The organism is Dongia rigui (genome assembly GCF_034044635.1).
GTDB classification, from domain to species: domain Bacteria; phylum Pseudomonadota; class Alphaproteobacteria; order Dongiales; family Dongiaceae; genus Dongia; species Dongia rigui.
Genome location: NZ_JAXCLX010000001.1, coordinates 2,385,976 through 2,440,794, shown reverse-complemented (window position 1 = coordinate 2,440,794; position 54,819 = coordinate 2,385,976). Strand labels below are relative to the sequence as shown.

Sequence of the window (54,819 nt, the reverse complement as noted above, 5' to 3'; positions counted from 1 at the left end):
GGCCGCTCAAGACGATGTCCCGGGTCTTGTCGTCGAGCACCTGCCCGCGCTGCCAATTCTCGGGATGGACCCCGCTGCGATAGGCTTCGACCAGCCAACGCTGCTCGGATTCGGGCGTATGGAAGTGAAAGGCGCCATCGCGCCATTCACCAAGAACGCCCTCGGACCGTGTCGGTACCTGCTTTTGGGTTGCACCCGGCGGCATGTGTCGCTCCGTTTTGCCCTGACACCTTTATGCATAACACATAAAGCGTAATTATGTCAAGAACGAAATGAGAACTAGCATTCCCGCTATCGTGTCAGCCGTTCGATCAGCCGATCGCGGGCGGTGAGGCGTTTTTCAGCGGCGGGCGTCGGCAGCACATGGCCGTGGATGAAATGGCCGGTGAGGCGCAGCCCTTGCGCCAACGACGTAGGATCGGTCGCTATATCATCCTTAAGGAGGAAGCCCGGCAACGGCAGCAGGCGTTCCGCATAGCGCCCGGCGCCCAGCCGGCTGACGGCGCGGCCGGTTTTGGGCGAGACAAAGACGAGATCCTCGGTGGCACCCGTCACGGCGCAGCGCGAGAGATCCAAGCCGAAGCCGAGATCAGCGAGCAACTTCAGCTCCCAGCGCAGATAGAGCCCGGCCCAATCCGGCACGCTGGCAACCAGGCCCTGCACCAGTACCGCGAAATCGTCATGCACATCCTGATGCGGCTCACGCTCCGGCAGCGTCGCATCTATCACGGCTGCCGCCGCACTCATCGCCGCCAGCCGGTCGGCATCGTCGATGACATGGGCGATATTCGCCTCAATGACCTCGGCCTGGAAATGCCCCAGCTGTTCCGAGAGGCGCGCGCGCCAGTTGAGCGAAAGCTGGTTGCCGATTTCGAAGGCCGGCCGGTTCTTGCGCCCGGCGCCACCCTTCACCAGGCCCAGATGCCGGCCATGCGCGCGCGTGAGACAGGAAAGAATGATATCGCTCTCGCCATGGCGGCGGGCGGAGAGGACGAAGCCTGTGTCGGTGAAATCCACCGCGCCCTATTCCTCGAAATCGAGGCCCATTTCGCGGTAGCGTTCGGGATCGTCGGCCCATGAGCCGCGCACCTTGATGAAGAGAAAGAGGTGCACCTGGCGTTCGAAGGCCTGCTGCATCTCGCGCTGTGCGGCCTCGCGGATCGTCTTGATCTTGGCGCCGCCCTTGCCGATGACAATGGCCTTCTGGCCCTCCTTGGCGACGAAGATCACCTGGGTGATCTTGACCGAGCCATCCTTGAATTCCTCCCAGCTTTCGGTCTCGACGGTCAGTGCATAGGGGACTTCTTCATGCAGCTGGCGAAAGAGATGCTCGCGCGTGATTTCGGCGGCGAGGAAGCGTTGCGGCGCATCGGTGATGTGGTCTTCCGGGTAGTGATGCGGCCCCTTGGGCATGCGGCGGCCCAATTCAGCCACCAAATCAAGGACGCCATCGCCATGCTCGGCCGAGATCATGAAGGTGTCGGTGAACAGCGTCTCGCCGTCCCCGCCGCCCAGCGCGTTGAGCTCGGCGGTCTTGGCCAGCAGCCGCTCGCGTTCCTTCACCTGGTCGATCTTGTTGAGCACCAGCACGGCCTTGCGCTTGTGCTTCTTCAGGCCGTCGATGATGCGACGCGTGTCGTCATCGATATTCTTTCGGCTGGCATCGACCATCAGCAGGATCTGGTCGGCATCGCCCGCACCCGACCAGGCCGCCGTCACCATGGCGCGGTCCAGGCGACGCTTCGGCGCGAAGATGCCCGGCGTGTCGACGAAGATCATCTGAATTGGACCGTCCATGACGATGCCCAGCACCTTGGCGCGCGTGGTCTGCACCTTGGGGCTGACGATCGAGACCTTTTGCCCGACCACGCGGTTGACCAGGGTCGACTTCCCCGCATTGGGAGCGCCCAGCACGGCAATGAAGCCGCATGCCGTTTCAATATTCATGGAACTCTGCTTTCCGAGCTTTCCGGCATCACGCCGGATTGGCCGCGACCTTGTGATCTTGCCCTGCATCTTGCGTGCGTACCAGCACCAGAAGCAGGTTGGCGGCCGCCTGCTCGGCGGCACGTTTCGAACGGCCGGTCCCGCTGCGGGCGGGAAAGCCTTCCACCGCCACCTCGACCTCGAAGACGGGATCGTGGGGCGGCCCTTCGCTGCGGATTACCTTGTAGCGCGGCAGGTTGAGGCCGGCTGCCTGCGCCCATTCCTGCAGTGCCGTCTTGGCGTCCTGCGGCGGGGCGAGGTCGGCCGACATCATGGTGCGCCAGTGCTTTTCGACAAAGCCGCGCGCCGCGTCGATGCCGCCATCCAGGTAAAGCGCGCCGATGATCGCCTCGCAGGCATCGGCCAGTGTCGCTGGGTTTTCGCGCCCGCCACTTTCCTCCTCGCCCTTGGAGAGGATCAGGAATCGGCCAAAGCCGAGATCTTGCGCGACATGCGCAAGGCCGTCCTGGCGCACCAGCGAAGCGAGGCGCTTGGCAAGCGCCCCCTCGTCTTCCTCGGGGAAAGTCGCGAACAGCATTTCGGCGACGATCAGGCCCAGCACCCGGTCGCCCAGGAACTCCAGGCGCTGATTGTCGGCGACACGCGAATCCGCCGCCTTGGTCGTGCGCCGCACCCGCTTGGTGCGGTTGCGCCCGGTGGCACTGGGATGCGTAATGGCCGTTTCCAGCAGATCCGGCCGCGAGAAGACGTGACCCAGGATCGTGGCAAGCTCGCTATGGGCAGCCTTCGCCACCCTGCCTACTCCACCAGATCGCCGAGACGCCGCCAGCGCAGGGCCGTCACCCAGGTAATCGGGTTGGTGAGCTTCAACGTGTTGTCATAGGACCAGAACAACACCTTGGCCGGCCCGATCAGGTTTTCGGCCGGCACGAAGCCGACATTGCCGAGCTGTGCGGGATCGGTGATGCGCGTGTTCATGTCGAACGGCACCAGCCCCGCCAGCACGCGGCTGTCGCTCGATGAATCGCGGTTGTCGCCCATCATGAAGTAATGACCCTGCGGCACGACATAGATCGGCGTGTTGTCGAGTTCGCCCTGGTCGCCGCGCGTCTCGATGATGTGATGGGAGACACCGCCAGGCAGCGTCTCGACATATTGCGGCGAGGCGATGCCGTTATCGAGATTGACGAAATCCTCGATGCGCTCACGCTTCACCGGTTCCCCGTTGATATAGAGCAAGCCTTCCTTGACCTGGACCGTGTCGCCGGGCAGGCCGATAAGGCGTTTGATGAAATCGGTCTGCGGCTCTCCTGGCGGACGGAAGACGATGACGTCGCCACGCTCTGGCTCATCGGCCCACACACGGCCTTCGAGCGGCACGACACCCCAGGGAAACGAGAAGCGGCTATAGCCATAGGCCGTCTTCGAGACGAAGAGGTAGTCGCCGATGAGCAGCGTCGGGATCATCGAGCCCGAGGGAATGCTGAACGGCTCATAAGCGAAGGTCCGGATCACCACGGCGATCACGGCGGCCCAGAAGATGGTCTTGACGGTCTCGAGGATCTGGCTGGGCTCGGTCTCTGTCTTTCGCGCCATGGTAGGTAAAGCGGCCTTTTTTCGACGGAATCGGGTGGGGCGTCAGGCATGCCCTTGCAGCATGCTTTTCGGGCGGATCAAGCCAGCCAACCCCAGCAAAGTCAAGGCTTTAACCCCGATTGAGCGCTGCGGCACCCGGATTTTTGCGAGATATTCCGCCAGTTTAGCTAACACCCCTCACTTAGCGGGGCCGGGCACCGCAGAAATGATCACGATCGCCTGGGCCAAGGGGAAGTCGTCGGTGATGGTGAGGTCGATCTGGGCCGCCATGCCGGGGGGCGTGATCTCTTGCAGGCGGCGGAGCGCCCCGTTGGTGAGCTTCAGGGTGGGCTTGCCGCTGGGCAGGTTCACCACCCCCATGTCCTTCATGAAGACCTGGTCGCGAAAGCCGGTCCCCAGCGCCTTCGAGCAGGCCTCCTTGGCGGCGAAGCGCTTGGCATAGGAGGCGGCGCGCTGTGCGCGCCGATCGGATTTCTGCTGCTCGACCTCGGTAAAGACGCGCTGGATGAAGCGGTCGCCGAAGCGCTCGATCGATTTCTCGATGCGGCGGATGTCGATGAGGTCGTTGCCGATGCCAAGGATCATGACGCGTGACCTATCCCCGCGCCCGGTCCACGGAATTGACCGAAGGCGTCGCGCGCAAGGCGGCGATGATGTTGGAAAGGTGCTTCAGGTCCTTCACCTCGACATCGACGATGATCTCGAAGAAGTCGATCGAGCGGTTGACGATCTTCAAATTCGAGATGTTGCCCTGATTCTTGCCGATCACCGTGGTGAGTGAGCCGAGGCTGCCCGGCTGGTTGGCGATCACCACGTCGAGGCGGCCGGTATGCTGCTCGACCGAATTCTTGTCCTGGTCCCAGGCGACATCGAGCCAGCGCTCCGGCGTGTCGGCAAAGCTCTCCAGCGTCTCGCAATCGATGGTGTGGATGGTGACGCCCTTCCCGGTCGTCACGATGCCGACGATGCGGTCGCCCGGCAGCGGATGGCAACAGCCGGCAAAGTGCATCGCCATGCCGGGGATGAGGCCGCGGATCGGGATGGCGTGGCCGCCCTTGCCCTTCTTCGGGTCGCGCTTCAGCGGCCCGGCCTTGTCGTTGACCTTGTCGCCCGGCAGACCCTGCGTCTTGTTGCCGGGGAAGATCGCGTTGACGACTTCGCGGGCACCGACCAGGCCCTCGCCGACCTGCGTCACCAGGTCCTCGATCTCCTCGGCCTTGAATTTCTTCAGGACGCCATCGACAGCCTTTTCCGTGTACTCGTAACCGGCATGGGAAAATTCCTTCTGCAGCATCGCCCGGCCGAGTTCCAGATACTGCGCGCGCTGCTGGGTGCGGATGAAGCGGCGGATGCAGGCACGCGCCTTGCCGGTGACGACAAAGCGTTCCCAGGCCGGCGACGGCGTCTGCGCCTTCGAGGTGACGATGGCGACCTGGTCGCCGTTCTGCAGCTCGGTCCGGAGCGGCATGATGCGGCCGTTGATCTTGGCACCCACACAGGTATCGCCGACCTGAGAGTGCACGGCATAGGCAAAGTCGACCGGCGTCGCCCCGCGCGGCAGCGCGATGAGATCGCCCTTCGGCGTGAAGCAGAACACCTGGTCCTGGAACATCTCGAGCTTGGTGTGCTCAAGGAATTCTTCCGGGCCGGAAGCGTGCTCGAGAATGTCCAGGAGCTCGCGCAGCCAGCGATACTGCCGACCATCTATCTTGGTGGCACCCTGCTTGTAGCCCCAATGCGCCGCCACACCCATTTCGGCGATTTCATGCATGTTTTCGGTGCGAATCTGCACCTCGATGCGCATGCGCTGCGGGCCGATGATGCCGGTGTGGAGCGATTGGTAATTGTTGGGCTTTGGGGTCGAGATGTAATCCTTGAAGCGCCCGGGGATCATCGAATACTTGCCGTGAATGGCGCCCAGCGCCTGGTAGCACTGGCCGATATCCTTGACCATCACGCGGAAGGCCATGATGTCGGAAAGTTGCTCGAACTCCATGCGCTTCTTCTGCATCTTGCGCCAGATCGAGAAGGGCGTCTTTTCACGGCCCGAGACCTCGGCGTGCAAGTCGGCTTCCTTCAGCGTCTTGGAGAGCTCGGCAATGATCTTGGCGCAAATGTCGGCACCCTGCTCGCGCAAATAGGATAGACGCTGCATGATCGACTGGTACGCGTCGGCATTGAGCTCGGCGAAGGCCAGGTTCTCCAGCTCGTCCTTCAGTTGATGCATGCCCATGCGCTCGGCGAGCGGCGCATAGATTTCCATCGTCTCGGCGGCAATGCGGCGGCGCTTGTCGGCGTTCTTGATGAAGTGCAGCGTCTGCATGTTGTGCAGACGGTCTGCCAGCTTCACCAACAGCACGCGAATGTCGTTCGACATTGCCAGCACCAGCTTGCGGAAGTTCTCCGCATGCTTGGTGTTGTCGGATTGCAGTTCCAGGCGCGACAGCTTGGTGACGCCGTCGACCAGCTGCGCCACTTCACTGCCGAAGACGGTCTGTACCTGCTCCAGTGTCGCCTCGGTATCCTCGACCGTGTCGTGGAGGAGGCCCGTGGCGATCGAGGCGGAATCGAGCTTGAGGCGCGTCAGGATTTCGGCGACGCCGAGCGGGTGGGAAAAGTAAGGATCGCCCGAGGCACGCGACTGCGAGCCATGCGCCTTCATCGAAAAAACATAGGCGCGGTTGAGGAGGTCCTCATCCGCGCCTGGATCGTAAGATTTCACCCGCTCGACCAGTTCAAATTGCCGGATCATGCGGTCCTCAATGTCACGGCCGCATCTCCGGTGGCCGCTTCAGCGTAAGGGTGAAACCAATCCTTTCCCTGTGTCAGGAATAAGGTAACTGCCGACAGTGACGCCGGGTCACTTGCCGTCATCGGCCTCCGCGGCATCCTCGAACTCGCCGTCGATGGCCATGTCGGCCTCTTCGGCTTCGTCGTCGGAAATCTGCGCCTGCTGCATTTCGGCCAGAAGGTCGCCGGCGCCGGTGCCAAAGCCCGTGCCCTCTTCCTCCGGCTCGTCGTTCTCGACATGACGCTGCAGGCCGGTGATGAGGTTGTCGTTGAGGCGCTCCAGCACCACGGTCTCTTCGGCAATTTCGCGCAAGGCAACGACCGGATTCTTGTCGTTATCGCGCTCGATGGTGAGCTGGCCGCCGGCCGAGATCTCCCGTGCGCGCTGAGCGGCCAACATGACCAGGTCAAAGCGGTTCGGGATCTTGTCTACGCAATCTTCGACAGTAACGCGGGCCATTTTCGATAATCTCCAAGAATTCGTCTAATTGCCTGAACTTACTCTATTGATTTTGGGGGTTCAAGGATTGGGGCCGCGACATGAGTGAGCAGGCTATATGCCCCCCGCGCATGGCGACCGGCTTCGACCCAACTCCCTCAAAGTAAACGGATTTCCTGGTCAGGGGGCAGTGCCGCGATGAGGTCTGCGACCGAGCGCCCGGAAACCGGGTGCCGCCAGCGTGGGGCAATCGCCTGCAGGGGCAGCAGAACAAAGGCCCGCATTGCCATGCGCGGATGCGGCAACAAGGGATCGGCAGCGGTCTCGACCCGGTCGCCATAGGCGATGATATCGAGGTCGAGCGGCCGCGCCGCATTGGCGACAGATCGCACCCGCCCGGCCCCCGCTTCCAGCCGCTGCAACAAGGCAAGCAGGTCTTGCGGCCCAAGATCGCTCGCCACCGCGATGACCCCGTTCACATACCAGGGCTGGTCTGCAGCGCGCGGCACGGGCGCTGTCTCGAACCACGGCGAGCGCCGCCGGATCGTGATTCCGGCCGAGGCAATGTCGGTCACCGCCTTTTCCAGCGTCGCCACGGGACTGCCGGCATCACTCGGCAGGTTGGCGCCAAGGCCGATGAAAATTCCCTCAGTCACGCCGACTTTCCTTGCCGCCAGGCTGTCCCATTTGACCTTGCTCCCCACCGGCCAACGGCACTAAGGTCCGCAGCATGCGGTGCCTCATATAGGTTCCGGCGTGAATGTTCATCATAGCTTTCAGTCATATTCTCCGACGAGGTTCATTATGCCCCTTCGCTTCTACGCCCAGGAACGGGTCGGTCTTTTCATCGATGGCGCCAATCTCCACGCGGCTGCCCGCGCGCTCGGCTTCGACATCGACTACAAGCGCCTTCTGAAGCATTTCCAGGAGCAATGCCGCCTCATCCGCGCGTTCTATTACACGGCGCTGGTGGAAGACCAGGAGTATTCGCCCCTCCGCCCTCTGGTCGATTGGCTCGACTATAACGGCTTTACCATGGTGACCAAGCCGACCAAGGAATTCACCGACGCCATGGGCCGGCGCAAGATCAAGGGCAATATGGATATCGAGCTTGCCATCGATGTCCTCGAAATGTCGGCCCATCTTGACCACGTCGTGCTGTTCTCCGGCGATGGCGATTTCCGTCGCCTGGTCGAAGCCGTGCAGCGGCGCGGCGTGCGCGTCTCGGTCGTTTCCACCGTGCGTTCCAACCCGCCCATGGTGGCCGACGAACTCAGGCGCCAGGCAGACATGTTCGTTGAGTTGGAAGAGTTGGCCTCGGTCGTTGCCCGCGCCCATAACCCGCGCCCGCGCGATGCGGCAAAGGACCAGCCGCCACGCGAACAGCATCCCGACGATGAACCGGCCGGCAACGTTTGACACCCATGCCAGCTGCCATCGTGTCGCCAGCACCGGATTGCCCGCTCTGCCCGCGCCTCGCTGATTTCCGCACCGAGAACCGCAAGAAGCTGCCGGACTACTTCAACGCGCCCGTGCCGGCCTTCGGCGATGCGCGGGCGAAATTTCTGATCATCGGCCTGGCGCCCGGGCTGCATGGCGCCAACAGGACGGGCCGCCCCTTCACCGGTGATTGGGCCGGCGACCTGTTGTTTGCCACCCTGCTCGAACTGGGCCTGGCCACCGGCACCTATGATGAACGGCCAGATGACGGGCTGGCGCTCAAGGGTTGCCGCATCGTCAACGGCGTGCGCTGTGTCCCGCCGCAAAACAAGCCGCTGCCGGCCGAAATCAAGACCTGCAATGCGTTCCTGAAAAGCGAACTCGAAGCTTCACCCGCGCGCTGCTATGTGGCCCTGGGTTCCATCGCCCATGACGCCGCGCTGATGGCAATGGGTGAAAAGCGCAGCGCCTTCAAATTCGGCCATAACCGCCGCCATGATCTCTCAGGTAACCGCATCCTCATCGATAGCTATCACTGCTCGCGCTACAACACGAACACCGGCGTGCTGACGCCGGCAATGTTCCGCGAAGCGATGATGCATGTGAAGGAAGTGGCTGGACTCTGACGCCGGCAGTCGGTGCCCGGGTCAATCCCCGCCGCGGTTGCGCACGATACGGGCCTGGTCGCGTTTCCAGTCGCGATCCTTGATGGCGGCGCGCTTGTCGGCCTGGCGCCGGCCTTTGGCGACGCCGAGTTCGCATTTGGCGCGGCCGCGATCGTTGAAATAGATCGCAAGCGGCACGACGGTGACGCCGTCGCGCTGCGTGGCGTTGATGAGCTTTACCACTTGGCGCTTCTTGAGCAGCAATTTGCGCGGGCGGCCCGGCTCGTGGTTGAAGCGGTTGGCCGCATCGTATTCGGGGAAATGGGCGTTGATCAGCCAGAACTCGCCGTCACGCTCGGCCGCGAAGGCCTCGTTGATGCTGCAGCGGCCCAGGCGCAACGACTTCACCTCCGACCCCATCAGTTGGAGTCCGGCCTCGATCGTGTCGTTGATCGAATAATCATGCCGCGCCTTACGGTTCTGGGCGGCAAAGCGGTTGGTCGAGATGTCACGGGCCATAATGGCGATGTTATTGCCCGATAAGGCCTGCCTTTTTCAAGGCCGCTTCGACCTTCTGCTTCGAAACGTCCGAAATAGGTGCCAGCGGCAGCCGAACATCCGCCTGGATGTGACCCATGACGGAGAGCGCGTATTTTACCGGGCCGGGGCTGGTCTCGCAGAACATCGCATCGTTGACCGGCATCAGCCGCTCATTGATTTCCATGGCTTTCTTCAAATCGCCGGCACGCCAGGCGGCATGCATCTGGGAGGTCAGCTTGGGCGCCACATTCGAAGTGACGGAAATGCAGCCCACGCCACCCTGCGCCAGGAAGGGCAACGCCGTCGCGTCTTCGCCGGACAACTGGCAGAAATCGGCACCGATCGCGAGCTTGGTGCGCGCCGGCCGCGCCAGATCCGCCGTCGCATCCTTGACGCCGATCACGCGCGGCAGTTCGGCACAGCGCTTCATCGTGTCGATCGACATGTCGACGGCGCTGCGCGGGGGCACGTTGTAGATAATGATCGGCAGGTTGGTTGCGTCGTGAATCGCCTTGAAATGCTGGAACTGGCCCTCCGGCGTCGGGCGGTTGTAATAGGGCAGTACCACCAGCGCCGCGTCAGCGCCGGCCTTTTCGGCATGGCGTGTCAGGTCGATGGCTTCCTGGGTCGAGTTGGAGCCGGTGCCGGCGATGACCGGGACGCGCCCTTTGGCGACCTCGATCGCCAGCTCGACAATGCGGTGATGCTCCTCATGGCTGACCGTCGGGCATTCGCCCGTCGTCCCAACGGGCACCACGCCATCGATGCCTTCCTTGATCTGCCAGTCGACGAATTTCTGGAAGGCAGCCTCGTCCACCGCGCCGTTGCGGAATGGGGTGACCAAAGCGGTCATCGAACCCTTGAACATGACTGACTCCATAAAATGCCCGCTCGGTTAAGAGCTTGGGCGATTGCAAACGGGCCCGGAAAATAGCCGCAGTTGGGCCTGGCCGCAAGCGTTCTGCCGTTAAAACCGGCGATTCGCCACCTGTGGCAAATCGGCGATACTTTAGCCCGACAAGCGAAGGTGCTGCATCAGTGTGTGATAACCAACGCATTGAATCCATTGAGTGGGGGCCGCGGCGCTCATACAATGCTGTGATTGCGACCGCCGATTCGCGGCTTGCCCGAGCGAGAAAATGGCACACCATATACCTGCGTTAAACGCCCCGGCGATCCTCACCCGGGCCACGGCACATGCCGCGCGGCCCAGTCTTTCCGTTGTTTCCCGTCAGATTTTCCGCCCCGTTGGCCGGCTGGCCATGGCAGGGCTTTTGGCCGCTTGCACGCTGTTCGGAACCCCGCAGCCAGGCCGCGCCGATGACGGGCTCAGTGCCAAGGATAAGAAGCTCTACCAGGAAGCCTTTCGCGCCATCGACAACGATCGATGGAAGGAAGCGCGGCGCCTCGCCGACATGGCGAAGGAGCCTTTGCCGGGCAAAGTCGTGCGCTGGCTGGACTTGTCGCGTCCCGGCCCCGGACGATCCTTCAACGAGATGACAGCGTTCCTTAAGGGCAATCCCGATTGGCCGCTCCGCGACACGCTCACCGCGCAGGCCGAGCGGACCATGCCGGACATCTATCCCACGGCCGCCGTCCTCGATTGGTTCGGGACGCGCGATCCGCTGACCCCGCAAGGGGCAATCAAGCTTCTTGGCGCGTTGCGGGCCGATGGGCAGGTCGATCGCGCCCGGCAGGTGGCCGTCGTTGCCTGGACCACCGAGGATTTCAGCCAGGAGCAGGAAAATACCTTCCTCGCCCGCTTTGGCGACATGCTCACCATGGCCGATCATGTGGTGCGGCTCGATCGTCTGTTATGGGAGGGTGAGCGCGACCAGGCGCTGCGTATGCTGAAGCGCGTCGACCCCAGCCACGCCGCCCTGGCGAGTGCGCGCATGCGCCTGCAGGATCGCAAGGTAACGCCAGATGCGGTTGGTGGCCTGGTGCCGCTGGAACTGCGCGACGATGCCGGACTCATCTATGAAATGGCACGGGCCTGGCGCAAGTCCGGCCAGATCGAGCGGGCCCTGCAACTCCTCGATCCGCCGCCGGCCAAGGTGGCACGGCCAGACCTGATGTGGGACGAACTCTATCGCGCCGCGCGCGAGTTGCTCGGCAATGGCGACGTCAGCGCCGCCTACCGCCTCGCCGCCGCGCACAACGCCGATACTGGCGACGCCTTCGTCGAGGGGGAATGGTTCGCCGGATGGGTCGCCTTGCGCTATCTCGAAGAGCCGCAAGTGGCGATGAAGCATTTCACCAATCTCTATAACGGCGCGAAATCAGTCATCAGCAAGACCCGGGCCGCCTATTGGATCGGCCGCTCGGCCGAGGCCAAAGGGGACATGGCGGCGGCCACCGACTGGTATCGCAATGCCGCCAAGAATCTCTCGATCTATTACGGCCAGTTGGCTGCTGCGCGTCTCACCGACCCCAAGCATCTGGTGCTCGACAGCGGGATCCGCGCCAGTGCCGCCGAAAAAGCGGCGTTCGACAAACGCGAGATGGTGCGCGTGGTGCGCCTCCTCGGCAAGCTCGGCGAGCAGGACCGCGTGCGCCCCTTTATAATGACCATGACATCGCGCGCCACCAAAGCCACCGATTACACCTTGCTGGCGGGCCTCGCCAAATCGGTGAAGCGCGACGATCTCGCCATCGCCGTCGCCAAGGAAGCGCGGCAAAAGGGCTTCGAGTTGTCGGAATACCTCTTCCCCACCATCAAGCTGCCGACCGGCAAGGAGCCAGAACCCGCTTTGGTGCTGGCCATCATCAAGCAGGAAAGCGCCTTCGACGCCAAGATCTCGTCGCCGGCGGGCGCCATGGGACTGATGCAGCTGATGCCCTCGACCGCGCGACCGCTGGCCAAGGAACTCGGCGTCAAGAAGTTGAAGGAGAAGAGCCTCACCGCCGATCCGGCATTCAACGTGAAGCTGGGCCGGCTCTATCTCGAAAAGCTGATCGACCGGTTCAACGGCTCCTACATCATGGCGGTGGCGGCCTACAACGCCGGCCCCAGCCGGGTGCGCGATTGGGTCATCCTCTATGGCGACCCGCGCTTGGCCGAGACGGATGCCATTGACTGGGTCGAGAACATCCCCTTCGACGAGACGCGCAATTACGTGCAGCGCGTGATGGAGAATCTGCAGATCTATCGCAGCCGTCTCTCGGACAAGGGCGCCCGCATCGCGCTTGAAGACGATCTTAATCGACCAGCGATCAACTGACAGAGCAGGGATATCATCTTGAACCAGCCCAGCGCGAAACTGGCGGTAGGTATCGAGGATGTGCGCGCCGCCGCCGCGCGGCTCAACGGGGTGATCGTTACAACGCCGCTGCTTGATTATCCGCTGGTAAGCGAGCGCTTGGGCTTCCGCCTGCTGATCAAGGCGGAGACGCTGCAGATCACCGGCTCGTTCAAGTTCCGCGGCGCCAGCAATCGCCTGCTGGCAGCGAAGGACACCGATCCGGCCGCGCGCGCTGTTGTCGCTTTCTCCTCCGGCAATCATGCCCAAGGTGTTGCGGCGGCGGCGAAGCTGCTCGGGTTCAAGGCCACCATCGTCATGCCCTCCGACGCGCCCGCGATCAAGGTCGCCAATACCAGAGGCTATGGTGCCGAGGTGGTGCTCTATCAGCGCCATACCGAAGATCGCGAAGCCATCGCGCGGAAGATCGCGGAAAAGGATGGTGCGCTGATCGTACCGCCCTATGACGATCCTTACATCATCGCCGGCCAGGGCACGGCGGGACTGGAGATCGTGGTGCAGGTCAAGGCTTTGGGTACTGTGCCGGATCTGGTGATCGCCCCCTGCAGCGGTGGCGGCCTTGTCGGCGGCGTCGCAACCGCCGTGAAAGACGCCTTCCCGAACACTGCGGTCTATGCCGCGGAACCTGCCGGCTATGACGATCTCAACCGGTCGCTGGCGGCCGGTGAGCGCCTTCCCAACAAACCGACAGCGCCCTCGATCTGCGACGCGCTGATGGCCCAGACGCCTGGTGCCCTCACCTTCCCGATTCACCGCAAATTGCTCGCCGGCTCAAAAGTCGTCAGCGACGATGCCGTGCTCGATGCGATGAGCTTTGCGCAGCGGCACCTGAAATTGGTGGTGGAGCCAGGCGGCGCTGCCGGCCTTGCCGCGGTGCTGGCGATGCGAGGGGAACTCAAGGGCCGGACGGCGGTCGTCATCTGCTCCGGCGGCAATGCCGATCCGGAAATGATAAAGCGGGCCGCCGACAGGGGCGACCCGCTTCTCTAAAACACGAACTCAGCCAAAAATCAGGCCGTCGCAGCCTTCTTCTCGCCGACGATTTCCTTGGCGATGTCTTTCGGTGCCTCGGTCGAGGTGGCAACGGCCGTCACGGGATGCGTGTCGGTACGGCGACACATCCCTTCAAGGTAGGCGCCCTGCTCGATCGCCAGCGACTTATGGAGAATGTCTCCGGTAACGCGGGCCGTCTTTTCCAAGACCACCATGTCGGCGCGGACCTCGCCATTGACCAGCCCGCAGATGCGGACCGATTCAGCCTGAAGGCCGCCCTGCACAGTGGCGCCTTCGCCGATTGTGATGTTGCGTGACTGGATGTCGCCCTCGACCCAGCCATCGATCTGCACGTCGCCGCTACAGACCAGATCGCCGGTGATACGCAGATCAGCACTGATGATGGAGGGGATCCCGGCTTTCACACTGGGGCGCGGGGTATCATGGACCGTCGCGGGTTGACCGGACTTGTTAACCTTTGAAAACATAACGACCTGCCTTGAGAAAGCCCATGGGATCGAGCGGTTTATCGTTGTAACGCACTTCGTAATGGCAGTGCGGACCGGACGACCGCCCGGAAGAGCCGAGCTTGCCGACCAGCTGCCGATAGTCCACCACATCCCCGACCTTCACGGCAACCGAATCCAGATGGGCATAAAGCGTATGTATGCCAAGACCATGGTCGATCTCGACGACGCGCCCGTAATTCCCCTTCCAGCCGGCTGAAACGACCGTGCCCGGTGCCGTCGCCAGCACGTCAGAGCGCAGCGTGCCCACCATGTCGAGGCCCTCATGGCGCGCACGGGCGCCGTTGAAGGGGTCGACGCGGGCACCGAAGCCGCTGGAGATGTAATAGTGATCGACGGGTGCCGCCAAAGGCACGGAGCGCAGCACGACCTGCATCTTCTCCCAGCGTGCCACTTCGTCATCGAGGGTCGCCACATTGGCCAGCAGCTTCTGCTCGGTTTCGTCGGCGCCGGTGGCGGGATCGGGAATGAACGGACCGCCCTTGCCGATGCCGCTCTGCTCGGCAGCCGAGATCATGCCCTCGACATTGAGCCCGGTCATCTCGAGCGTCTTTTCCATTTCCTCGAGGCTGTTGCGGGTGCGCTCGGTGACGCTGGCCACGAAATTGGCCTGGCTTTCCTGGACCGAGGCCACCTTGTCGCGCAGTTCGTCGATGGTGCGGCCGAGATCGGAGCGGCCGAGCTGCAACGAATTGCGCTGGTTGATGACTGTGGAGAGCGCTAGCTTGGTCTGCGCCACTTGGCGCGAGAGGTCTGCGTTGCTCGCCTGCGCCACCTGCAACTCACCCTGCAGCGAGGCGACTTGCGCATTGAGCGCCGTGACCTGCGCCGTCGCGGTATCGTGGTCGCGCTGCAAATTGGTCAAGCGGCCGGTCAGGTCCGCGACCTGGCTCGCAAGGCTCCCATTACTCTGCCGGCTCTGATCGAGCAGGGCCGTCAGCTCATCGCGTTCGGCGGCCATCCGGCGGCGATCGCCCTCGATGCCGCGAATTTCCGACTTCAGATCGGCAATCTGGTTGGTGAGCGATTGGTTGCGCGCGGCTATGCGCTTTAGGTCGCTGTCGAATGCCTGCAGGCGATTCTTCAACGCATCGCGCAGCTTGGCGCGCAGCGGATCGTCGCCAGCAATATCGCGGCTGTTCAGATCGCGACCGGCAGCGGCACCTTCGAGCGGAGTTGGGCCTTCGATCTGCGTCGCAATCGAGCGCAGGCCGTCACGCATCGCGGCATTCTCGCCGGAGAGGCCCAGCAGATAGGCCTCGTCGTCGCCGAGCTTGCCGGTGCTGCCTTTAAACTGGTCGAAGTAATCGGCCACTTCGGCAAGGAGCCCGGTATAAGCGCCTTCGGCCTCGCGCACGGCGATGTCGCGGCCGTGCAGCGTGACCTGCTGCATGGCGAGACCTATCGACGTCGCCAGCGACAACACCGCAATACCGCCGATCAGCGATGCGCCGACCAACTGACTGCGCGTGGACAGGCGCACATATTTGATTTTGCCGTCGCTGCGCACGATGAGTTCGCGCGGCGAGAAATGCTTCGAAAGAGCGGCTGCGAAACGCGCGCCGACATTACACAATGACAATTTTTCAGGACTTCTTCCGGTTACCACGATCCCATCCCCACGGTAGGACGCTCAATTGACCCATAGCCGCCACCCTGCCACCGAATGATCTGCTAACCCCTCAGATCCATCGGCGCCGACTGGCGCGTGACACACACCGGACCAAGCGATCCTTGGCCCCCCTGACGATTGGTTCACCACCCATTGCCGGGAGTCGCCCAATCGTTAATTTATTATTATCAGAAGTAACTTAGGCGGACAAAAAAAACGGCGCAAGCCGAATCAGCCTGGAGGCTGCCCGGCGCGCCCATCTGTCACAGGTATATTATATTTTTCAATACCTTAGCGCGACTCGGCAGGACCCCATCAGACCTTGCGGAAATGCCGCTCGACATAACTCACCGCCAGAGCCACCGCCGCCGCGATATCGAGCTTTTCCGTATCGATCATGAGCTCGGCCTCGGCCGGCGGCTCGTAAGGTGCGCTGATCCCCGTGAACTCGGCGATCTCGCCGGCCCGCGCCTTCTGATAGAGCCCCTTCGGATCACGGCCTTCGCAGGTCGCCAGATCCGCCTTCACATAGATCTCATGAAAGCCGCCGGTGGCGACGCCGCTCGGTAGCAATTTCGCCAGCGCCTGGCGCGCGCGGTCGCGGTCGCTGCGATAAGGCGAGATGAACGCCGTAACGACGATCTGGCCGGATTCCGCAAAAAGTGCTGCCACCTCGCCGATGCGCCGGATGTTCTCGGCGCGATCCTCCGGGGCAAATCCGAGATTGGCACTGAGGCCGCGGCGTACATTGTCGCCGTCCAGGACGAAGACCTGGAAACCACGGCGGAACAACTCCTGTTCCAGCGCCATGGCGATGGTTGATTTCCCAGCACCGGACAATCCGGTCAGCCACAGCACGCCGCCGGGATGGCCGTTGCGCTGTGTTCGCTGCGCCGCAGTGATACCGTGGGCCACCTCGGTGATATTGCTGGAGCGCACCGTCACCATGCGCCGCTCGTCCGGATACCCCTCCAGCGAGATGGTGCCGCCGGCCAGGATGTTGCGCCCATCCGACAGAACGAAGCGTCCGGTCTTTGGATACATCTGCGCGGAGTCAAGACTGAGCAAGGCGGGCGAACGCAGGATCACTTCGGCAATGTCGTTGCGCACGACCGTATCGCTCGGCTGCGCCGTGAAACTTTCCGGGTCGTAGACGGTCACGATGTTTTCGACGGTGGCATTGACCTCGCGTGTCTGCAGGCGCAGCCGATACATCGCACCCGGCTTCAGCGGCGTCTTCGACAGCCAGAACAGCTTCGCCTTGAATACATGACTTTCGATCGGTGCCGAATCGATATGGCTCGCGATCTCGCCGCGCTCGATGAACAGTTGCTCGTCGAGCGTCAGGCCGACCGATTCTCCGGCTTCGGCAGCATCACGGGCCGGCGCCGACCATACTTCGATCGAACTGATCTGAGCCGTCTTGTTGGAAGGTGAGAACATCAGCTTGTCACCGACCTTCAGGCGGCCGCTGGCAATGCGTCCAGCTAGAATCCGCCGGTCGTCGAACTTGTAGACATCCTGGATGGGCAGGCGCAGTGGCAAGGCCGAAAGCGGCGCCGCTGGGCGGAAGCTGTCCAACGCCTCGATCAGCGTCGGCCCCTTGTACCAGGGGGCTCGCGGCGAGCGCGTGACGATGTTGTCACCGTCGCGGGCGGCCATTGGAATGATGTAGTTGGCCTTGATGCCGAGCGATTCCAGATAGGAGCTGTATTCGCGCGAAATCTCAGCAAACCGTGCTTCGCTGAAATCCACAAGATCCATTTTATTGACCAGGACGGCAATCTGCTTCACACCCAGCAGGTTGAGCAGGAAGGCATGCAGGCGCGACTGCTGCTGAATGCCCTGGCCGGCGTCGATCAGCATTAATGCCGCTTCGGCACTGGAAGCGCCCGTAATCATGTTCTTGATGAACTCGCGGTGCCCCGGCGCATCAATGATGGTGTAGTCGCGCAAATTCGTCTTGAACCAGATCTGCGCCGTGTCGATGGTGATGCCCTGATCGCGCTCGGACTGGAAAGCGTCCATCAGGAAGGCCCATTCGAACGGCATACCGCGCCGCTCGCACATCTCCTTGATGGCCTCGTATTTGCCATCCGGCAGCGAGCCCGTATCGTGAAACAGGCGGCCGACCAAGGTCGACTTGCCGTGATCAACATGGCCGACGATGACGATGCGCATCAACTCGCGCGCGGCTCTGGCTTCGGTCGTCATTACATATATCCGGCGGCGCGCAGGCGCTCGAAGGCATCTTCGGTTTCGCGGTCCATGGCACGCCCGGCGCGCTCCGGCGCCCGTGTCGTCTCAAGTTCCGCAATGATCTCCGCGATAGTCGCAGCCTGGCTGCTCACGGGCGACGTGATATCCTGGTCACCCAGCGAACGGTATCTCTTGCCGTCCTTGGCGAAGTAGAGTTCGACCATCGGAATCCCTTCGCGCTGCACATAGCGCCAGATATCAATCTCGGTCCATGACAGCAACGGGTGCACGCGCAAATGCGTGCCGGCCGGCAGGTCGGTATTGAAGTAGTCCCAGAACTCCGGCGGCTGGTCGCGGAAATCCCAGGCGCCGCTTTCGCCGCGCGGCGAGAACACCCGCTCTTTGGCGCGCACGCTTTCCTCGTCGCGGCGGATGCCGGCGATGATGCCGGTGAAGCCGTATTTGGCGATGGTGTCGCGCAGGCCCAACGTCTTGCGCGCCGCCGAGCGGGCCGCGGGCGGTAACGTCGGGTCGGTTGCCTCAACCGGCGGGCACTTCTCGACGATGAGGTTGAGCCCCCATTCCTTCGCATAGGTCTCCCGGAAAAGGTACATTTCCGGAAATTTCTTCTCGGTATCGATATGCATGACCGGGAAGGGTACGTGGCCAAAAAATGCCTTGCGAGCCAGCCAGACCATGACATTGCTGTCCTTACCAAGGGACCAGAGCATGCCAAGCTTTTCTATGCGATTGAAGGCTTCACGCAGGATATAGACGCTTTGCGCCTCAAGCTGGTCGAGATGGTCCATGACGCTGGCCGATCGCTCCCCTAGGATAACGCTCTCAATGTTCGCCACCGTCATTATAGGATCGAGGCTGCCCAGGCAACATTCCACAGCACGACAGGCGCAATTTATCTCAATTTGCCGTCTCGGTAAGCTGTGCCCGTAACGCGGCAAAGGCGCGGCGGCGCGCTTCCTCCGCAAGCCGCAAATCCCCGTCGGTCACCGTGTCACCGGACCGCACCTTCGTGGCCAGGGCACCCAGCTGGGCCAGATAGGGCGCCAGGGCAGCAACACCCTGAATGATCGCCGTAACCGTCGCCGCGTTCATGGTGCATCCTCCGTCACTTTTGGTTGACCTTGCATGGGCAGCAGGGGCTGCAGACCGTACAACTGCATTTCAGCGGCGCCGATCTGGCGCGTTGCGAGGTCCGATAGACCCGCCCGCAGCGCCGTGCCGGCGCCGTCCAGCGACCGATCGACTGCGTCGAGGGTCGCGGCGATCAGCAGCGCCCGTTCGCTGCCGGGAGTGACGGCATGTAGGCGAATGGCACTGCTCAACCCTTCCGCCAGGCTACCGGCCATCAGATTGGCGGCGGTCAGCCGGCTGCGTAGGTCGACATCCACTCCGCTTTGATGCTCGCCCGCTTGTTGCCGGCTGGCTGGCATCGCACAGCTCACCAGCAAGGCCACCGCGACGAGGGCTGCGACGATCGAGAACTTTCCCTTATGCCACCCCATGTCACGCTCCCTTTTGTTGCGTGTCGTCACGCACGGGTTCTGCCGGCAGGTTGGGTACTTGATAGACGGCTAGGCCGACCAGCAAGGACACGGCCGCCATTTCGGCGCTGTCCGGCATCTTGATCTGCCAGTTCGTCCAAAGGGCGTCGGCCAGCAGGCCAACCAACCATTCCGCGATCGGCGCGCCGATCGCGGCGGCCCAGGCCTTGTTGATGGTGCCGAGTGCAGCAACCCGCGATTCGATCATTTATCCGCTCCTTTTCATCATCGGCGCTGTGACGCCACTCATCAGCCGTCGACTCTCAGGTTCCGACATCCAGGAATTTGGCAAGCCAGCCGCTGCTGGCGCCGGAGATGCTGCACAGCACCACCAGCGCACCCACCATCAGCCAACGCAGGCGCTGTAATTCCTCGATGCGCTCGCTCAATCGCGCTACGGCATGCTCCAGCTTTTCAACGCTCGCCTGCAAGCGACCAATCGCTTGTGATGTCTCATGCAAACCACCCATCTCGTGCCTCACCATCCCGCTGCAAAGTTGTAGGCGGCGATATCACTGGACTGGACAAGGGCACGTACGGCATCCACATGCGCCCATTTCACCCGTTGTAACCGGTAGACTTCGGCCTTAGCCGCATCAGCTAAAGCAATCATGGCATCTACATTGGGAAGGATAAGGAAGCTGTTATCAGCCATCCGCCATGCGAAATCGCTCGCCCAAGCCGCATTAACCGCCTTTGCCCAGCGCGCCTCACTGCCCATCGTCGTCAGATTTGGCTGGTCTTGTTCACGGATCTGCAGGACTTTGCCGCCATAGGGGAGGCCACGTTGCAACGCCAGCAGATACTGCTCGCTGATCGTCGCCAGCAACTTCTCGCGCAGGGCCTCGGTAGGCCAGACCCAGGTCAATCCGTCCCAGCGCTGCAGCGTGGCATCCTCGGGTGGCGTTGTGATGGCGCCACCGCTCCAAGGGGATTCCCCCGGCGGTCCGTCAAAACTACCCAGGCAAGCCCCGGTCTGGTCGACATAGAATGTCTGCATGTTCAACCTCGCATGTCTTTGCAAAAGAAGACGAGCTTCCAATTGCCCGCTGTCATCGCACCGCCGCTGCCGGTCGATTTGTTACCGATCGACGGCGCATAGGTTTGATTCATTGTCGCCACCGCATTGGTGGCATCGGCCGCAAGCGACGCGCCATAGGTCCAGTTCACTGAGGTGTAGTCGATTTCATCACCCACGGCCCAATTCGCATCGGTCGCCTTGCAGCGAAAAGCAGCGCGGATGTAGTTGGGCCTGACGCCCAAGCCATGCGCCACCACGATCACTGTACCGATGGCAACCGTCTGTTCGGCACTCTCGAAAGAATACGACCCACTTATCGTTCGCCACGCACCCCCGTCGCACCTTAGCAGCACGTTATCGCCCGGCCGCAACAGGCGCGTTGCCAGCCCGTCCAATGTCTCGGCACCGCTAGGGTCGATGGTCACGTCGCCGCTGCTGGCTGCATTGCGCACACCAATGACCGCGCCATTGCCGGCCGCCGCCGCCGCCATCAGATTCAAGGCGACGCCGGCGGCAGTGAAGTTGATCTCGGTTCCTTTGTCGGTCGCCAGCATGGTGTAGGTCGTGGATTTGTTGTTGGCCGGGAGGCCAATTCCGCTCGCCTGCCCGAACCAGCCCGGTGGTGCCGAGACACAGCGCCAATTGGCGCCGCCCTCGGCGCGAAAGCGTGCGACATCTCCAGCAACAGCAACGACATTGCCGCCGCCTGGCAAGATGAAGCTACTGGCGTTATGGGTCAGGGTCAGCGCCGCGGCGAAACGCAGTTCAATCTCGCTGCCAGCGACCTCGCCGCTCCACAACCCGGTGACCGTCGTACTACCGGTGACAACGTGATAGCCTCCAAGATTGACATCCGCCGGCCTCGATAGGACCGCTTCGCTTGCGATGTCGCTGCCCTTGCGCCACAGCGATGCGAGCCCGCGGGGCGTCACGGATTCGCTGCTGGCCACACCCGCCCGCGTCACGTCGATCGGGGTATAGACTGTCATACCGGTGGGAACATTCTTGTTCTCCAGCCCGTTCGCGTCGCCGCGCCAGCCGAGCAATCTGCCTGCTTCCGGTGTCGGCAAGGTGACGTTGATCAAAGGGCTGGTCGGGCTGAGCGCTGCCGCGCGCCCCAGCTTCTCGTCTAGCTCCTGCACCAGCGCCGTCAGTCGGTCCAGGGCACGTTCATGCGTTTCGGCGGGAAACGGATCGTTCGGAGTGTAGTCGATCATCTGGGTGCGCTTGGTGCGCCGGGCGATGGTCCAACTCTTGGTAGCGTCGGGTGCGGCAACAGCCGTTACCGTGCCGGTGGCGCCGCCACCGCCGCTGACGGTATAATCCGTTGTCAGTACCTTGGGCGTTTCGTTGCCTGTCTCGGCATTGCGCTCGATGACATCGATTTCGTCGGCGCCGAAGAAACTGAAAGGAACAGCAAAGGATACTGTGCTGCCGTCGCCCGCATAGGTGATGCGGGACGTGGTTGTGGAAAGAGTCATCTTTTGTCCTATCGGTCTGCTCTTGTCCTCTCGGCTCGGGCGCCTAAAGGGTAATCGCGTAGCTCTCCTGGGCCGCTGCTTCTGCCTCCAGCCACGAGGCCAGCGGCGGCCGGATCTCCGGTCGCGCCAACGGCAGCCATTGCGCAAAGCCGATACCAGTCATGAATTCCGCAAGACGTCCGCCGACGGCTTCAAATGCCAAGGGCGGCAGCGGTGCCGCCGCCCCGCCGAGGCCCGCGTGACTCGCGACCAGGTCGTGCGTGCTGTGGCCGAGCGCGTCGAGGAGCGGTGCCATCTCCTGCAGGCGTTGTTCGATCGTGGCGATCAGCGCTAACCGCTCTGTCCGGCGTTTCTCGTGCCTTGCCAACGCTTCTATTCTTGCCTCACGCGCCAAGTCGGCTTCCGCTGCTGCGATAGCGGTCCCAGCGTGCTCCAGGGCCGCGGCCACGTTGGCGGCGCTGAGATCGAGCGCCTGTACGCGCGCCGCCAGTTGTTCGACCCGCTTTTGCGCGCGCCCGTCGCCGGTCGCCGCCGCCAATGCCAGTACCTGACGACGCATCGCGATATCCGCACGTTCAGCAGCCTGGTCGGCCTGCTTGGCGCGGAGGTCGGCGGCACAGGACAGCCATCCGGCAAGGTCGCGCGGGACATCTGCCGGCTTCACCCCCGCTTTCTCCGCGACAAGGGCGCTCATTGGGCGACACCCGGTTGCGGGTTCATCTCGGCGATCGCCGCCAGGGTGCGGATAAGCCAGGCATCGTTGCCAAGCCCTGTGCTACCGCAGATCTCGGCCAGTTCCTCAGCGCCACCACATTTGGCAATGAGCGACTGAGCCGCCGCAATTTTGCGCGGATAATCCGCGCCCCATTCTTGCTTCAGTTCTGTCTCTGCCTGGGCGAGCTTACCCTCATTGCCGGTGGCACCGTCGCAAAGATGGCGGCAATAGGCATCGACAATACCATTGACCGCACCCTGCGGCAGGCCGGCGCGATGAAACCACTGGCGTGCCTTGGTCTCGAGCGCTGCATCACGGTCGAAATCCGGCGGCACCATGATCTGGTAATTTTCCGGCGTGCCGGGTGCAGACAGCGCATTGCGAAGATCATCGGGGCCGGTCGGCATCGGCCGCGTTGCCAGGCCCATTGCCGGCACGGATTGCATGCCGCGCGCAGCCAATGCTTCCTGCATGGCCGCTTCCAGTGTCTTTGCCGTCGCCATTGCGTCTTCCTTTCAATTATTGAGATTTATGAGGCTGGTACCAAGACTGCTGGTGCCTGAGAGGTGGTCCAGTATCGATTGCCGACGGCGATAGCGCGCCTCGCGCTCCTTGGCTCGGGCAGCTTCGGTCTGGCCGAAGCGGGCCCAGCGCGCCTCGGAATCATCTTCGCGTGCGGCATCGAGGAGCATGTCGGTTGGCGACCCTTCAGTTGTCACGCCACCTTTAAGAATCGCCACTCGGCGCTTGGCCTGCTCGCGCGATTGGTCCGCCCGCAATTTGCGCTCCTGCTCAGCTCCCTGAGCGCGGGCGACTTTCGCCTCGCGTTCCAGTTCGTTCGATTCATGGTTGGCCTGCTGGGCATCGGCGGCCATCTTGGCCGCGCTCGAAACAATCATGGTCGCAGCCATCGCTGCAGCTGTACTGCACATTTCATCCATCCATCGTGGTGAGTTGCGGAATGAGGGCAACGATCGTGCAGGGTAGCGGCTGTTCCTGCAGCACCGTCACAACGGCCTGCGTTGCCCAACCCTTGGGAAAGGCCACCACCTTGTCGCCGGTGAAGAGCGGCGGACTTTGATCCATCGCGGTACGAGCCTCGCGGAAGACCACGTCTTCGCTGCCCGCCTCTTCGGCGCCCACACGCATGCCAAGGCTGTTGTTGAGGCGAACGATGACGCGGTGGATGCGGCGGCTCTTCCCTTGCGCGGTGCCATCCAGCGCCCCGGCCTCAATATCCATCGTCGCCAGACGGCTGGTATAACCGAGTCCGACATGGGCATAGGCCGTCGGCCGTTCCAGGGTGATGCTGCCATCGGGTGCCACGACACGCGTTGGATGCGTGGCGCCGTCCGCCAGGATCGTCACCGTCTCGCCGACCAGATGGCCAAGTCCCAGAATGGTGGTCGCCCCCAGCGACCAGGCACCAGCGGCGATCGGCGCCACACCGGGGAAGGGCGCCAGGACCGTTGCCGTCACCAGGCTGGCGTCTATAAAACCGGTGATGCGCGCGCGGGCAACGTGATAGCCCTCGCCCTCCAGTGCCGGATAGGAATATTGGATTTCGCGCCCGATGTCGTCGAGGGTGAAGGCCGGCGCTGCTGCGGCAAATGGCACGTTGGTACTGCCGACGACCGCCGCTGTGGCATCGGGTGTCAGCGCTGTCGCCCCGGCACCATTGAAAGTGAGGCCGCCATCGACAAAGAAGGCGCCCTTCTTGTCGAAGGCATCCTCCGGCTCGAAGGCTTGCGCCATGCGCTCGACCGAGCGCCGCACAACCCCATTCACCACCCGCTCCACCGCCAGCCAGGCCTCGTCCTGTGCGATGCCCGGAATGCAGGCGACCGATTTCACCTTGGCGGCCGTGCCAGCCACGCGATGCTGATGCCAGCCGACGACATCCTGCCCGCGCATATAGGTAAGGCCCAGCAGGGCTCCGTCCTGCCGCACCGCCCAGATTACCGACCAGGGTTCCGCCTGATAGGCGATCTCCTTGATGCCTTTGAGTGTCAGGTGCCGTGCCAGCAGGCTCAGTTCTGGTGAATTGAACGCATCGTTCTCGAAGCTATAGGCCATTTCATAGACCTTGCGCCCGGCGCGCTGCACATAGATGACGGCAGCTCCGATGCGCTCTGGGCGCAGGTCGGCGCTGCCATTGGTGGTCTCGCGTCGCACGGTGACATTGCTTGGGGTCAGCGCTTCATTGAGCGAACTGGCAGTAAGGTTGAACTCGCCACCCGTCGTCCCCAGCGCCAAGGTCTTGCCGGCACTCATCCAGCGGATGGCATTGACGCGGTCATCGGCGATGGTGAAGTTCAGTCCGTGATCGTCCTTGGTAACGCCGTCCGTGCCGGTCGGCGCAAAGCTCTCATAGGCGCCGGAGACGGACGCCCACAGAGTCTGCGGCTGGTACTTGGTATTGGCCAGGAACAGCCGTTCTTCATGAAACGTGATCGTGCTTGGCCAGCCCGTGCCGGGCGACCATGCGCCGAGCCGCCAGGTGGGGACCGCACCCGTGCCGCCAAAGGTGCTCTTGATGTCGATCTTGACCTGTGTGGCACTCGTGAAGGTGATGATCTTGCCCCAGCCCCAGGTACTGCCATGTTTGATGCGCACGAGGCGCCCGACGTCACCAGCGACAAAGGTTGCTGCCGAAGCCGTCAGCGTCACATTGCTGCCATTTGCCGCCGCCGGCGTCATGTTCACGGCGGCAACATTCTCATCGAGATAGGGCCCGTCCGAAAAGTCGATTGGGGTCATCGACCAGTTGGTGTGGCCGCTGCGGGCCAGCTTGTGGGGCTGGAACTGCGGATGAACCAAATAGAGCACATCGGCCGACTGCGCCCATTTCAGGCCGGAGAGATCGTTGACCCCGTATGGTGTTGTGATCTCGTAAGCGACGCCCGGTGAGGTTTCGATACGTCCACCATTCATGTAGAAGCGAAAATAGTTGGCACCCGCTTCAATGATATAGGCCTGCTCCGTCGAGAACTCGAAAGGGATCAGGCGCACGACGCCATCATCTTTGGTCGAGGCGACGTATTGCGTGCCGGGTCGCCGCGTCGCCGGTCCTTGCGCCAGTAACACGAAATTCTCGATGCGCCGGCAGGCGTTCCGGTATTTGTCGAGATCGATGCGGCCATAGAGTTCCGGCGACCATTCGCCGGCATTGAAGGTCGAGAGCAGGAGCGAGGCGCGAGGCATGGCTTTAGCTCCGTGCCGCCAGCCAGGCATCGACCACCAGATCGCTGGCGCCACCCTCCTGGGCGTCGGTGGCCTTGGCTTCGGCGATGATGCTGCGCAGATAGTCGCGCGCCACTTCAATGCGCGACGCGCTTTCAGTCAGATTGCCGGCAAGATGCACGGCAAGCTTTGCGGCGATCGCTTCGGCCAGCAGCGGATCGTAACTGGCGCTGTCGATGATGCGCCCGATATAGAGAATGTCGAGCGGCGCGCCGTAATCGGCCAGGATCCGGCGGCCTTCGACGCGGTAATCGGTGCCGTTGTCCACCTCGAGCAGGCGCAGGCACAAGGCCGGCTCCGGCCCTTGCGGCAACTGGTATTGATAGCGATAGCCCCAGGCCGGCGCCTCGGCGAGGGCCGGCAGGCGTGCGCGTCGCAGTGCCGCGTTCCAGGGATAGAGCCGAAGGACCGAATCTGCCGAGGGTTCGAAATTGCGCTGGCACAGATTGGCTGCCTTCGACCCGTCTTCCAGTGAGGTGATGGGATCGGCGCCGAGGAGATCAAGCGCGCGGTTGCAGATCGATACGGTCGAGACGGTCATGAGCACTCTCTTTCTTGTCGCGCGGGCAACAGCGTTGGCGGGCGGCTGTTGCCCGCGCGTCCAGATCAGTCGAGCGTGTAGAACAGCATCACGCGCAGCGTGCCGGTGGCCGGCAGTGCCGCGGCACCGATGGTGAGGATGACGATTTCCTCGGCCGTCAGCGCCTCGCCGGCAACGGCTGCGGGTGCGAACAGGGTCGGCGTGTCGACCGCGGTGAAGACGGCGCCGGCGCGATACTTGCCGGTATTGCCGGCAATGCCGATCGCCAGCGTCGACGAGCCCAGCGACACCGTGCTGTTGACGATGCCATAGAGCACGCGCGCACCCTTGGGCAGGCGCGCCACTTCGACAATGTCGCTGGTCGGCTGGGCGGCCAGCACGACCTTTTCGTTGAACACGCGCACGCGGCCATGGATATCGCCTGCCATCGGCAGGTCCACCGGCAATGTGTTGCGCAGGCGCCCCATCTGGGTGCCGTATTGAGTAGCCATATGTTTTCTCCTGGTGAGTTTCAGTCTGCAAACCAGTCGTGGGCATCGCGAGGTTGGCGGGCGGCCGCGATGCCCACGACCCTTTAAGCGACAGTCGCGATCTCGACGACGCCTTCTTCTTCCATGCGCGTGGCACCGACCGACATCGCGCAATAGACCTGCGTCGCATAGGACTTGTCCGGGCGCTCGGTCACTTTGACCTTCGGCGTCTGCGCGATGGCCAGCAGCAGGGCAGACTGGCGCCAGGCAAGACACGCCCGGTCGCCGCCGCTGGTGGTGCCCAGGCGCTGCGTGCGGATGAACTTGAAGCCGAGGAAGGTGTCGATCTGGCCGGCGGCCAAAGCCTTCACCGTGTTATAGTCGCTCGACGTCACCTGCGTGTTGGAGAGCAGCACGGTAATGTCCTTGGCAGGACAAGCGATGAAGCGCGGCTCGTCCGGGTCATTCTCCGCCGCGTCCAGCACTTCCTTGGCGGCGAGCAGCTTGGCCAAGGTGAGGCCCGTACCACCGACGGCGATCTTCTGGCCCGCCGGCAAGGCAACGCTGGTCTGGCCGGTCTTGCCGGTGCGGGCGGTGCCATTGGCGTTGGCGATGATGACATCATCCATGGCGCGACCCAGGGCGTGGGCTGCGGCTTGGCTGTAGGCGCTGGTCGGGTCGGTCAGCGTCTTCACCTGGTCGAGGCGGTCGATGAGGTCGGAATACTCGTAATCTTCCAGCATCACCTGGCGCCGGGCATGCGGCGTTTCAGTAAGCGGGGTGTCGGCATGGCGCGACTGGCGCTTGATGGCGCTGCCCGCACCGATCTGGTCGAAATAGGCGATTTCGCCCTCGACCACTTCCTGGCGCACCGCGTCTTTGAGGCGGCTGCCCTTCTGCTGCACCAGCAGCATGATGTTCGCACTGTAAAGGTTGTTGAAAGCAACCTGGATCTGCGAGGACATGGGTCCACGACTCCTTTTCGTCTGTTGTCGGAAGTGACTGCTTTGATCGGCGAGGTTGCCTCGTCGGCTGGCACCAACGCGCCGCAGGCGGCAGGGTTGGCGTGGCGGCTGGCGCCTGCGGCGCCTTCAAACAAGACCTCTCGGCGCAAGCGCGCGCCGTCAGCGGCCGTCTTTCCGAGCCGTCAGCCGGGCCGTCGCCAACGAGGAGACGGTTCTCCGGGCTTTCAAAAATCGTAGAAAAAGAAAACCCCGCCGGAGCGGGGTTGGATGATCGGGCAATGGCACCGCTTCAATGGGGCGGCTGGAACTTGATCTGCGGTACGCGATCAATGTCGAAGACAACACAGGTATAGCCCGGGTTGTTCTCCTCGCAGCGCCGGATTGCGTTGGCTGCGAACTGGCTGGTATCGGCACAGCTCGCGGTCTTGCAGACCCATGATTCGCCACCTTGCCCATCGCTGGCGATGGCAAAGACCCCCTGCCCCGCGGGTGAGATGGCCGCCAGATATTGCTGATATGCGGCCCAGGTGTTGGCGCCGATCTCGACGTCCTTCACCACGACCGAGCTGGTCTTCGGCAGGAAGCTGGTGTCGATGTTGATGCACCCAGCCAGGTTTAGAGCCAGACTCACAGCCGCAAGCGGCAGCCAGCAGAATGATCTCATGTCACCCCCTCCACGTGAACGGCGCGGGAGACTGCCACAACCCCTCCAAGATGCAAGGGCCGGCAATGCTAAATTTTCCCATAGGCTAGGGCGAACAGATCCTCCATGCGTTTCACCGCCGCCGCATGATCGGGATGGGTCTTGTTGGTATAGGGATGCTTGGGATCGGCCTTGGCCGCCGCCTGCAGCCGGCCGATTTCTCCCATCGCTTCGGCGGCCGAGCGCGGGCCGCTGTTCCTGGCATCCGCCCGGCCGGTCATGCTGTCCTCACCCGTGGCATGCCCCACCTTTGCCAGCAGGTCGAGCAGCGCCGACAGGCCGATGCCATCGGCGATCTGGTTGAACTGCGCCTCGTCACCGAGGAACGTGCCATAGGCGCGCCGTGCCGCCGCCATGTTGCGATCATACCGCCGCCCCCACACGCTTCTGAGGTCGGGCTCCTCTTCCTGCACCATTGCCGGCTGTGGCTCTTTGCCAAAGCGCTCCAGGAACGCATCGTGCAGCTTTGCCGCTTGCGTCTGGGTCAGGCCCAGTTCGAAGGCCGTATCGCGAAACCATTGCGCCGTCGGCCCGTCATATTCGCCAACCGCCGGATCATCACCACCCGGCGCCGACAGGGCATAGCCCGCGGGATCGGCCGGCCGGCCGAGCTTTTCCCAGACGGGACCCCAATCCTCCGGGCCGGCATCCTTGCCGGGCAAGGCGACGCGGTCGCCGCCCAGCATCCTTTCGAGACTGCGATACGAGGTCAGCACATCCTTGGCCGAACGCCAGCCCTTTTGCTGCACCAGGCCCGCCAGATCGTCCTCCAGTCCCAGGCGCCAATCTGCCGCGTCATTTTCGCTAGGCCGGTTCTTCTCATCGATCATCGATCACCTCTTCCAGAAGCTCGGTAAAATCGCGCGGGGTCACGCCGCACATTTCCGCGATGTGCAGGAAGGCATCGCGCGCCCCTTCGTTGAACGCTGTCTGATGCGGATCGCCAGGCACAAAACTGCTCTGCCCCGCGCGGCAGTAATGCGCGAGGTCAGAGAGAATCAGCCGCGCTGCGCCCTCATCTGCGGAAAGCTGCCGCCGATAGGCTTCTGCCACACGCTGTGCCCGCGCGCGCCCATGAAGGCGCAACAGCCAGGTAATGCCGGCCTTCATTGGCCACCGCCCGAAAGCATGGCACCGAGATCGCCCAACCCAGCCGTTGCATCGCCTTGCATGCCGGCGGGCATGGCGCCATCGCCGGCAGCCCCTTCCTTTTCCGCTTCCTGGCGCAGCTTCTTCACCGCGCCAGGCGTACGCAGCAGGTTGTTGGGCACACCGAAGGATTGGGCAAGCAGCCTCGCCGCAGCGTCGGAATCGATATTGTCGTAGATCTCCGGCTTGATGCCGCCGAGCGGCGCCAGCGATTCGAGTGCCCGCACGATCGCAGCCCCTTCGCCCGCCCTTTGTGCACGTGCAAGCGGCGAGACATATTCGATGCGGATGCCGCTGGCGCGCAGCTGCTTGGGTGGCGGCGGCAACAGGTTGGCGCGTCGCATGATGCCGAACTGGCGGCGGATCAACGGGTCCAGGAATTCCGCCTGGATACGCCCAAGATGCGGCCCCATCAGGCGCAGCTTCTCTTCCTGGCGCGCCAGCACTTCCGTGGCCGTCTGGTTAGGCTGCTGCACCATCTGCAGCAGCGAAAAATAGAAGGCCTGCCGCACCGCCTCGCGGCGCTGCTCCTCAAGCTCCAGCCCCAGGCCCACATTGCTGTTGCTGTGCAGTGGCTCATAGCGGCGGCGGCCGTTCTCATCAAGGCCGCCATAGATGATGCCGCCGGGATGCGTGCGCAGGCCTCGGACCGCCACCTCGTCGACAGCCAGGAGCGGTGGATCGACCGCCTTCTGCGCCGCGACGATCGTCGTCTTCGACATGGCATTGAGCATCTTCACGTCCGGCAGGGCCAGCATCGCTGGACTGTCGCCGTAAAGCCCGCGCGAAGCCGTCGACCAGCGCGGCACCTGGTAGGGAAAGTCGTGATAGCCGCCTTCCGAGAGCAGCAGGCGGTTCTCGACATCGATGTAGAAGGAGGCAAACGCCATGCCAGCCGGATCGAACCGGCCGCGCGCCACGTCCTCGCGAGGCATTACTGCGTGCAAAAAGCTGAACCGCCGGTCCGGCTCCTTCTCCAGGGCGCGCAGCAGGCTGGGATGGCATTTGTCGCCCCAGCGCTTGTGCGCCTGGCGCGCGGTGAAGCTGAAGCGGCGAAAGACCGTATCGACCTCGTCGCGCTCATTCTCGGCGATGAAGCATTCGGCGAGATGCCGGCAGGAATAATGAACCCGTCCCGTCGCTGCATCCTCTTCCGAATAGAAGACGCCGGTACCAAACGTCACCAGATCGGCATAGAGTTCTAGGACGCGCGCATAAAAGCGCTGCCCATTGGCGGCAAAGGTGCCCTGCATGCGCCGCGTCACGTCATCCAGCCATTCCTTGGTCGCTTGCGCTTCCTCGCTCTCGGGCAGATCCGAGCGCAGGGTGAACCAGTCATTGGCAGCATTGGTAATCATGCCCCAGAGGCCAGCCGCCAGGTTGTCGGCGGCAAGACCAGCGGTCGCATCGAAGATCTTCTGCGTGCGTTTGTCGCCGGGCACGCGCTGAAAGGTGAAGTCGGCACGCAGTGGCTTCATCAGCTCGGCGATTTCCTGCCACAGCGTGTCGAGCGTCGCGCGTTCGCCGGCCAGGGCCTCCTGGCGGCGGATGAGGTCGTCGGCGATATTGTCCATGTCAGCTACTGATCCGCTCACGAACCCAGCAGGTTCTTCTGTACCGTCGGCGCTTCGCCCATGGCCGAGCGCTCCGGTGTCAGGATCGTGGCACGGCGGCCATAAAGCGAGCGCAAGCGGCGCAATTCCTTTTCTGCGGCAGCGTCGGCGACAGCGTCGCTGGCCGACGGCGTTGCCGTGCTGCTATTGCCGCTGCTGCCCACATTGTTCTTGCTGTGACGTTTCGGGGTGGCGCACATGTTCCGTCTCTCCATAGATGACAAAGCCGATGAAAGTCTCCCCGCCCTTGCCGAAGGCCGGGTGGATGGATTCCTGGACCCCGCCAAGATGCCGGATCCAGCGATGCGCCATCGTGTGTTGCGCGGCCGAGCGGCATTCGCCGCGCCGCAGACCCAGGGCCAGCAAGGCTGGCCACAATTCGCGCTTGGCAAAACGCGTTGCGGCGCGAGCGACCTCTGGCCAGCGATCCGTTGCGAACATCCAAAGCGACCACAGGCCTGGCCACATTTCCGTGCCACCGAGGACAGCGACCGGCGTACCGTCCGCAGCCGCCATCACGGCACCGACAGGATGGCCTTCTGCCAGATCGGCAACCAGCGCGGCGACGTCCTCGTCAAACCGCGTCGCAAAGATCTCGTGCCGATCGGGCGCGCGCATCCCAGCGGCGACACTCAAGAGCGCGTCGCGCGTCAAGGGCTTCACGTGCATGGGCCTACCAGCTGAAGGGGCTGTAGTCGCCTGTCTGCGCCGACTCCATTGCCGGTCGCAACGGGCGCTTCAACCCACGCGACAGATAGCGCAAGGCGTCGGCGGCATGGCTGGTCCAGTCATGCACCGGCCGCGCGCTGAAGGTCTCGCGCTTGGCATCGAATGCCGGCCGATAGAGCCGCAGCGCATCGAGGCCGCGGGCGCATTTCTGCGCATCGATCCAGCAGCGGGGAATGAGGTTCCGCACCGCCTCGATCCCATCCTCGACTGAATCAGCGCTCAGCACCCGCACTTTGAGGCCGAGGCTGCGCAGGGTATCGAGCCGCGTCTGTCCCGTGCTCAACTCCCGCACCGAGACATCATGTGGCAACAGGTGCTCATGATAGACATAGTCTTTCTCGGACAGATGCTTGGCGTAATGAGCAAGCGCCGCGCCGCTCGCCTCGTAATAGTCGATGATGCGGATCTCCTGGCCCAGCGTTTGCGCAAACCAGATCGCCGTCGCATCGCCGATGCCCAGATCCCAGGCCGTCGTCACCGGCAGACGCGGCTCCCATGGCACGCGGCCGATGCGGCCGTCCTGTTCCGCCTGTTCCAGCAGCGCCGCGTAATAGGCGCCCGGCACGCCGGCGGCAAAGCTGCATTCGAATTCCTGTGCGAAGGCTTGGGTCGACATGGCGCGCCGGGCTGCCGCCAGTTCCGCCACCGCCAAGATGCCGGTCTCGCTCGCCGGGAAGCGCCGGGCCAGCCAATCGGCATCGGTCATCGCCTGTTCATAAAGCGCGCAGAAATGGTTGCGCCCCATCGGTGTGCCGATGAACAGCGCCCAGCCCTGGCGGTCGGCCAGCATCGGCCGCACCACCTCGGGCCAGACGCGCGGGCTCATCTGCGCATATTCATCAAGCACAACGCCGTCGAAATAGAGGCCGCGCAACCGGTCGGCATTGTCGGCGCCGTAAAGGCGGATGCGGGCACCATTGGGCAGCTGCACCCACAGTTCCGTCTCGCTCACCTCGATGCCCGGGATGGGCGCAGTGAAGCGCTTCAGATAGACCCAGGCGACATCCTTGGCCTGTGTCAGCAGCGGCGCCACATAGCCATAGCGTGCTTCCCGTTTCGGATTGACTGCGGCCTTGGCAATGAGCTCGTTGATGCAGAAAACCGTCTTGCCGAAGCGCCGATGCGCCACCAGCACATTGAAGCGCTTCAGCGCGCGATGCAGATCGGCCTGGTGCGGCCGCGGACTATAAAGATGCACGTCGCGCGACCTTGGGTTGGCCGCCCGTCGTTGCACTGCCCTGGCCATCTTGCGTTCAATGCTCCCCGAAAATGAAACGCCCCGCGAAAGCCTGTGGGGCTCTCCGGGGCGCTTTATCGCAGTCTATATTTGCATATTAGCAAAATATTCCTAGATCGTCAAGGCCTATTTTGCGTTCATGGGTCATTTCCCCAAGTCAAGCGAATCACCTGCTCGCCGGCCTCACCCGGCTTGGGCTTGCCGCCTGGGCGCCCATATCCCCATTGCAGGATCGCCGTCGCCGCCGAGATCCGCGTTGCCGGTGTGGCCTCCGCATTGTCGATCACCTCGGCGAGCGTCTCGACCGCACGCCTCGCATAGCGGCGGGCGAGGTCTTCCAGTTCATCAACGGGCAGCGCCAATGCCTTGCTCATCTGCATCTCCCGGCGTTGCGCTGAAACGCCTCGGCCAGCTGCCGCAGGCCTTTGCGCAGCAATCCGCGGGCGCGCAAAGCCGTCGCATGTTCTGCCAGCAGCCAATCCGGAAACGCACCGAAGACGGCCAATCGCTCGGTGATGCCGGCGACCACGGCGCCTTCGCTGCGCAATGCCGCCTGCGCCGTGCGAAACTGGCGCTGTGCGTCGGCGCGTTCTGCGTCATCCACCGCCGGGTCGATGGCGACATCGGTCCGCCGCCCGCGGCTCTCGCCGGCGAGGCCCGCGTAAAGCCGGCCGTAGCTTATCCCGGTGGGGCCGATCACCTGCTTGTAAAGCGCTGCATACCGACAGCCGGCACGATGCTCGGCAAGATTGATGCGGCCATGCGCCAGCAGCAGGTCCAAGGGATGCGTCGCCGCCTCAGCCGCCACACCGCGCGCCAAGACCGCACGCTTCATCTGCAACTCCATCGTGCCACGATCCGGCGTGTTATCGTTGGCGGCCTCGAGTTGGCGCGGCCGGCCCCGCTTGGTCGCGATGAACGCCCTCATCCCTCGACCTCCTCCACCTCGTCGAGGCCCATGGCCCAGCGCTCGGCCCATTTCACCAGCCACAACGCGCGCTCGGCGGTCATGTCGCTGTTCACCACCTCGAACTCGCCCGCCTCGGTGATGCCGATGCCAAGGAACTGCGACCACCTTGTCTTCAGGCAGGTGCCGACCGCCTGTTCGGGTCGCATCGTGGGGCTCGGGGGAAAGTCGACGATCTCGGCCATAGGGCGCTGCTCCTCTGTTTTCGTCATCATTGGCTTAGTTGTCATTGGCGGGCGCCGGGTGGTGACGGACGACGTCGACATTGCCGCTCTGCCATTCCTCGCCGGCCTTACACAGGTCGCAAACCCGCACATAGGGGCTCAGCGCCACGAATCGGCCGCCGCAGGAGAGGCAGTTCCGCAGGCCGACCCAGTGGCCTGATTGATCTTTGTTTCCTTTTTGTTCCATTATTTTCCTCCCCGATCGGCTGACCCCGCCGCTGACAGGCTTTGCGCGTTATATGATTATGCGATAATACGCATATTTTGGTTACGCTGTCAAGCTTTAAAAACGTATTCTTCGTACATATATAGCCGTGATCAGTCGACCCGATGGTGCGCGCGCCTGCGCTGCCCAGCAGTTGGATGGTCGATAAGGAGTTTCCTATGACAGAGATCTCGGAAGCCGCCAGGCGGCTGAAGGAATTGCGTGAACAGGCCGGTCTCACCATGCGCTCGGTGTCCGAGGCGCTGGGCTGGAGCCTGACCCGCTATCAGCATTACGAGGATCGCTACAAGCGCCGTTTCCTGCCCTTCGAACTGGCCCGCGAACTTGATGCACTTTTCAGCCAGCACGGCACCGAGCCCGGCGGCGTGCTGCAACTGGCCGGTATCGAGCAGGGCCAGTCGGTGACCCATCGGCGTGAGCCGGTGACACCGCGCCCCAGCGCCCTGGGCGGTGGGCAGAGCCAGCGCGACTTGCCCGTGATTGGCGCGGTTAAAGGCGGCAGCGAGGGGTTCTATTTCAACGAGGGCGAGGCCAAGGAATTTGTCGAGCGGCCCGCCAATCTCAAAGGCGCCTTCAATGCCTTTGCCCTCTATGTCGACGGCGATTCCATGGAGCCGCGTTATTTCGCGGGCGAACTGCTCTATGTCAATCCGAACCGGCCTTTGACCAAGAACTGCTTCGTTGCTGTCGAGCTTGCCGACGGCCAGGGCCTGATCAAGCAGTTCCTCCGCCGCAATGACGAGGAAGTGGTCCTCCACCAGTTCAACCCTTCGCGCGATATCTCGCTGAAGGCCGTTGATGTGAAACGGATCTACCGCATCACCGGGGCCGGCGAAGCCGGTTGACCGCGCCGCCGCCCCTTTAACCCGGCAGCCGCGCCTTTTCCCAAGGCCTCACCGCAAGCTTCGGCGCGTGAGGCTTTTTGCTGCATTGCGAGAACGCATTTTGAGTTGACAAAATGCGTAATCTTCAGCTAGAATGGGTTTATCGTCCGGCAAAGGAGGGGATAGATGCGCTTCGATCCAACCCAGTTAAGCGTGCTGGCCTACGCCAACGGCTTTACCCACTGGCATTACCGCTCGGCCGATCCGCTGCACGGCATCCTGGCGCCCGCCTATTTCTCGGCCGCTGCCGAGATGCTGCGGCCCGGCGACCAAATCACGGTGAACCTCTTGGAGGGCAACACCATCGGCCTTGCCCACTGCGTCGTGACGGGCATCTCCGACGCAGACCCACGCATTGCCCTGGTCGGCGCCAGCGCCATGCCGGAAGCATTGCGCCGCGCCGCTTAGAACCGGCCGCGACGATCAGACCCCGAGATCCACCACCACGCGCCCACGCACCTTGCCGTCGAGGATCGCTTTGCCCAGCGCTGGCAATTCTTCCAGCTTGGCGCGGTGGATCATGGCGTCGAGCTTGTCCATCGGCAGGTCCTTGGTAAGCCTGGCCCAGGCGACCTTGCGGCGCATCAAGGGTGCCATGACCGAATCGACACCGAGCAGTGCCACACCGCGGATGATGAAGGGGATGACCGTTGTCTCCAGCTTCGTGCCGCCGGCGAGACCACAGGCAGCAACCGCGGCCTTGTATTTCATCTGCGGCAGGATGGCGGCGAGCGTCGCCCCACCCACGCTGTCGACGGCACCCGCCCAGCGCTCGCTCTCCAGCGGCTTGCCTGAGGGGGCGGCGATGGTAGCGCGGTCGATCACTTCGGCAGCACCCAGGCTTTTCAAGTAATCCGCCTGGTCGGCGCGGCCGCTTGAGCAGACCACGCGATAGCCAAGCCGCGCGAGGATCGCGGTCGCCACCGAGCCGACGCCGCCGGCAGCCCCCGTCACCAGGACGTCGCCATGATCGGGGCGCAGTCCATGCTCTTCGAGCGCCATCACGCAGAGCATCGCCGTGAAGCCCGCCGTGCCGATCGCCATGGCGCGCTCGGTCGAGAGGCCGTGCGGCAGCGGCACCAGCCATTCGCCCTTCACCCGCGCCTTCTCGGCATAGCCGCCCCAATGCACCTCGCCTACACGCCATCCGGTCAGGATCACCTGGTCGCCGGCCTTGTAATCGGCGTGCTGGCTTTCCAGCACCGTGCCAGCAAGATCAACACCGCCCACATGCGGATAGGTCTTCACCAGTTTTCCCAGCCCATTGAGGACCAGGCCGTCCTTGTAATTGAGCGTGCTGTTATGCACCCGGATCAGCACATCGCCCGGTGGCAGCCGATCATCCGGCAAATCCTCGATGGCGGACGTGACCTTGCCGTCCTTCTCCTGCAACAGCAGCGCCTTGAACATTTAAGAACTCCCCTTTGCTCTCTCATCACGTCATCCCCGGGCTTGACCCGGGGATCCACTGCAGCAGCTGATAGAGTGGATGCCCGGATCAAGTCCGGGGATGACGAAGGAACGACTCTCGCGTCACTTTACCCGTTCCAGAATACTCACATAATTCGCGACCGCGCTGCCACCCATGTTGAAGATGCCGGCAAGCTCGGCATCCTTCACCTGGAAATCGCCGGCTGTACCGTCGAGCTGCATCGCGGCCAGCACATGCATGGAGACGCCGGTGGCGCCGATGGGATGGCCCTTGGCCTTGAGGCCGCCCGATGGGTTGACCGGCAACTTGCCGCCCATTTCCGTCACACCGTCCAGAATGGCACGTGCCCCCTGCCCCGCCGGCACCAGGCCCATCGCTTCATATTCGATGAGTTCGGCGATGGTGAAGCAATCATGCGTCTCAGTCAGCGACAGGTCAGAGAGCGCCGCACCCGCCTCCGCCAGCGCCTTGCGCCAGGCAAGGCGGCAACCATCGAAGGCCAGAATGTCGCGCTTCGACATGGGCAGATAGTCATTGACCTGCACGGCAGCGCGGAAGGCAATCGCCCGCGTCGCCGCCACATCGCCGGCAGCCAGCACGAGGGCCGCCGCCCCATCCGAGACCGGGCTGCAATCGGTGCGCTTCAAGGGACCTGCCACCAGCGGATTTTTCTCGGAAACGGCACGGCAGAAATCGCGCCCCAGATCCTTGCGCATCTGGGCCAGCGGGTTGGCGACGCCGTTCTTGTGATTCTTGGCGGCGATGGCCGCAAGCGCTTCCGTCTGGTCGCCATAGCGCTGGAAATAAAGTTCCGCGATACGGCCGAAAACACCAGCAAAACCACCGGGAATGCTGCCTTCCTCCGCCACATAGCTCGCTTTGAGCAGATTGGCGCCGACCTCTTTCGGGGGCACACGCGACATCTGCTCGGCACCGATGACCAGCACATGGCGCGCCTTCCCCGCAGCAATCGCCTGCAGGCCCTGATGCACGGCGGCACTCCCCGTGGCGCAGGCATTCTCGACCCGTGTCGCCGGCTTGAAGCGTAAGGCGGGATCGATGCCAAGTGCCAGCGAGGCCGGGAAATCCTGCGTTGAGAAACCGGCATTGAAATGGCCGAGATAAACGGCGTCGATTTCCTCCGGCCCGACACCGGCATGGTCCAGCGCCTGCGTGCCGGCCGCGACGATCATCTCCTCAAGGCTGCGCGCATCTTCCTTGACGAAAGGCAGATGGTGCCAGCCGATGATGACGCCCTTTTCCATGTGGCTCATTCCTGTGGACGGATGGTTTCCTGGAAACGCACCGGCGCGCCATCGGGACGCCCCAGCAGCTCGTCATCGCGCATGACGATGGCGCCACGGATGATGGTGGCGATGGGCCAGCCCGTCACTTCCATGCCGTCATAGGGCGTCCAGCCGGATTTGGTCGCCATCCATTTGTTGGTGATGGTGCGCTTGGCCTTCAAGTCGACCACCGAGAAATCGGCGTCATAGCCCAGCGCGATGCGGCCCTTGTTGCGGATGTTGAAAATGCGCTGCGGCCCGGCGCTGGTGAGGTCGATCAGCCTTGCCAAGGTCAGACGCCCTTCATGCACATGATTGAGCATGAGCGGCAGCAAGGTCTGCACACCCGGCATGCCGGAGGGACTCTGCGGATAGGGTCGCCCCTTCTCTTCCAGCGTATGCGGCGCGTGGTCCGAGCCGATGACATCGACGATACCGTTCCGCACCGCCGCCCAGATGCCGTCCTGGTGATGCTGATCGCGGACCGGCGGGTTCATCTGCGCCAGCGTTCCCAGGCGCTTGTAGCAATCGGGGGCGGCCAGGGTCAGGTGGTTGGTCAGCACCTCGACGGTCGCGATATCCTTGTGGTCCTTGAAGATCTCCATCTCGTCGGCGGTCGAGATATGCAGCACATGCACGCGGCGGCCGGCCTTGCGCGCGATCTTCAGCAGCCGCTTGGTGGAGCGCACCGCCGTTTCCACATCGCGCCAATGCGGGTGGAGGCTCGGGTCATTGCTGTCCTTCACCAGCGCCAGCCGCTCGCGCAGGCGCATCTCGTCCTCGGAATGGATGGCGACGCGGCGACGCCCATGGCGCAACACGCTTTCCAGCGTCTCGTCATCGGCCACCAGCAGCGATCCCGTGGACGAGCCCATGAAGATCTTGACGCCGGCACAGCCGGGCAGCATCTCCAGTTCGCCGAGCTTGTCCGCGTTCTCGTCCGAGGCCCCCATGAAGAAGGCATGGTCGACCCAGGCCCGGCCCTTGGCGCGCTGCAGCTTGTCGTTGAGGTCGGCTTCGGTCAGCGTGTTGGGGGTGGTATTCGGCATCTCGAAGATGGCCGTGACACCACCCAGCGCCGCCCCCGCCGTGCCGCTCGCCAAATCTTCCTTATGCGTCAGGCCCGGTTCGCGGAAATGCACCTGGGTATCGATGACGCCGGGGAGGACGGTGAGGCCCGTGGCGTCCATTACCTCCGCCGCCGGGGCCGTGGCGGCGATCCGCCCAAGTTCAGCGATTCGCCGCTCGCGGACCCCGATATCCAGCATCTCCACCCCATTGGGGGTCGCAACCGCCCCGTTCCTGATCACGAGGTCAAACGGTTCCGCCATGGTGGGGCTCCTTACGGCAATGGGTCCTGCTGGATTGATCTCTATCCCCTTGAGCGGAAAGGGCGCAAGGCCTCATCGCCTCGCTTTCCGCCCGCTTGCGACAGATTGCACGGGATGGGGTGGCCGTCGCCGCTAAACCGTGACGCCGCCAGGGTTTTGCGGTACTATGCGACGAGCAAATGACGCTTACGGGCGGGGAGATGGTCAGCCAGTGATGATCGGCCTGAATGAGCTGCGGGTGCAGCTGGAGGAATTGCGCTCCGAACACCGCGATTTGGACGAGGCCATCCGTGCCATGGCCGAGGCCTCGCCCTTCAACCAGCTCCAGATCCAACGCCTCAAGAAGCGCAAACTGGCCATCAAGGACCAGATGATGAAGCTCGAGAGCAAATTGCTTCCCGACATCATCGCGTAGTCGTTCTTGCCGTCATGGTCGGCGGAGGCCGACCATCCACGAATTTTCAGAACGTAACTCGTAGATCCCCGGGCCAAGCCCGGGGATGACGATTGAGACTGGATTCGCCGCCACATCCCCAACCGTCATGGTCGGCGCAGGCCGACCATCCACGAGTTCATTGGCGACACAAAGAAAGTCAGTATCCGGCCATCGCCAGTCATGAAATCGCCGCTAGCCTGTCAGGGTAAACTTACGATATGACCAGGGCTTGCGCCCCTTCGGGGCGGGGGTTCGCAACGCCTTAAAACACCAGCACCCAAAAGACCAAATCTGACGGAGGATCTCCCATGGACGTGCGCGCTGCCTTGGCTGTCGAAGCCGGCAAACCCCTGGTCATCGAGACGGTACAGCTCGAAGGCCCGAAATCCGGCGAAGTCCTGGTCGAGATCAAGGCGACGGGCCTGTGTCACACCGATTACTTCACCCTGTCCGGGGCCGATCCGGAAGGTCTTTTCCCGGCGATCCTGGGCCATGAGGGTGCCGGCATCGTCGTCGATGTGGGCCCCAATGTGACGTCCCTCAAGAAGGGTGATCACGTCATTCCGCTCTACACGCCGGAATGCCGCCAATGCGAGTACTGCCTCAGCCAGAAGACCAATCTCTGTCAGGCCATCCGCACGACGCAGGGGCAAGGGTTGATGCCGGACGGCAGCAGCCGTTTCAGCTTTGGCGGGAAGAAGGTGCACCATTACATGGGCACCTCGACCTTCGCCAATTTCACCGTCGTCCCGGAAATCGCCCTCGCCAAAATCCGTGAGGACGCGCCCTTCGACAAGGTTTGCTATATCGGCTGCGGCGTCACCACCGGCATCGGCGCCGTCATCAACACCGCCCGGGTCGAGCCCGGCGCCAATGTCGTCGTCTTCGGCTTGGGCGGCATCGGCCTCAACGTCATCCAGGGCGCACGCCTCGCCGGCGCCAACATGATCGTCGGTGTCGATCTCAACCCGGGCCGGAAGGCCATCGCCGAGAAATTCGGCATGACCCATTTCGTGAACCCGAAGGATGTCGAGGGCGATCTCGTCCCCTATCTCGTCAACCTCACCAAGGGTGGTGCCGATTACAGCTTCGAGTGCATCGGCAACACGACCGTGATGCGCCAGGCGCTGGAATGCTGCCATAAGGGCTGGGGCGTCTCGGTCATCATCGGCGTCGCCGGTGCGGGGCAGGAAATCTCGACCCGACCGTTCCAGCTGGTCACCGGCCGCGTCTGGAAAGGTACCGCCTTCGGTGGTGCCCGCGGCCGCACCGATGTGCCGAAAATCGTCGACTGGTACATGGACGGCAAGATCAACATCGACGACCTCATCACCCACACCATGCCGCTTGCCGATATCAACAAGGGCTTCGAGCTGATGAAGGCTGGCACCTCGATCCGCGGCGTGGTGATGTATTGATGAGTGTGGTCATGGAAACCAGCCGCCATCATGGCTTTGGCGGCTGGCAGATCTTCGGGAAGCACGACAGCACCGAGATCGGGCTGCCGATGAAATTCTCGGTCTATCTGCCGCCGGCCGCCGTCAAGGGGCCGGTGCCTTGGCTGATCTATCTTGCCGGCCTTACCTGCACGGAAGAGACATTCATGATCAAGGCGGGGGCGCAGCGCGCCGCCGCCGAACTGGGCCTGGCACTGGTGACACCCGATACAAGCCCACGTGGGACCGATTTTCCAGGCCAGGCGGATAATTGGGATTTCGGTGTCGGTGCCGGTTTCTATGTCGATGCCACGCAAGAGCCGTGGTCGAAGAACTGGCGCATGTATTCATACGTGACCAAGGAATTGCCGGCGCTCATCGCCGCGAATTACCCGGTCGATGTCCAGCGCCTCGGCCTCTTCGGCCATTCCATGGGCGGGCATGGGGCGCTGACCTTGGGCCTGAAGAACCCGGATCTCTTCAAATCGGTCTCCGCCTTCGCGCCGATCTCCAACCCGATCAACTGCCCCTGGGGCGAGAAGGCCTTCACCGGCTATCTGGGAAGCGATCGGAAAGCCTGGGCCGCTCATGACGCATCTGAGCTGATGAAGCAACGCGCGCATCCGAACGCGATCCTGGTCGACCAGGGCGAAGCGGATCAGTTCCTCGGCACGCAGCTGCACCCCCATGCCCTGGAAGCGGCCGCCAAGATCTCGGGCCAGAAGCTCACCCTGCGCCGGCATGAAGGCTACGACCACGGCTATTACTTCATCTCGACCTTCGTCGAGGATCACCTGCGGCATCACGCCAAGATATTGGGGTAGGTCCATTTCTCAATGTCATGCCCCGGCTTGGCCCGGGCATCCACGAGTGACTTTCTTCAGCCACATCCCAATTCGTGGATGGCCCGCCTGCGCGGGCCATGACAACTGAAACGATGGCTGTCTACTCCCCCATTTCCTCCACCGCTTCCATCGCCTCATCCGAATAGCCGAAGTGATGGCCGATTTCGTGGATGACGAGGTGGCGGATGAGATGTTCCAGCGTGTCCTCGCCTTCGGCCCACCAATCGAGGATGGGGCGGCGATAGAGGAAGACGATATCGAGGCCGGTCGGGTCGTCAGCCCCGCGCTCGGTCAACGGCACGCCGCGATAGAGGCCCGCCAGTTCGAACGGGTCTTCGATATCCATGGCGGCCAGCGTCTCTTCATCGGCGAAATCCTCGACCCGCAACGCGACATTGCCGCATTGGGCAAGGAATTCGGGTGGCAAGGCGGCCAGCACCCGGCGCCCCATTTCCTCGATCTCGCCGGCACTGGGTGCAGCACCAAACTGGCGCAGTGGATCTGAATCGGTTTGGCGAGGCATGATGCGGCACCTGGGCATTTGGCTCTGTGAGGTCTGATTAGACCCCAGCCATGTCGTGCCGCGCAAGTTAGCCGAAAAGATCGGAAGCGACCGCCAGCCACAGCGTCGAGATAACGATCAACAGCTCGGCCGCAATGGTGAGCTTGAGGAAGACGCGACCGGAAGGCGACAGGTCCAGCATCACGCGCCCGCTCCGGCCAGTGCCAGCATCAGCACGAAAAGCGATAGCAGTGTCAGGCGGGCGCTGACTGTGACGAAACTGTCGAACATGATGGTCCCCTGATGGTCACGCGAGTGTTTGGTGGAAACGACTTGCCCTTAATCTGGCCGGGAGTTGCGTTTCGCGCAGTGACGCGGCTCACCAATCCCGGGCTTCCCTTCATCGCGGAAAGCCATGGCGGCGGCGTGCCGGAAATGTGGCAAAATCAGGGACTTGTCGCGGAAAAGCGGAGATGCCGCCTAGCGGCGGCCAGACCGCGGCGTGATGGGCGTCACCGCGCTAGACAAGCGCGTGGCGAACGATGAGGTCGATGACCGAGGCGATCTTGAGTCCGTCCTTGAGCCGTTCCTGGTCGAAATCAAGGAGGCGCTTCACCTCGACGTCGGGGCCGGGGCTGCGGCCTTTTTCGATATCGGCCAGTTGCTGCGCCAGCATGAGTTTCAGCGCCATGTCATGGGCATCGGCGATGCGCACCAGATCGTCGGCGCTGACGCGGCCGGCCTTGCGCGCCGCGGCCCAGCGGGCTTCGGTTTCGAGCGCCGTGCTCCCAAGGCTCAAAGCCAGCACGCGCGCACCGGACACGATCGGCAGCAGGGCTCCGCGCTTCAAGTTCACGCGTCCGCCCTTGGTCTTCACCCCGCCGAACAGCCCCAGGGGCGCCTCGATCTGGCCGATGGTTGCCGCAAGGCGCCTCAGAAACATCCGTTCCCGCCCGAGTTTCGACGCCAGCGCCCTGAGATCGACCGCAAGGGCCATATCGCCATAAGCCGCGCGGAAGTCGAAAAAGATGTCGGCATTGAGCAGTGCCACATCGTCATCGCTGGCGACCCAGGTCTTGATGCGCTTCTGCCATCCGGCGAGGTTGTGGCGGCACTCACGGTTGCTGGCCATGACATCGCCGCGGCAATAGGGGATACCGATCTGGTCGAGTATGCCCGCGCAATGCAGGCCGAATTTCTCGAACCATGGGTAATCATCCGCGGCCCCGTCATGGACCAGGGCATGGTCCTGATCGGCGGCCAGCAGCGCCTCGCCCCGCCCTCCCGACCCCAGCACCAGGAAGCACCAGCGCGCTGGCGCCGGGCCGTCACTGGCCAGCATCAAGCTTTCGGCCAGCACAGCGACCCGCGCATAGATGTCGCGGATGACGGCGGCAATCGCCCCGGCGATCTGGCGCGGCGGCACACCTTCGGCCAACAGTGACTTGGCCAGGCGCGGCAGGGCCGCCACCACGTCTTTGAGGCTTTGAGCATCCGGCGCTGCTTCGGCATCGGTGGCGAGCAGCAGCGCATCGTCGGCGCGCAGCTTTAGGAGCGCGCTCATGCTGACGACGCCAAGGGCTGCCCCGCTGGCGCGATCGGCAACAATGATGTGGCGCGTATTATTGCGGCGGAGATCGGTCAACGCCTCGAAGACGAAGGCATCGGGCGGCAATTGCGGGACGTCGCGCAGCATCGCCTCGGCGATCGGCCGGGTGAGCTTCCGGGGATCGGCTGCCTGATGCGCGATGTCGCGGTCGGTGATGAGGCCGATGGCGCGCTTCTTCTCGTCCAGGATAGCAAGTGCCCCTACATGCCGTTCGGCCATCAGCCGGGCCGCCTCGGTGAGCGGCGCTGCGGCATCGATGGTCATGACCGGGCTGCGCATCACCTCTGCCAAGCGATGGCGATAGGCGAAAGCGTCGATGCGCTGCAGGATTTCCTCGTTCATGCCCAGCGCCTTCTCATGCCTGCCGCCTCCTTTCGCCCTAAAAACGCCAGCGCCGCGGATGATGCAGCAAAGCGGCGCGCTCGAAGGCCAGGGCCTCGCCCAATGTATGGATGCCGTGGTCTTGCAGCAGCGGCACCAATTTCAGGAACAAGGCACCGGTCGCGGCGGCATCGCCCCGTGCCGTGTGCCGTTCGGGGATGGTAATGCCGAACTCGGCGCAACAGGGTGTGAGATCGCGGTGACGGTGCGAGGGATGAAGGGCCGCATAAAGCAACGCCGTGTCGAGCGCCACCGGTGGCTGCAGTTTCGCGCCCAGCCGTCGCACCTCGCGCGACAACAGGGCAATGTCGAAATAGATCTGGTGGCCGATGATGAGGCCGGCTTCGAGATGGCGGTGCATTTCAGGCCAATGCGTGGCGAAATCGCCCTGCCCCGCCACCATCGCGTCGACGATGCCGTGAAAGGCGGTGGAGGCGGCGGGAATGGGGCGGCCCGGATCGATGATCAGGTCGAAAGCGGGCTGGGCCGGGATCTGCCCGTCAGCCAGATGATAGCCGGCAGCCGAGATGATGCGGTCGCTGCGCACATTAAGTCCGGTTGTTTCCGTATCCAGCACCAGCGCCCGGAGATTGCCGAGCGGCGCGTCCAAGGCCGGCGCCTTGCCGCAACGGATGATGCCGGTTGGCCGGCGCAAGGCACGCCACAAGCGGCCGACAAAGCTCGGCTGGATCGCCCCCGCGTCACGCCCAATCACCAAGATTTCAAAGCCCCCGCCGCCGAATTGCGCACAGATGAAGTGCGGAGTTTACGGCAGGCGAATGCGCCACCGCCACAAATTGGTTCTTTCCCGCAGTGCACAATGATGTTAGACAGAAAGGAATAAATAAAAGTCATACAAAAAGATCGTTCTGCTGCTGGGTAAGCTGCGCCTTCGGGTCGCGGCTGGAAACGCCATACCACGACTGCAGCAAACGGATCATGACCCAGCCTGAACGCATCATCGAACTCTCCCGCCAAGTCAGCGACGTGGCGGAAAGCAAGATCAACGAGATCAACACCATCACGCGCGAGACGCGCATCCTGGCCTTGAACGCCCTCATCGAATCGGCCCGTGCCGGCGAGAGTGGTCGGGGGTTCGGCGTCGTGGCGAATGAGGTGAAGACGATCTCGGACCGCATCACCCAGATTTCGCGCCAGCTGTCCTCGGAACTGGCCGGCGCCATCGCCGAGCTGGTGTCGTTGGGCCAGGGCCTGGTGCATCAGGTGCGCGGCCAGCGGCTTTCCGATCTCGCCTTCAACATGATCGAGATCATCGACCGCAATCTTTATGAGCGTTCCTGCGACGTGCGCTGGTGGGCGACCGATGCCGCGGCGGTGGATGCGCTGGCGAGCCCCAGCGTCGAGAGCGCGGCACACGCCTCCCAGCGCCTCGGTGTCATTCTCAACGCCTATACCGTCTATCTCGATCTGTGGATCGCCGATGCCTCCGGGCGCGTGGTTGCCAGCGGCCGGCCGCAGAAATACCCCAAGGTCCTGGGCAGCAATGTCGCCAACACCGCTTGGTTCAAGGCAGCAATGGCGACATCATCGGGCGATGATTACGCCGCCTTCGATGTCGAGCGCTTGGCCCTGCTCGACAATGCCCAGGTCGCGACCTACACGACCGCCATCCGCGAAGGCGGTGCGGCCGACGGCAAGCCCTTGGGTGCCCTCGGCATCTTCTTCGATTGGCAGCCACAGGCCCAGGCCATCGTGCAAGGGAGCCAGCTCAGTGCCGAGGAACGCAGCTTCACCCGCTGCCTGCTGCTCGATGCGCAGCACCGCATCATCGCCGCTTCGGACGGACAAGGTATCCTCACCGAGACCTTCCCCTTGGTGCCCAAGGACAAGACCGGCTATTTCGCCGATGGTGGCCGCATGATCGGCTATGCCCTCACCCCCGGCTACGAAACCTATCGGGGCCTCGGCTGGTACGGCGCCATCGTGCAGACGGTACCGGCGGCCGGTTAGCCGCGCCGCTCTGCCGACAATTCCTGCTGCAATTGCTGGATGACGCCGATCAGCCGTTCCATCTCGCGTGCGCGCAGCAGGTCGATCTTCTGGTGGAGTAATTCGATCTCCAGCTCGGCCTTGAGATTGACCTCGTAATCGTTGCGCTGGCTCTGCCGGTCGATCTCGGCCTGGCGGTTCTGGCTCATCAGCAGAATGGGTGCCGTATAGGCCGCCTGGAAGGACAGCATCAAATTGAGCAGGATGAAGGGATAGGGGTCCCAGGCTTGCGTCCAGGCGAAAATATTGGCCGCCAGCCAGCCCAGCAGCAGCCCGGATTGAATGATGATGAAGCGCCACGAGCCCACGATCCCGGCGATGCGGTCGGCCGTGCGCTGACCCAGGGTCGCGGGGCCGACGTCGCGCGGCGCCCTGTCCGCACGCGCCTTCCTGAGATCGCGCAGCAGCGCCTGATCTTCCTGCGACAACGCCGTGATCTCATCGAACAAGGCCGCCACCGTCCGCGCACCAGCTTCCGCGTCGCGGACTGAATCCGTCAGCTTGTCAGTCGATTGCGCCATGCTCTGCACCCCATCCGTCGATCATGGTGCACATTATCGCCGGAAGCGTTGGGTAGGGGCAGGGAAATTTCCCTAGCACGGCATTGGCCATACACCCCTCCCCCCTTGAGGGGGAGGGTCGGGGAGGGGGGTGTCTCTCGGCAGGATCGGGCCTAGCTGAACCATACCCCCCGCCCGCGCGTGCCGCGCGACCTCCCCCTCAAGCGGGGAGGTTAGTCAGTCGAGCCTGCTTACGCCCGCATCCGGGCCGACTTAGGGTCATACATCGGCGTCAGGCTTGCTTCCGCCTCGCACCGCTCCAGTGCCACGCCGATCTCGAACTTGCCCTCAGCGATGAAGGCCGCATCGACACCGGCCTTGTTGTGCACATAGCCCATGCCGATGGCGCCACCCAGATGATGGCCGTAATTGGCCGACGTCACCAGGCCGACCAGCGCGCCGTTCCGGTAGATCGGTTCATTGTGATAGAGCAGCTTGGTGGGATCGGTCAGCTTGAACTGCACCATGCGGCGGCCGAGCTTGCCCGATTCCTTTTGGCGAAGCACCGTCTCGCGGCCGATGAACGGCACCTTCTTGTCGAAGGAGCAGGTGAAACCGAGGCCTGCTTCCAGGATCGTGTCCTTGATGCCGATATCGTGGCCCCAATGGCGGAAAGCCTTCTCGATGCGGCAAGCATCCATCGCATGCATGCCGGCCGGGCGCACGCCGAGATCGGCGCCGGCCTCAAGCACCGCATTCAGCACACCGCGGGCGAATTCCGCCGGGATGTAGAGCTCCCAGCCCAATTCGCCGACATAGGAAATGCGCGTCGCGCGCACCTTGGCGTTGCCGATCTCGATATGCTTGGTGGCGCCGAAGGGGAAGCCTTCGTTGCTGAGATCGGCATCGGTGATGCGCTGCAAAAGCTCGCGGCTTTTCGGCCCCATGACGCCGAGCGTCGCATAGGCCGTGGTCATATCGACCAGTTCCACATCCTCACCCGACTGAACGTGATCTTTCAGGTAATGCCAGTCGCGGGTCGCGGTCGCCGCCGCCGTCACCACCATGAACTTGGTGTCGGTGATGCGGAAGACGGTGAGATCAGCCTCGATCCCGCCCTTCGCATTCAGCCATTGCGTATAGACGGCCTTGCCAGCTTGCGCGATGTCGGCGGTCGAGACGCGCTGCAGCAACGTCTCGGCATGCTTGCCCACGACCAGGAACTTGGCGAAGGTCGAAAGATCATAGAGTGCCACACCCTCGCGCGTCGCCTTCACATCGGCTGCGGCATAGTCGAACCAGTTCTGGCGGCCATAGGAGTATTCGTATTCGGGCTTCACACCCTTGGGCGCATACCAGTTCGGCCGTTCCCAGCCGGCGACTTCACCAAAGCAAGCGCCCAAGTTCTTCCAGTCTTCATAGAACGCCGTCTGGCGCACATTCCTTGAGCTTTCGAACTGACGATATGGCCAATGCATCGCATAGAGCAGGCCCAGCGCTTCCGAGACGCGGGGGACCAGGAAGCTCTTGCGGCTCATATGCGGCATCAGGCGCCGGATGTCGACTTCCCACAAATCGTAGGGCGGCTCGCCATCGACGATCCAATGCGCCAGCGCCATGCCGGCGCCACCACCCGATTGGATGCCGATCGAATTGAAGCCGGCCGCCACGAAAAAATTCTTCAGTTCCGGCGCCGGCCCCAGGATGTAGCGCTGATCCGCCGTGAAGCTTTCCGGACCGTTGAAGAATTTGCGGATGCCGACCTTCTGCAAGGACGGCACGCGGTGCATGGCGCCTTCCAGGATCGGCGCGAAATGGTCGAAATCCTCCGGCAGCTCGTCAAAGGCGAAATCTTCACGGATGCCGTTCATACCCCACGGCTTGGCCTTCGGCTCGAAGGCGCCGAGGAGGAGCTTCCCCGCATCTTCCTTGTAATAGGCGCATTGATCCATATCGCGCATGACGGGGAGATCGGGCGTCATCCCCTCCATCGGCTCGGTCACGATGTAGAAATGTTCGCAGGCATGGAGCGGGATGTTGACGCCGAGCTTCTGTCCGATCTCGCGCGACCACATGCCGGCGGCGCAGACGACGTATTCGGCTTTGATGATGCCGTCAGGCGTGCGCACGCCCACGGCACGGCCGTTCTCGACCAGTACTTCCTCGACCTTCGTATCCTCGAAGACACGCACACCCTTCATCCGCGCCCCCTTGGCCAGTGCCATGGTGGTGTCGGCCGGGTTGCACTTGCCGTCCTTGGGGTAAAAGATGCCGCCGATCACGTCATCGGTGTTGAGCAGCGGCCATTTCGCCTGCACACCGGCGCGGTCGAGTTCGATGCATTCCACCTCGAAGCTCTGCAGCATATCGGCACCGCGGCGGAATTCTTCCCAGCGCGCTTCCGAGGTTGCGACCGAGAGCGAACCCGGCTGCACGAAACCCGTCGCCTGCTCGGTCTCCTTCTCCAGCGTCGTGTAGAGATCGGTCGTGTATTTCGCAAGCTTGGTCAGGCTCTCACTATAGAGGGATGCGCGCACCAGCCCCGCCGCATGCCAGGTGGTACCCGATGTCAGTTTCTTCCTCTCCAGCAGCACCGTCTCCTTGCCCCAGCCAAGCTTGCCCAGATGATAGGCGATCGAACAACCAAGAATGCCGCCACCGATGATGACGACGCGGGCTTCAGTGGGGAGAGACATGGGGATCGTTTTCTTCGCTGGTTTGGGGTGGCGGATTATGGATACGGTTTGGTAGGTCGGCAAATAGGTGGTTTCGATGGATGGTATCGGGAGAGCTGCAACAGCCCCCTCTCCCTAACCCTCTCCCACGTTGGGGGGAGGGGACGAGAGCCAGTCTGGCGTCAACCTCTCAGTCCACTCGGTGAGCTCCCTCCCCCCAACGTGGGGGAGGGCCGGGGAGAGGGGGAGCGACTGAAGTTTCTCACCCGTTCTCACGCCTTCAACCGTTCATTCTTCGGATCGAAGATCGGCTCCTCGGCAACGACCGCCGGGAAGCGTTGCCCCAGAATCTCGACCTCGAGCTTCGTGCCCACGGCGGCGAGATCCAGGCGCACATAGGAAAGTGCCACCGATTTCCCGATGCGGAAGCCCCAGCCGCCGGAACCGACGATACCGACCTTCTTCCCGTCCTTGAAGACGATCGAGCAGGTCGGCGCATCGGCCGTGTTGCCTTCGACGATGAGCGGCACGAAGCGTTCCTTCTCGCCCGCCTCGTGGCGCTTAATGAGCGCCTCGCGGCCGATGAAATCGCCTTTGTTCAGCTTCACGAAGCGCTCGAGACCGGCATCGAAGGGCGTGTATTCATGGGTGATGTCCTGCTTCCACGAGCGATAGCCTTTCTCCAGGCGCAGGCACTCCATCGCATACATGCCGAAATCCTTGAGGCCAAATTCCTGACCCGCTGACGAGATCGCGTCATAGACATGGACCAGGTCGCCCATCGGCACATGGAGTTCCCAGCCCAATTCGCCGACGTAATTGACGCGGAGGGCCGTCACCTTCTTTCCTGCGACCACGATTTCCTGACAGCTCGGCCAGGGGAAGGCGTTGTTGGAGAGATCGGCATCCGTGATCTTCTTCAACAAATCACGCGAGCGCGGTCCGGCGAGGACCAGCGATGACGCCGATTGACTGACTTCCGAGAGCCTCACCGAGCCGTCGCTGGGCAGATGCTGTGTGAGCCAATCCATGTCGTGCCAGAGCCCCGAGCCCGCCGACATCAGATAGAATTTCTCCGGCGACAACCGCGTCATGGTGAATTCGGAGAGGATCGAGCCCTTGGGCGTCAGCGTGTAAGCCAGCGTCACGCGGTTCGATTTCGGCAAGGCGCCACAGACGAGGTGGTCAAGCCACTTCTCGGCACCCGGTCCCTCGACGATGAATTTCGAGAAACCGCCGAGATCCATGATGCCGACGGCCTCGGCGACCGCCTTGCATTCCGCACGCACCGGCTCGAACCAAGCCTGCTCGGCGCGGTGGAAAGAGAGCTTCGTCTTCGCTTCTTCCGCATTGCGCGGGAAATAGGCCGCACGTTCCCAGCCACCGCGGGCACCCATGACGGCACCCTTCTTGGTCAGCTTGTCGAAGAGCGGCGTCTTCAAGCGCGGCCGGCCGGCGGGGCGCTCCTCGTTCGGGAAGCCGATCGCATATTCGTTCTGATAGAGCTCCTCGGCCTTCTCGATCGTGTATTTCTGATCGGCGAAGACCGTGTAGCGGCGATGATCGAGACCCCAGAGGTCCCATTCCGGTTCGCCGTGCACGACGTATTCGGCAATCGTCTTGCCGGCGCCGCCGCCCTGGCAGATGCCGAAGCTGAAGCAATTGGCGTTGTAGAAATTTGTGAGGCCATGCTGCGGCCCGATATAGGGATTGCCATCCGGCGAATAGGGGATGGGGCCGTTGATGACCTTCTGCACGCCGACCGTGCCCAGCACGGGGACGCGCGCCACCGCCTGTTCGATATAGCTTTCCAATCGGTCGAGATCATCGGGCCACAGCTGGAAGGCGAATTCGGCGGGGATGCCGTCATGCCAATCCGATTTGCACTCCCATTCATAGGGGCCAAGAATCAGGCCGTCACGTTCCTGGCGCAGGTAGTAGGAGACATCGGGATCGCGCACCAGCGGCAGTTTCTCTTTACGCGCCGCCAATTCCGGAATCATCTCGGTGATCAGATACTGGTGCTGCATGGCGATGATGGGTAGGTACTGCCCGACCATCGCCGCCACTTCGCCCGCACGATAGCCGGCGGCGTTGATCACCTTTTCGGCCACGAATTCCGTGCCGTCCTTGGTGGTGATCTTCCACTCGCCAGAGGGCTGCTGCTTGATCGACGTCACACCGTTGAAGCGCAGCACCTTGGCGCCCATGTCCTTGGCGCCCTTGGCCAGGGCTTGGGTCAGCTGCGAAGGGTCGATGTCGCCGTCATGGGCGTCCCATAACCCGCCGACGATGTCGTCCATCTCCATCAGCGGGTACTTGTCGCGGATCTCGGCGGGCGAGAGCAAGGCGTAGTCCAACCCTTGCGCACGGGCCATCGCCACCGAATGCGCGAATTCTTCCATGCGCGCGTGTCTGTGCGCGAGGCGGATCGAGCCGGTGATGTGATAGTTCATCGGGTAATCGACTTCCTCGCCCAGCGTCTTGTAGAGCTTGGCCGAGTAAGCCTGCATCTTCATGATGTTCCAGGAACCCGAGAAGGTCGGCACATTGCCGGCGGCATGCCAGGTCGAGCCGGAAGCAAGCTCGTCGCGCTCGATGAGCACGCAATCCTTCCAGCCAAGCTTTGCCAAGTGATAAAGCGCCGATGTGCCGACAACCCCACCGCCGATCACCACGACACGCGCATGCTGCGTCATTTAGGTCCCCTAGAAAATCTGGTCTTGCATTCAGTCTCTTACACAGCGTCATCCCCGGGCTTGACCCGGGGATCCACTGCCGCAAATGAGAGAGTGGATGCCCGGGTCAAGCCCGGGCATGACGCTCTTTGTGTGCCGTCTTTACCCCTTGCGCATGAATTCCCGCTCCAGCCGCACCGGGAATTTCGCGCGGATCGCATCGTCGACCGCGGCCGGAATATGCGCTGGGTAATGGTTGTTCATGATCTGCTTCAACTTCTTCTGTGCCCGCGCCACCGAATCGGGACGTCCCTGCTCGACCCATTCCTTGGGGTTCGAGCGGTCGCCGACCAGCGGATAGACATATTCCGTCTGCATCAGCTGCAGCGTCTGCTCGGACCCCAGGTAATGGCCCGGACCTTCCAGACAGGTCTTGCGGATGGTCTCGATCGAGAGATGCTCGTCGGAGACATCGATGCCTTTGATCGTGCGCTGGGTGGCGCCGATGATGTCGTTATCGATGAGGAGGCTCTCCAGGCAGAAGCCCAGCAGGCTCGCATGCATGCCAGCCGATTCGTAGATCATGTTGGCGCCGGCATTGCCGACCAGCGCGTGGTTATAGGCCTTCTCATAGCCCGCCTGTGCGTCCGGCGTCTTGGAATCCGTCATGCCAGAGGCGGTGCCGCCGGTGAGGTCGTAGAACTGCGCCATCTGCGCCGACGCCGCCGAGAGCAGCGCCTGTTCTGGCGAGCCACCCGACATGGCACCGGTCCTGAGATCCGAGACGAAGCACCAGGTGCCGAAGATCGCCGGCGCCCCCGGCTTGATCGCGTTCACATAGACGAGGCCGGCGAGGCACTCGGCCACTTCCTGCACGATGGCACCGGCCAGCGCCGCCGGTGCCGTGGCGCCGGCCTGCCCGGCCGAGAGCAGCAACACCGGCATGCCGCCGCGGACCGCCACTTCAAGGCAGCGGCAGGCGTCCTGGGCGAATTTGAGCGGCGGCACCACGAAGCAGTTCGACTGGCTGACGAAGGGTCGCTCGCGCCACTTCTCCTCAGATCCCGCGATCATGTGCAGCATCTGGAGGCTGGCTTCGAGGTGGCGGGGATCGACCCAGCTTGACCCCACATGCTTGGTCGTGCCGGAAACGGCCGCATAGCAGGTGTTGAAATCCATTTCGAACGGATCGGGCAATTCGCGGCACACGACCGAGCGCTGGCAGAAATGGATATGGTCCAGCGTATCGACGATGCGGGCGATATCGAACTGGTCCTTGGTCACCGAATCGCGATAGTCGCCGGTGACCGGATCGACCATGTGCACGGCCGCACCCGCGGTGCCGAAATAGACCTTCTTGTCCCAGGGATGGAGATCGTGGCGCGGGTCCTGGCCATAGAGCGGGAAGCGGCGCGCGGCCTTTGCCAGCGTGTCCTCGATCACGGCGCGCGGGAAAGTGAGGCGGCCATTGCTGTTGAGAATCGCACCGGCCTTTGTCATCACCTCGATGCCAGAGGGAATCGCATCGGCCATGCCGATCTTTTCCAGCACATCGATCGCCGCGTTGTGGATCTTCAGCACATCCGCATCGCTGAGCGGCTTGTAACGCCCGCCTTCGAGACCGGAACGCACCGGCTGCATGTTCTCGGGCAAGGGTGCCGCCCGCGCCGCGCGCCGCGCCTCGCGACCGCCGCGCCGCACTGTCACATCCGTGGTCGCACTGGTGGTGGCACTCATGAGCGTCTCCTCAAACTCTTTTGGCCCGCGGTTAAGCCCGCGTTTTCGTGGCGATATTCACCTTGCCTACCCGGTCCCGGCAAGCGACCGTTCTTCAGCTTTCCATGAATTCATTTCATATGTATAGTTGAAAAAATACGGTAAATCATGCTGCATGGCGAAAAGAACTCTTCCATCGCTGAAATCGCTTCAGGCTTTCGAAGCCGCGGCCCGGCATTTGTCGTTCCGGGTGGCGGCTGAGGAATTGTCGCTGACGCAATCGGCCATCAGCCACCAGGTG

Annotated in this window: 60 protein-coding genes (2 of these 60 cut by a window edge); 11 read left to right on the top strand and 49 right to left on the bottom strand. The window is 63.0% G+C overall.

Going from position 1 to position 54,819, the window contains the following annotated elements:
* The 9 genes from SMD31_RS11430 to folK all read right to left on the bottom strand — a co-directional run.
* Nucleotides 1–205, bottom strand: partial view of a hypothetical protein gene (locus SMD31_RS11430; RefSeq protein WP_320500971.1) — the 5' end (the start) only. It extends 1,196 nt beyond the left edge of the window; 205 of the gene's 1,401 nt are visible here — the first part of the coding sequence; it begins with the start codon at nt 203–205; its stop codon lies off the left edge, out of view.
* A gap of 86 nt (nt 206–291) precedes the next feature.
* A complete protein-coding gene (recO, locus tag SMD31_RS11425; protein WP_320500970.1) occupies nt 292–1,017 on the bottom strand; it encodes a DNA repair protein RecO in 726 nt (241 codons plus the stop codon).
* A gap of 6 nt (nt 1,018–1,023) precedes the next feature.
* Entirely contained in the window at nt 1,024–1,947 is a 924-nt protein-coding gene (era, locus tag SMD31_RS11420) for a GTPase Era (RefSeq protein ID WP_320500969.1), read from the bottom strand.
* Between the two features lie 28 nt (nt 1,948–1,975).
* Nucleotides 1,976–2,740 (bottom strand): ribonuclease III, encoded by a 765-nt coding sequence (gene rnc / locus SMD31_RS11415; RefSeq protein WP_320500968.1) that lies wholly within the window; start codon nt 2,738–2,740, stop codon nt 1,976–1,978.
* A gap of 5 nt (nt 2,741–2,745) precedes the next feature.
* Nucleotides 2,746–3,543 carry a signal peptidase I gene (gene lepB, locus SMD31_RS11410; protein ID WP_320500967.1) on the bottom strand — a complete coding sequence of 266 codons (798 nt, stop codon included), beginning with the start codon at nt 3,541–3,543 and terminating at the stop codon, nt 2,746–2,748.
* Between the two features lie 177 nt (nt 3,544–3,720).
* Nucleotides 3,721–4,128, bottom strand: a complete 408-nt coding sequence (gene acpS / locus SMD31_RS11405) for a holo-ACP synthase (RefSeq protein WP_320500966.1) — start codon at nt 4,126–4,128, stop codon at nt 3,721–3,723.
* Nucleotides 4,129–4,138: 10 nt separating this feature from the next.
* Nucleotides 4,139–6,295: a RelA/SpoT family protein gene (locus SMD31_RS11400; protein WP_320500965.1), complete on the bottom strand. Its 2,157-nt coding sequence runs from the start codon at nt 6,293–6,295 to the stop codon at nt 4,139–4,141.
* Between the two features lie 108 nt (nt 6,296–6,403).
* The gene (gene rpoZ, locus SMD31_RS11395; RefSeq protein ID WP_320500964.1) at nt 6,404–6,793 is read right to left on the bottom strand and encodes a DNA-directed RNA polymerase subunit omega; all 390 of its coding nucleotides are present in this window, start codon (nt 6,791–6,793) and stop codon (nt 6,404–6,406) included.
* A 137-nt stretch (nt 6,794–6,930) separates the two neighbouring features.
* Nucleotides 6,931–7,428 carry a 2-amino-4-hydroxy-6-hydroxymethyldihydropteridine diphosphokinase gene (folK, locus tag SMD31_RS11390; protein ID WP_320500963.1) on the bottom strand — a complete coding sequence of 166 codons (498 nt, stop codon included), beginning with the start codon at nt 7,426–7,428 and terminating at the stop codon, nt 6,931–6,933.
* 148 nt (nt 7,429–7,576) lie between these two features.
* Between folK and SMD31_RS11385 the strand changes: the two genes are divergently transcribed.
* A complete protein-coding gene (locus tag SMD31_RS11385; protein WP_320500961.1) occupies nt 7,577–8,191 on the top strand; it encodes a LabA-like NYN domain-containing protein in 615 nt (204 codons plus the stop codon).
* Between the two features lie 5 nt (nt 8,192–8,196).
* Complete coding sequence (locus SMD31_RS11380) at nt 8,197–8,838, top strand: uracil-DNA glycosylase (protein WP_320500960.1); 642 nt, start codon at nt 8,197–8,199, stop codon at nt 8,836–8,838.
* Nucleotides 8,839–8,859: 21 nt separating this feature from the next.
* Here SMD31_RS11380 and smpB read toward each other — a convergent pair whose 3' ends face one another.
* Nucleotides 8,860–9,345 (bottom strand): SsrA-binding protein SmpB, encoded by a 486-nt coding sequence (gene smpB, locus SMD31_RS11375; RefSeq protein WP_456077534.1) that lies wholly within the window; start codon nt 9,343–9,345, stop codon nt 8,860–8,862.
* Nucleotide 9,346: 1 nt separating this feature from the next.
* The gene (gene dapA, locus SMD31_RS11370) at nt 9,347–10,225 is read right to left on the bottom strand and encodes a 4-hydroxy-tetrahydrodipicolinate synthase (protein WP_320500958.1); all 879 of its coding nucleotides are present in this window, start codon (nt 10,223–10,225) and stop codon (nt 9,347–9,349) included.
* A 394-nt stretch (nt 10,226–10,619) separates the two neighbouring features.
* On the opposite strand from dapA, the gene SMD31_RS11365 reads away from it, so the two are divergent.
* Together SMD31_RS11365 and SMD31_RS11360 are read left to right on the top strand one after the other, a co-directional pair.
* Nucleotides 10,620–12,581, top strand: coding sequence for a lytic transglycosylase domain-containing protein (locus SMD31_RS11365; protein WP_320500957.1), 1,962 nt, complete (start codon nt 10,620–10,622; stop codon nt 12,579–12,581).
* 18 nt (nt 12,582–12,599) lie between these two features.
* A complete protein-coding gene (locus tag SMD31_RS11360) occupies nt 12,600–13,610 on the top strand; it encodes a threonine ammonia-lyase (RefSeq protein ID WP_320500956.1) in 1,011 nt (336 codons plus the stop codon).
* A gap of 20 nt (nt 13,611–13,630) precedes the next feature.
* Here SMD31_RS11360 and SMD31_RS11355 read toward each other — a convergent pair whose 3' ends face one another.
* The 28 genes from SMD31_RS11355 to SMD31_RS11220 form a co-directional block, all read right to left on the bottom strand.
* Complete coding sequence (locus tag SMD31_RS11355) at nt 13,631–14,101, bottom strand: bactofilin family protein (protein WP_320500955.1); 471 nt, start codon at nt 14,099–14,101, stop codon at nt 13,631–13,633.
* Complete coding sequence (locus SMD31_RS11350) at nt 14,085–15,749, bottom strand: peptidoglycan DD-metalloendopeptidase family protein (RefSeq protein WP_320500954.1); 1,665 nt, start codon at nt 15,747–15,749, stop codon at nt 14,085–14,087. The genes SMD31_RS11355 and SMD31_RS11350 overlap by 17 nt, the downstream gene beginning before the upstream one ends.
* A 318-nt stretch (nt 15,750–16,067) precedes the next feature.
* Nucleotides 16,068–17,966 carry an adenylyl-sulfate kinase gene (gene cysC / locus SMD31_RS11345; protein WP_320500953.1) on the bottom strand — a complete coding sequence of 633 codons (1,899 nt, stop codon included), beginning with the start codon at nt 17,964–17,966 and terminating at the stop codon, nt 16,068–16,070.
* Entirely contained in the window at nt 17,966–18,760 is a 795-nt protein-coding gene (gene cysD / locus SMD31_RS11340) for a sulfate adenylyltransferase subunit CysD (RefSeq protein ID WP_320500952.1), read from the bottom strand. The genes cysC and cysD overlap by 1 nt, the downstream gene beginning before the upstream one ends.
* A gap of 109 nt (nt 18,761–18,869) precedes the next feature.
* Entirely contained in the window at nt 18,870–19,064 is a 195-nt protein-coding gene (locus SMD31_RS11335) for a hypothetical protein (RefSeq protein ID WP_320500951.1), read from the bottom strand.
* Complete coding sequence (locus tag SMD31_RS11330) at nt 19,061–19,474, bottom strand: hypothetical protein (protein WP_320500950.1); 414 nt, start codon at nt 19,472–19,474, stop codon at nt 19,061–19,063. The genes SMD31_RS11335 and SMD31_RS11330 overlap by 4 nt, the downstream gene beginning before the upstream one ends.
* Before the next feature lies 1 nt (nt 19,475).
* Nucleotides 19,476–19,721, bottom strand: a complete 246-nt coding sequence (locus SMD31_RS11325; protein WP_320500949.1) for a hypothetical protein — start codon at nt 19,719–19,721, stop codon at nt 19,476–19,478.
* A gap of 55 nt (nt 19,722–19,776) precedes the next feature.
* A complete protein-coding gene (locus SMD31_RS11320) occupies nt 19,777–19,983 on the bottom strand; it encodes a hypothetical protein (RefSeq protein WP_320500948.1) in 207 nt (68 codons plus the stop codon).
* Between the two features lie 8 nt (nt 19,984–19,991).
* Nucleotides 19,992–20,513 carry a DUF4376 domain-containing protein gene (locus tag SMD31_RS11315; protein ID WP_320500947.1) on the bottom strand — a complete coding sequence of 174 codons (522 nt, stop codon included), beginning with the start codon at nt 20,511–20,513 and terminating at the stop codon, nt 19,992–19,994.
* Nucleotides 20,514–20,515: 2 nt separating this feature from the next.
* Complete coding sequence (locus SMD31_RS11310; protein ID WP_320500946.1) at nt 20,516–22,015, bottom strand: hypothetical protein; 1,500 nt, start codon at nt 22,013–22,015, stop codon at nt 20,516–20,518.
* A 43-nt stretch (nt 22,016–22,058) separates the two neighbouring features.
* Nucleotides 22,059–22,709: a hypothetical protein gene (locus SMD31_RS11305; RefSeq protein ID WP_320500945.1), complete on the bottom strand. Its 651-nt coding sequence runs from the start codon at nt 22,707–22,709 to the stop codon at nt 22,059–22,061.
* Complete coding sequence (locus tag SMD31_RS11300; protein WP_320500944.1) at nt 22,706–23,233, bottom strand: hypothetical protein; 528 nt, start codon at nt 23,231–23,233, stop codon at nt 22,706–22,708. Before SMD31_RS11300 ends, SMD31_RS11305 begins: the two co-directional genes overlap by 4 nt.
* 12 nt (nt 23,234–23,245) lie before the next feature.
* Nucleotides 23,246–23,629 carry a hypothetical protein gene (locus tag SMD31_RS11295; protein WP_320500943.1) on the bottom strand — a complete coding sequence of 128 codons (384 nt, stop codon included), beginning with the start codon at nt 23,627–23,629 and terminating at the stop codon, nt 23,246–23,248.
* A gap of 34 nt (nt 23,630–23,663) precedes the next feature.
* Nucleotides 23,664–25,934: a hypothetical protein gene (locus SMD31_RS11290; protein WP_320500942.1), complete on the bottom strand. Its 2,271-nt coding sequence runs from the start codon at nt 25,932–25,934 to the stop codon at nt 23,664–23,666.
* A gap of 4 nt (nt 25,935–25,938) precedes the next feature.
* Nucleotides 25,939–26,514: a hypothetical protein gene (locus SMD31_RS11285; RefSeq protein ID WP_320500941.1), complete on the bottom strand. Its 576-nt coding sequence runs from the start codon at nt 26,512–26,514 to the stop codon at nt 25,939–25,941.
* A gap of 65 nt (nt 26,515–26,579) precedes the next feature.
* Nucleotides 26,580–27,005 (bottom strand): hypothetical protein, encoded by a 426-nt coding sequence (locus SMD31_RS11280; RefSeq protein ID WP_320500940.1) that lies wholly within the window; start codon nt 27,003–27,005, stop codon nt 26,580–26,582.
* A gap of 83 nt (nt 27,006–27,088) precedes the next feature.
* Entirely contained in the window at nt 27,089–27,949 is an 861-nt protein-coding gene (locus tag SMD31_RS11275; protein WP_320500939.1) for a phage capsid protein, read from the bottom strand.
* Nucleotides 27,950–28,238: 289 nt separating this feature from the next.
* Complete coding sequence (locus SMD31_RS11270; protein WP_320500938.1) at nt 28,239–28,613, bottom strand: hypothetical protein; 375 nt, start codon at nt 28,611–28,613, stop codon at nt 28,239–28,241.
* A gap of 68 nt (nt 28,614–28,681) precedes the next feature.
* Nucleotides 28,682–29,482, bottom strand: a complete 801-nt coding sequence (locus tag SMD31_RS11265) for a hypothetical protein (RefSeq protein WP_320500937.1) — start codon at nt 29,480–29,482, stop codon at nt 28,682–28,684.
* Nucleotides 29,472–29,762 (bottom strand): Bbp19 family protein, encoded by a 291-nt coding sequence (locus SMD31_RS11260; protein WP_320500936.1) that lies wholly within the window; start codon nt 29,760–29,762, stop codon nt 29,472–29,474. The genes SMD31_RS11265 and SMD31_RS11260 overlap by 11 nt, the downstream gene beginning before the upstream one ends.
* On the bottom strand, nt 29,759–31,375 hold the full coding sequence (locus SMD31_RS11255; RefSeq protein ID WP_320500935.1) for a portal protein: 1,617 nt from the start codon (nt 31,373–31,375) through the stop codon (nt 29,759–29,761). The genes SMD31_RS11260 and SMD31_RS11255 overlap by 4 nt, the downstream gene beginning before the upstream one ends.
* Nucleotides 31,376–31,392: 17 nt before the next feature.
* Nucleotides 31,393–31,614, bottom strand: coding sequence for a hypothetical protein (locus tag SMD31_RS11250; protein ID WP_320500934.1), 222 nt, complete (start codon nt 31,612–31,614; stop codon nt 31,393–31,395).
* The gene (locus SMD31_RS11245; RefSeq protein WP_320500933.1) at nt 31,559–32,077 is read right to left on the bottom strand and encodes a hypothetical protein; all 519 of its coding nucleotides are present in this window, start codon (nt 32,075–32,077) and stop codon (nt 31,559–31,561) included. Before SMD31_RS11245 ends, SMD31_RS11250 begins: the two co-directional genes overlap by 56 nt.
* Before the next feature lie 10 nt (nt 32,078–32,087).
* The gene (locus SMD31_RS11240) at nt 32,088–33,341 is read right to left on the bottom strand and encodes a terminase large subunit domain-containing protein (protein WP_320500932.1); all 1,254 of its coding nucleotides are present in this window, start codon (nt 33,339–33,341) and stop codon (nt 32,088–32,090) included.
* Between the two features lie 176 nt (nt 33,342–33,517).
* The gene (locus tag SMD31_RS11235) at nt 33,518–33,754 is read right to left on the bottom strand and encodes a hypothetical protein (protein ID WP_320500931.1); all 237 of its coding nucleotides are present in this window, start codon (nt 33,752–33,754) and stop codon (nt 33,518–33,520) included.
* On the bottom strand, nt 33,751–34,308 hold the full coding sequence (locus tag SMD31_RS11230) for a hypothetical protein (protein WP_320500930.1): 558 nt from the start codon (nt 34,306–34,308) through the stop codon (nt 33,751–33,753). Before SMD31_RS11230 ends, SMD31_RS11235 begins: the two co-directional genes overlap by 4 nt.
* Nucleotides 34,305–34,562 carry a hypothetical protein gene (locus SMD31_RS11225; protein ID WP_320500929.1) on the bottom strand — a complete coding sequence of 86 codons (258 nt, stop codon included), beginning with the start codon at nt 34,560–34,562 and terminating at the stop codon, nt 34,305–34,307. Before SMD31_RS11225 ends, SMD31_RS11230 begins: the two co-directional genes overlap by 4 nt.
* 4 nt (nt 34,563–34,566) lie before the next feature.
* Nucleotides 34,567–34,758, bottom strand: a complete 192-nt coding sequence (locus SMD31_RS11220) for a hypothetical protein (protein WP_320500928.1) — start codon at nt 34,756–34,758, stop codon at nt 34,567–34,569.
* Between the two features lie 197 nt (nt 34,759–34,955).
* Between SMD31_RS11220 and SMD31_RS11215 the strand changes: the two genes are divergently transcribed.
* Complete coding sequence (locus tag SMD31_RS11215) at nt 34,956–35,642, top strand: XRE family transcriptional regulator (RefSeq protein WP_320500927.1); 687 nt, start codon at nt 34,956–34,958, stop codon at nt 35,640–35,642.
* Between the two features lie 165 nt (nt 35,643–35,807).
* The gene (locus SMD31_RS11210) at nt 35,808–36,089 is read left to right on the top strand and encodes a hypothetical protein (RefSeq protein WP_320500926.1); all 282 of its coding nucleotides are present in this window, start codon (nt 35,808–35,810) and stop codon (nt 36,087–36,089) included.
* 15 nt (nt 36,090–36,104) lie between these two features.
* Here SMD31_RS11210 and acuI read toward each other — a convergent pair whose 3' ends face one another.
* From acuI to SMD31_RS11195, 3 genes are all read right to left on the bottom strand, one after another.
* Complete coding sequence (acuI, locus tag SMD31_RS11205) at nt 36,105–37,091, bottom strand: acrylyl-CoA reductase (NADPH) (RefSeq protein ID WP_320500925.1); 987 nt, start codon at nt 37,089–37,091, stop codon at nt 36,105–36,107.
* A 123-nt stretch (nt 37,092–37,214) separates the two neighbouring features.
* The gene (locus SMD31_RS11200) at nt 37,215–38,378 is read right to left on the bottom strand and encodes an acetyl-CoA acetyltransferase (RefSeq protein ID WP_320500924.1); all 1,164 of its coding nucleotides are present in this window, start codon (nt 38,376–38,378) and stop codon (nt 37,215–37,217) included.
* A gap of 5 nt (nt 38,379–38,383) precedes the next feature.
* A complete protein-coding gene (locus tag SMD31_RS11195; protein ID WP_320500923.1) occupies nt 38,384–39,730 on the bottom strand; it encodes a dihydroorotase in 1,347 nt (448 codons plus the stop codon).
* Nucleotides 39,731–39,944: 214 nt separating this feature from the next.
* Here SMD31_RS11195 and SMD31_RS11190 point away from each other — a divergent pair, with 214 nt between their 5' ends.
* From SMD31_RS11190 to fghA, 3 genes are all read left to right on the top strand, one after another.
* On the top strand, nt 39,945–40,145 hold the full coding sequence (locus tag SMD31_RS11190; RefSeq protein ID WP_320501029.1) for a YdcH family protein: 201 nt from the start codon (nt 39,945–39,947) through the stop codon (nt 40,143–40,145).
* Nucleotides 40,146–40,474: 329 nt separating this feature from the next.
* Nucleotides 40,475–41,584, top strand: a complete 1,110-nt coding sequence (locus SMD31_RS11185) for an S-(hydroxymethyl)glutathione dehydrogenase/class III alcohol dehydrogenase (RefSeq protein ID WP_320500922.1) — start codon at nt 40,475–40,477, stop codon at nt 41,582–41,584.
* An 11-nt stretch (nt 41,585–41,595) separates the two neighbouring features.
* A complete protein-coding gene (fghA, locus tag SMD31_RS11180) occupies nt 41,596–42,426 on the top strand; it encodes an S-formylglutathione hydrolase (RefSeq protein ID WP_320500921.1) in 831 nt (276 codons plus the stop codon).
* Nucleotides 42,427–42,547: 121 nt separating this feature from the next.
* Here the strand turns inward: fghA and SMD31_RS11175 are convergent, their stop codons facing one another.
* From SMD31_RS11175 to SMD31_RS11165, 3 genes are all read right to left on the bottom strand, one after another.
* Nucleotides 42,548–42,970, bottom strand: a complete 423-nt coding sequence (locus SMD31_RS11175) for a metallopeptidase family protein (RefSeq protein ID WP_320500920.1) — start codon at nt 42,968–42,970, stop codon at nt 42,548–42,550.
* A gap of 499 nt (nt 42,971–43,469) precedes the next feature.
* On the bottom strand, nt 43,470–44,900 hold the full coding sequence (locus tag SMD31_RS11170; protein ID WP_320500919.1) for a DUF294 nucleotidyltransferase-like domain-containing protein: 1,431 nt from the start codon (nt 44,898–44,900) through the stop codon (nt 43,470–43,472).
* 37 nt (nt 44,901–44,937) lie between these two features.
* Nucleotides 44,938–45,654: a 3'-5' exonuclease gene (locus SMD31_RS11165; protein ID WP_320500918.1), complete on the bottom strand. Its 717-nt coding sequence runs from the start codon at nt 45,652–45,654 to the stop codon at nt 44,938–44,940.
* Between the two features lie 224 nt (nt 45,655–45,878).
* On the opposite strand from SMD31_RS11165, the gene SMD31_RS11160 reads away from it, so the two are divergent.
* Nucleotides 45,879–46,910: a methyl-accepting chemotaxis protein gene (locus SMD31_RS11160; RefSeq protein WP_320500917.1), complete on the top strand. Its 1,032-nt coding sequence runs from the start codon at nt 45,879–45,881 to the stop codon at nt 46,908–46,910.
* On the opposite strand, the gene SMD31_RS11155 is transcribed toward SMD31_RS11160, so the two are convergent.
* The 4 genes from SMD31_RS11155 to SMD31_RS11140 form a co-directional block, all read right to left on the bottom strand.
* Entirely contained in the window at nt 46,907–47,470 is a 564-nt protein-coding gene (locus tag SMD31_RS11155; RefSeq protein WP_320500916.1) for a DUF1003 domain-containing protein, read from the bottom strand. The genes SMD31_RS11160 and SMD31_RS11155 overlap by 4 nt on opposite strands.
* Before the next feature lie 230 nt (nt 47,471–47,700).
* Complete coding sequence (locus SMD31_RS11150; protein ID WP_320500915.1) at nt 47,701–50,145, bottom strand: GcvT family protein; 2,445 nt, start codon at nt 50,143–50,145, stop codon at nt 47,701–47,703.
* Nucleotides 50,146–50,396: 251 nt separating this feature from the next.
* Nucleotides 50,397–52,823: a GcvT family protein gene (locus SMD31_RS11145; protein ID WP_320500914.1), complete on the bottom strand. Its 2,427-nt coding sequence runs from the start codon at nt 52,821–52,823 to the stop codon at nt 50,397–50,399.
* A gap of 141 nt (nt 52,824–52,964) precedes the next feature.
* Nucleotides 52,965–54,539: a trimethylamine methyltransferase family protein gene (locus SMD31_RS11140; RefSeq protein WP_320500913.1), complete on the bottom strand. Its 1,575-nt coding sequence runs from the start codon at nt 54,537–54,539 to the stop codon at nt 52,965–52,967.
* A gap of 154 nt (nt 54,540–54,693) precedes the next feature.
* On the opposite strand from SMD31_RS11140, the gene SMD31_RS11135 reads away from it, so the two are divergent.
* Nucleotides 54,694–54,819: the start of a LysR substrate-binding domain-containing protein gene (locus SMD31_RS11135; protein WP_320500912.1), read on the top strand. 789 nt of this gene lie beyond the right edge of the window; only the first 126 of its 915 coding nucleotides appear in the window; the start codon lies at nt 54,694–54,696; its stop codon lies off the right edge, out of view.

What these genes read in the sequence shown, in the direction of transcription:
- SMD31_RS11195 (WP_320500923.1), bottom strand. Translation starts at nt 39,730, where the DNA reads ATGGCGGAACCGTTTGACCTCGTGATCAGGAACGGGGCGGTTGCGACC.
- SMD31_RS11160 (WP_320500917.1), top strand. Translation starts at nt 45,879, where the DNA reads ATGACCCAGCCTGAACGCATCATCGAACTCTCCCGCCAAGTCAGCGAC.
- SMD31_RS11305 (WP_320500945.1), bottom strand. Translation starts at nt 22,709, where the DNA reads ATGAGCGCCCTTGTCGCGGAGAAAGCGGGGGTGAAGCCGGCAGATGTC.
- dapA (WP_320500958.1), bottom strand. Translation starts at nt 10,225, where the DNA reads ATGTTCAAGGGTTCGATGACCGCTTTGGTCACCCCATTCCGCAACGGC.
- SMD31_RS11210 (WP_320500926.1), top strand. Translation starts at nt 35,808, where the DNA reads ATGCGCTTCGATCCAACCCAGTTAAGCGTGCTGGCCTACGCCAACGGC.
- SMD31_RS11225 (WP_320500929.1), bottom strand. Translation starts at nt 34,562, where the DNA reads ATGATGACGAAAACAGAGGAGCAGCGCCCTATGGCCGAGATCGTCGAC.
- fghA (WP_320500921.1), top strand. Translation starts at nt 41,596, where the DNA reads ATGGAAACCAGCCGCCATCATGGCTTTGGCGGCTGGCAGATCTTCGGG.
- SMD31_RS11380 (WP_320500960.1), top strand. Translation starts at nt 8,197, where the DNA reads ATGCCAGCTGCCATCGTGTCGCCAGCACCGGATTGCCCGCTCTGCCCG.
- SMD31_RS11320 (WP_320500948.1), bottom strand. Translation starts at nt 19,983, where the DNA reads ATGGGTGGTTTGCATGAGACATCACAAGCGATTGGTCGCTTGCAGGCG.
- SMD31_RS11235 (WP_320500931.1), bottom strand. Translation starts at nt 33,754, where the DNA reads ATGAGCAAGGCATTGGCGCTGCCCGTTGATGAACTGGAAGACCTCGCC.
- SMD31_RS11400 (WP_320500965.1), bottom strand. Translation starts at nt 6,295, where the DNA reads ATGATCCGGCAATTTGAACTGGTCGAGCGGGTGAAATCTTACGATCCA.
- acuI (WP_320500925.1), bottom strand. Translation starts at nt 37,091, where the DNA reads ATGTTCAAGGCGCTGCTGTTGCAGGAGAAGGACGGCAAGGTCACGTCC.
- SMD31_RS11310 (WP_320500946.1), bottom strand. Translation starts at nt 22,015, where the DNA reads ATGACTCTTTCCACAACCACGTCCCGCATCACCTATGCGGGCGACGGC.
- SMD31_RS11290 (WP_320500942.1), bottom strand. Translation starts at nt 25,934, where the DNA reads ATGCCTCGCGCCTCGCTCCTGCTCTCGACCTTCAATGCCGGCGAATGG.
- cysD (WP_320500952.1), bottom strand. Translation starts at nt 18,760, where the DNA reads ATGGACCATCTCGACCAGCTTGAGGCGCAAAGCGTCTATATCCTGCGT.
- SMD31_RS11145 (WP_320500914.1), bottom strand. Translation starts at nt 52,823, where the DNA reads ATGACGCAGCATGCGCGTGTCGTGGTGATCGGCGGTGGGGTTGTCGGC.
- SMD31_RS11365 (WP_320500957.1), top strand. Translation starts at nt 10,620, where the DNA reads ATGGCAGGGCTTTTGGCCGCTTGCACGCTGTTCGGAACCCCGCAGCCA.
- SMD31_RS11260 (WP_320500936.1), bottom strand. Translation starts at nt 29,762, where the DNA reads ATGAAGGCCGGCATTACCTGGCTGTTGCGCCTTCATGGGCGCGCGCGG.
- rpoZ (WP_320500964.1), bottom strand. Translation starts at nt 6,793, where the DNA reads ATGGCCCGCGTTACTGTCGAAGATTGCGTAGACAAGATCCCGAACCGC.
- SMD31_RS11300 (WP_320500944.1), bottom strand. Translation starts at nt 23,233, where the DNA reads ATGGCGACGGCAAAGACACTGGAAGCGGCCATGCAGGAAGCATTGGCT.
- SMD31_RS11285 (WP_320500941.1), bottom strand. Translation starts at nt 26,514, where the DNA reads ATGACCGTCTCGACCGTATCGATCTGCAACCGCGCGCTTGATCTCCTC.
- SMD31_RS11325 (WP_320500949.1), bottom strand. Translation starts at nt 19,721, where the DNA reads ATGATCGAATCGCGGGTTGCTGCACTCGGCACCATCAACAAGGCCTGG.
- SMD31_RS11295 (WP_320500943.1), bottom strand. Translation starts at nt 23,629, where the DNA reads ATGATTGTTTCGAGCGCGGCCAAGATGGCCGCCGATGCCCAGCAGGCC.
- SMD31_RS11355 (WP_320500955.1), bottom strand. Translation starts at nt 14,101, where the DNA reads ATGTTTTCAAAGGTTAACAAGTCCGGTCAACCCGCGACGGTCCATGAT.
- SMD31_RS11190 (WP_320501029.1), top strand. Translation starts at nt 39,945, where the DNA reads ATGATCGGCCTGAATGAGCTGCGGGTGCAGCTGGAGGAATTGCGCTCC.
- SMD31_RS11150 (WP_320500915.1), bottom strand. Translation starts at nt 50,145, where the DNA reads ATGTCTCTCCCCACTGAAGCCCGCGTCGTCATCATCGGTGGCGGCATT.
- era (WP_320500969.1), bottom strand. Translation starts at nt 1,947, where the DNA reads ATGAATATTGAAACGGCATGCGGCTTCATTGCCGTGCTGGGCGCTCCC.
- SMD31_RS11280 (WP_320500940.1), bottom strand. Translation starts at nt 27,005, where the DNA reads ATGGCTACTCAATACGGCACCCAGATGGGGCGCCTGCGCAACACATTG.
- SMD31_RS11155 (WP_320500916.1), bottom strand. Translation starts at nt 47,470, where the DNA reads ATGGCGCAATCGACTGACAAGCTGACGGATTCAGTCCGCGACGCGGAA.
- SMD31_RS11270 (WP_320500938.1), bottom strand. Translation starts at nt 28,613, where the DNA reads ATGAGATCATTCTGCTGGCTGCCGCTTGCGGCTGTGAGTCTGGCTCTA.
- lepB (WP_320500967.1), bottom strand. Translation starts at nt 3,543, where the DNA reads ATGGCGCGAAAGACAGAGACCGAGCCCAGCCAGATCCTCGAGACCGTC.
- SMD31_RS11220 (WP_320500928.1), bottom strand. Translation starts at nt 34,758, where the DNA reads ATGGAACAAAAAGGAAACAAAGATCAATCAGGCCACTGGGTCGGCCTG.
- SMD31_RS11200 (WP_320500924.1), bottom strand. Translation starts at nt 38,378, where the DNA reads ATGGAAAAGGGCGTCATCATCGGCTGGCACCATCTGCCTTTCGTCAAG.
- acpS (WP_320500966.1), bottom strand. Translation starts at nt 4,128, where the DNA reads ATGATCCTTGGCATCGGCAACGACCTCATCGACATCCGCCGCATCGAG.
- cysC (WP_320500953.1), bottom strand. Translation starts at nt 17,966, where the DNA reads ATGACGACCGAAGCCAGAGCCGCGCGCGAGTTGATGCGCATCGTCATC.
- SMD31_RS11275 (WP_320500939.1), bottom strand. Translation starts at nt 27,949, where the DNA reads ATGTCCTCGCAGATCCAGGTTGCTTTCAACAACCTTTACAGTGCGAAC.
- SMD31_RS11215 (WP_320500927.1), top strand. Translation starts at nt 34,956, where the DNA reads ATGACAGAGATCTCGGAAGCCGCCAGGCGGCTGAAGGAATTGCGTGAA.
- SMD31_RS11315 (WP_320500947.1), bottom strand. Translation starts at nt 20,513, where the DNA reads ATGCAGACATTCTATGTCGACCAGACCGGGGCTTGCCTGGGTAGTTTT.
- SMD31_RS11175 (WP_320500920.1), bottom strand. Translation starts at nt 42,970, where the DNA reads ATGCCTCGCCAAACCGATTCAGATCCACTGCGCCAGTTTGGTGCTGCA.
- SMD31_RS11385 (WP_320500961.1), top strand. Translation starts at nt 7,577, where the DNA reads ATGCCCCTTCGCTTCTACGCCCAGGAACGGGTCGGTCTTTTCATCGAT.
- SMD31_RS11230 (WP_320500930.1), bottom strand. Translation starts at nt 34,308, where the DNA reads ATGAGGGCGTTCATCGCGACCAAGCGGGGCCGGCCGCGCCAACTCGAG.
- SMD31_RS11265 (WP_320500937.1), bottom strand. Translation starts at nt 29,482, where the DNA reads ATGATCGATGAGAAGAACCGGCCTAGCGAAAATGACGCGGCAGATTGG.
- SMD31_RS11185 (WP_320500922.1), top strand. Translation starts at nt 40,475, where the DNA reads ATGGACGTGCGCGCTGCCTTGGCTGTCGAAGCCGGCAAACCCCTGGTC.
- SMD31_RS11170 (WP_320500919.1), bottom strand. Translation starts at nt 44,900, where the DNA reads ATGAACGAGGAAATCCTGCAGCGCATCGACGCTTTCGCCTATCGCCAT.
- SMD31_RS11140 (WP_320500913.1), bottom strand. Translation starts at nt 54,539, where the DNA reads ATGAGTGCCACCACCAGTGCGACCACGGATGTGACAGTGCGGCGCGGC.
- SMD31_RS11250 (WP_320500934.1), bottom strand. Translation starts at nt 31,614, where the DNA reads ATGTGCGCCACCCCGAAACGTCACAGCAAGAACAATGTGGGCAGCAGC.
- SMD31_RS11255 (WP_320500935.1), bottom strand. Translation starts at nt 31,375, where the DNA reads ATGGACAATATCGCCGACGACCTCATCCGCCGCCAGGAGGCCCTGGCC.
- SMD31_RS11335 (WP_320500951.1), bottom strand. Translation starts at nt 19,064, where the DNA reads ATGAACGCGGCGACGGTTACGGCGATCATTCAGGGTGTTGCTGCCCTG.
- SMD31_RS11330 (WP_320500950.1), bottom strand. Translation starts at nt 19,474, where the DNA reads ATGGGGTGGCATAAGGGAAAGTTCTCGATCGTCGCAGCCCTCGTCGCG.